Here is a 56,250-nt window from a genome sequence, read left to right on the forward strand (position 1 = left end):
GCGTGGTCAAATCGTCCAGCAGGCGCAGCAGTGCGGCGATCTGCGCTTCGGTGTAGGCCTCGCCGACTTCGTTGTCGATCTCGATGCCGATCGAGGCCGAATTGAGATCGGTGATCGCGCCCCATGAACCGCCGCCGGCATGCCAGGCGCGCTCGCCATCGGCCACCAGCTGGTAGATGCGGCCGTCATCGCCAATCAAATAGTGCGCGCTGACCTTGCCGCCGCGGTTGGCGGTGCGCAGCGTCCGCAGGCTTTGTTCGGCCGATCCCTGCTCGGTCGCATGCAGCACGATGATCACTGGCTTGCGTGCGTTGTAGTTCGGCGACGGCACCCACTCGGCCAACGGATTGCGTTGCGATGGCGTGGCGCAGGCCGCGAGCAGGGCCAGCATCAGGACGACGATGGTGGTACGCATCGTTCGATCTTAGCCCACCGGCCGGCGCGGGCCGCACGATTGGTTTCCTGCGCAACTACCGATCACAACTCTAATTTTTTGTTCTAGGCTCGGGTCATGTTGCAGTGCAGCGAGCCTCGGAACCGCCATGACGGAGTGCGACCAATCCTGTCCTGATTCAATGGGCCTGTACGACCCTCGCGATGAGCGGGACAGCTGCGGCTTCGGCCTGATCGCGCAGCTGGACGACCGTGCCAGCCGCGCCACGGTGGAGGCCGCGCTGGAAGCGCTTGCACGCATGACCCATCGCGGCGGCGTGGCGGCGGACGGATTGAGCGGCGATGGCTGCGGCCTGCTGATCAAGCAACCGGATGCCTTCCTGCGCACGCTGGCCGATGAGGCGGGCTTCGTACTGGGTTCGCAATTCGCCGCCGGGCTGGTGTTCCTGCCACAGGACGAAACCGAGGCCGCCCGCTGTCGCGACATGTTGCGCAAGGCCCTGGTCGAGGTGCAGCTCAGCGTCGCCGGCTGGCGCAAGTTGCCGGTGGATGCCGAGGCCTGCGGCGTCACCGCGCGCGCCAATATGCCGCGCATCGAGCAGGTATTCGTGACCACGCCGGGCGATGGCGACGCGCCCACACCGGAGGCCTTCCGCCACAAGCTCTATCTCGCCCGTCGCCGCGCGACGCAACGCCTGCAGGACGTCCCGGCGTTCTACATCGTCAGCCTGTCGGCGGACAGCATCGGCTACAAGGGCATGGTGCTGCCCTCGCGACTGCCGCAGCTGTACCCGGATCTGCAGCGCGCGGATCTTGCCAGCAGCGTGGTGGTGTTCCACCAGCGCTTCTCCACCAACACATCGTCGCGCTGGTCGCTGGCGCAGCCGTTCCGCATGCTGGCCCACAACGGCGAGATCAATACCATCGCCGGCAATCGCGCCTGGGCGCAGGCGCGCGCGCATGTGTGGCGCAGCGAGCAGCTCGATCCGCGCGAATTCGATCCGGTGATCGAGGTCGACGGCTCCGATTCGCAATCCCTCGATGCGATGCTCGACCTGCTCGAAGCCGGCGGCATGGATGCATTGAAAGCAATGCGCATCCTGGTGCCACCGGCCACGCAATCGCTGGAATACAAGGATGCGGACCTCGCCGCGTTCTACGAGTACTACGCGCTCAACAGCGAGCCCTGGGACGGGCCGGCCGGCATCGTGCTGTTCGACGGCCGCTATGCCGCCTGCACGCTGGATCGCAACGGCCTGCGCCCGGCGCGCTGGCAACTCACCCGCGACCGGCATTTCCTGATCGCCTCGGAAGCCGGCGTCTGGGACGTGCCCTCGGCGCAGATCGTGCGCAAGGGCAAGCTGGGGCCCGGGCAGATGATCGCCGCCGATCTGCGCGATGGACGCCTGCTGGAAAGCGACGCCATCGACGCGATCAACCGCGCGCGCGCGCCGTACAAGCGCTGGCTGCGACAGGGCATGACGTACCTGCACAGCGAACTGATCGATCCCGGCCTGACCGATGCGCCGTTCGACCATGCGACGCTGGCTGGCTTCCAAAAACTGTTCCAGCTGACCCGCGAGGAACGCGAGAAAGTGCTGCGCCCGCTCGCCGAAACCGAGCAGGAAGCGATCGGCTCGATGGGCGACGACGTGCCGATGGCGACGCTGTCGCAACAGGTGCGCCCGCTGTACGACCGCTTCCGCCAGGCCTTCGCGCAGGTCACCAATCCGCCGATCGATCCGCTGCGCGAAGACTGTGTGATGTCGCTGGCCACGCAGCTCGGCCGCGAGGGCAACGTCTTCGCCGACAGTGCGGAGACCGTGCACCACGTGCACCTCAATTCGCCGGTGCTGAGCCAACGCAAGCTGCGCCAGCTGCTGGCGATGCCACCCTACGACACCGCGTATCGCTATCTGGAGCTCGGTTTCGATGCCGATATCGGCCTGCGTGCCGCGATCGAACAACTCTGCGCACAAGCCGAAGCCGCCGCGCGCGATGGCGTGTTGTTGCTGATCCTGTCCGACCGTCGGCCGCGTCGCGGGCAACTGATGCTGCATGCCCTGCTCGCCACCGGCGCGGTGCACCAACACCTGGTGCGCACCGGCCTGCGCTGCGCGGCGAACCTGATCGTGGAAACCGGCACCGCGCGCGACCCACATCACTTCGCCTGCCTGATCGGCTATGGCGCCACCGCGGTGTATCCGTATCTCGCCTATCAAACGCTGCACGATCTCGGCGTGCGCGGCATCCTCAAGACCAAGCACGGCGAAGTCGCGCAGATCGGTCGCAGCTACCGGCGCGGCGTGCGCAAGGGCTTGCTCAAGATCATTTCGAAGATGGGCATCAGCACCATCGGCAGCTACCGCGGCGGACGCCTGTTCGAAATCATCGGGCTGGATCGCGAAGTGACGGAGCTGTGTTTCGCCGGTACGCCATCGCGGATCGGTGGTGCCGGTTTCGCCGAATTGCAGGCCGAAGCGGAGCATCTGGCGAAGATCGGCTGGGACAACAATGCGCTACCGGAAATCGGCGGCCTGCTGCAGTTCACGCCGGATGGCGAATACCACCAGTTCAACCCCGAGGTGGTGCAGGCGCTGCAGCGCGCGGTCATGACCGGCACGCGCGAAGACTGGACGCGCTATGCCGATGCGGTTAACACGCGACCGCCGGCAGCGTTGCGCGATCTGCTATCGCTCGTCACGACCAAGTCGAACGCGATCCCGATCGATGAGGTCGAACCGGTCGAAGCGATCGTGCGTCGTTTCGATACCGCGGCGATGTCGCTCGGCGCGTTGTCGCCGGAAGCGCATGAAGCGCTGGCCATCGCGATGAACAGGCTTGGCGGGCGCAGCAATTCCGGTGAAGGCGGCGAGGATCCGGCGCGCTATCGCAGCGACAAGGTATCGAAGATCAAGCAGATCGCGTCGGGCCGTTTCGGCGTCACCCCCGAGTACCTGGTCAATGCCGAAGTCCTGCAGATCAAGATGGCGCAGGGCGCCAAGCCCGGTGAAGGCGGCCAGCTGCCCGGCCACAAGGTCAATGCGTTGATCGCCAAGCTGCGTTACGCGCGCCCGGGTATCGGCCTGATCTCGCCACCGCCGCACCACGACATCTATTCGATCGAGGACCTCGCGCAGCTGATCTTCGATTTGAAGCAAGTGAATCCCGAAGCATTGGTTTCGGTGAAGCTGGTTTCGCATGCGGGTGTCGGCACGATTGCCACCGGCGTGGCCAAAGCCGGCGCGGACCTCATCACCATTTCCGGCCACGACGGCGGCACCGGTGCCAGCCCGATTTCTTCCATTCGCTATGCCGGCACGCCCTGGGAACTCGGCTTGTCCGAAGCGCGACAAGGGTTGCTGGCCAATGGGCTGCGCGAACGAGTGATCGTGCAGGCCGATGGTGGGCTCAAGACCGGCCTGGACGTGATCAAGGCGGCGCTGCTGGGCGCCGAGAGTTTCGGCTTCGGCACCGCACCGATGATCGCGCTTGGCTGCAAATACTTGCGTATCTGCCACCTCAACAACTGCGCCACCGGCATCGCCACGCAGGATGACCGCCTGCGCGCCGACCATTTCACCGGCCTGCCGGACCGCGTGGAGAATTTCTTCCGCGGACTGGCGGAAGAAGTGCGCGGCTACCTGGCCCAACTCGGTGCACGCACATTGGGTGAACTGGTTGGCCGCACCGATCTGCTGCAACAACGCGATGCACAAGCCACCACCGGCGAACGCATCGACCTGTCGCTGTTGCTCGCGGGCGATGGCCTGGTGCATGGCGGTCATTGCGGCACGCCGCAACTCACCGCATCGACCGATGGCCTCACTGCGCAACTCGATGCCGACCTCGACTTGGTGCTGACCAACGCACTCGGCGGCAGCTTCGCCTATCCGATCCGCAACACCGACCGCAGCATCGGCGCGCGCCTGTCCGGCCGCATCGCCCGTTTGCACGGCGACCACGGCATGCGCGAAGCACCGATCGACCTGCATTTCACCGGCACCGCCGGGCAGAGCTTCGGCGGTTTCCTCGCCAGTGGTTTGCGGCTCACGCTGGAAGGCGAGGCCAACGATTACGTCGGAAAGGGCATGGCCGGTGGCCGCATCGTGATCCGCCCGGCGCGCGATGCGCAATTCGTCGCCTGCGACACGCCGATCCTCGGCAACACCTGCTTGTACGGCGCCACCGGCGGCGAACTGTATGCCTCCGGCCATGCCGGCGAACGCTTCGCGGTGCGCAATTCCGGCGCCATCGCGGTGGTGGAAGGGGTGGGCGACCATTGCTGCGAATACATGACCGGCGGCGTGGTCGCGGTGCTCGGCCGCACCGGCCTGAACTTCGGTGCCGGCTTCACTGGCGGCATGGCTTACGTGCTCGACCTCGACCGCGATTTCGTCGACCGCTACAACCACGAACTGATCGACATCCTGCGCATTAACCACGAAGGTTTCGAAGCGCACCGCTCGCACCTCACCGACCTGCTGGAAACCCATGTCGCGCTGACCGGCAGCGTGTTCGCGCAACGCGTGCTCGACGACTTCCGCGATTTCCTCGGCAAGTTCTGGCTGGTCAAGCCGAAGGCCGCCAGCCTGGAATCGCTGGCCGACGACCTGAGGCGCGCCGCATGACGAAGAAAGCGATCTTCGATTTCCTCGACCGCGAACGTGCGATGCCCGCGCGCATCCCGCTGCAGCTGCGCCGCGATGGCGACTGGGGCGAGCTGTACGGGCGCTTCGGCGAAGACGAGGCCAAACACCAGGCCGGGCGTTGCCTGGATTGCGGCAACCCGTATTGCAGCTGGGGTTGTCCGCTGCACAACCGCATCCCGCAATGGCTGGAACTGGCACGCGAGGGCCGCGTGCTGGAAGCGGCGGCGCTCTGCCACGAAACCAATCCGCTGCCGGAAATCTGCGGCCGCGTCTGCCCGCAGGATCGTTTGTGCGAGGGCAGCTGCACGCTCAACGACGGTTTCGGCGCGGTGACCATCGGCGCGGTGGAGAAATACATCGTCGATGCCGCACTCGCACAAGGCTGGACGCCGGATCTTTCGCAGGCGCCGAGCACCGGCAAGCGTGTCGCCATCGTTGGCGCGGGACCGGCCGGGCTTGCCTGCGCGGATCGCCTCGCGCGCGCCGGCATCGAAGCCACCGTGTTCGACCGTTACGAAAAAATCGGTGGCCTGCTGCAGTTCGGCATCCCCACCTTCAAGCTGGAACGCACGGTCCTCTACCAGCGCCATGAAGTGCTGATCGGCATGGGCGTGCAGTTCAAGCTGGGTGTGGAAATCGGCCGCGATGTGTCGATGCAATCCCTGCTCGACGACTTCGATGCGGTGTTCCTCGGCATCGGCAGCTATCGCTACACCGATGGCCGCCTGCCCGGACAGGAGTTGGCGAACGTGCTGCCGGCGCTGCCCTTCCTGGTGCAAAACGGCCGCATCGTGATCGGCGACGACACGGAAGGCCGCGCGATCGCCGGCTGGGAAGACCAGATCGCGTTGCCCGACCTGAAGGACAAGCGCGTGGTGGTGCTCGGCGGCGGCGACACCGGCATGGACTGCGTGCGCAGCGCGATCCGCCTGGGTGCAGCCAGCGTGCAGTGCGTCTATCGCCGCGACGAAGCCAACATGCCCGGTTCCGCGCGCGAAGTGGCGAATGCGCGCGAGGAAGGCGTGGAGTTCCTGTTCAATCGCCAGCCGCTGGCATTGCTCGGCGACAATGCCGTGCATGCGGTACGCGTCGCCGAAACGCGCTTGGGCGAACCCGATGCACGCGGTCGTCGCAATGCAGAAGTTGTCCCCGGCAGCGAATCCGAACTCGACGCCGACGTGGTGATCATCGCCTTCGGCTTCCAGCCGGAACCGCCGGCATGGCTCGCGGCGCATGGCATCGATGCCGAGGCCAATGGCCGCATCAAAGCCGCACCGAAGCCGCGTGGCTGCGCGAAGCCTGCGGGCGGTGCGCTGCCGTACCAGACCAGCAACCCGAAGGTGTTCGCCGGCGGCGATGGCGTGCGCGGCGCGGATCTTGTGGTGACTGCGGTGCAGGAAGGGCGGGATGCGGCGGCGGGGATTGCGAGGCTGTTGCTGGGTTGAACCTGCAGAGCGCGGTCGACTTTCGACTAGCAGCGGGCAAACACGCTCCCGGGCTTCGAACGCCCGGGAGAGTGTATTGAGGCGCACGTCATGTGCCCCCGTTATCGGCATGATCAGGGCTTTGGTGCGGTGATGGTGGGCGCCAGCGCCGGCGTGAAGTCCGGCGACGGGATGACGATCTGCGCGGACTTCATCGGTTCGCCGCGCATGAAGCGTTCGATCGCGGCGGTGATCTCGGGCGAGGTCATGAACAGGTTGTGCCCGGCATTGACGACCGTGATCGCCTGCAACCGATCCAGGCCGGCGACGGCTTCAAGCTGGCTGTCCGGATAGATGCGGCCATCCAGCGTGCCCATGAGCAGCAGGGTGGGCACGCGGCTGACCGGCGCCTTGCGGAACGCGTCGCCGAGGTCGAGAGCGGGGAACACCCCTCGCAGTTGCGGCATCGGGAAATTGAGGAAATCGCCCAGCAGCGCGGTTTTCGCCTGTGTTTCGACCACGGCCAGGAGGTCGTCGCCGATGCCGGAGGCGACATCCATGGCCAGCGGCATGGCCCGCATCGTCAATGGCTCGCCGGGCGCGGAGAAACGTTGCATGAGTCCCGCCAGCGGCTGGTAGTCGCCGGCATCGGCGGCGCGATAGATCCCGAGCATCAGGATCGCGCCCTGCGGGTCGGCGATGGGCCCCGCTTCGATCATCTGCAGGGTGCGACGCTGCAGCAGCACGTCGGCGTCCGCGCCATCCGGACCCTTGAGGTGCAGCATGACCGGCTTGTCCTGCAGTTTCTGGTGGACGCGGGCGATCAGTGCCTTGATGTCGGGATACTCGGCTTTCGCGCGCGGGTCGTTGTCCACCGCGGCCTGCAGGCGATCGAAGTAGGCATCGGTGCCGGCGGGCAGCTTGACGGTCTGGTCCAGCCCCTCCGCGCTCGCCAGCACGACCCGATCCAGCCGGTCATCCATAGACTTGATCGCGGCGAGTGCCAGGTGCGTGCCATACGAGATGCCCCACAAGCTGATCTTGTCGGCGCCCAGGTGCTGGCGCAGCGCATCGAGGTCGCGGGCGCTCTCGACGGTGGTGTAGCCACGCAGGTCGACGCCCTTGGCTTTCCAGAACGCCGCGCATTCAAGGGCGGCGGCACGGTACGCGGCTGCGTACGCCTCATCCGTCATCAGCTGCGAGTCCGACGGCGCGGCCTTCGGTTCGCAGACCGGGGTGTCGTCCGACGCGCCGGTGCCGCGCTGGTCCAGGGCGATGACGTCGCCGAACTGGCGCATGGCCATGAACAGCGGGAAGCGCTCGCGCTTCGCGGTCTCGATGCCGGAACCGCCGGGGCCGCCGCTCAGGTAGATGATCGGGGCTCCCGGCTTCGACGAGGTGCTGGGGAAGCGGACGTAGCGCAGGGTCAGCATGCGGCTGCCGGGATCGGCACGGTTCTCCGGCACCTGGAACGAACCGCGGATGGCATCGGTGGCCTGGCCGGCCGTGCTCTTGAAGACGAAAGGCTCATCGGCGGCATCGGCGCGTGCCGCAGGCGGAGCACACAACAGGCAAGCGATGGCGAGTGCAAGGCAGGTGGATTTCATCGGTGCGACTCCATGTCGTTGAGCGGAATGGGACCACCCTACGTGCTCGATCCGGGGAAGATGCCCGCCAATCTGCCAACGGCAGCGACGGATCGGCGAGTGGTTGTCGGCGGCACCGCAGCGGCGCGGGTTATTCTTTCAACGGCATGCGCGCACTCCTTCGTTTCACCTCCCTGCTGCTTCCTTTCCTGTTCCTGTTGCCCATCCGCCCGGCAGAGGCACAGCCGCAGGCATTGCAGTGGATCGACATGGCGCATGTGGTGACCTGTCCGGCCAAGGCCGGCGACACCACGCCGCCCGATTTCTCCGATGCCGGCTGCCGCCGCACCTCCTTCCAGGCGGTCGACACGCAACACGCCTCGTTGTGGCTCAAGGCTTCCATCACGATCCCGCCCGCCATGCTGGATCAGACCGCGCCGCTGGCGTTGTTCGTGTCGGGCAAGGCCGCCAGCAGCGCCTGGGTCAACGGCCAGCGGATCGGGGGCAATGGCCGGCCGGGCATCGATGCCGGTAGCGAAACACCAGGGCGGATGGATGCCGTCATCCCGATTCCGCGCGGCGTGCTCAGGGCCGGCACCAACGAGATCGTGCTGGAGCTGTCCGGGCACCACGGATTCATCCGCCTGGCCAATCCGCTGCACCTGCTGGCGATCGGGGTCCATGCCGATCCGGCGGACCTGATCCTGCGTAGTTACTGGCCATCGCTGATCACCGCCGGCGTTTTCCTGCTCGGCTTCCTGTACTTCGGTATCGGTGCGATGCGCGGGCGCGACAGGACGGGGTCATTCGTGCTCTCGCTGATGTCCTTGTTCGCCGTCGGGCAACTGCTTGCGGAGGTGTCGCGCGGACTGTTCGCCTATCGCTATCCGCTGCACGACCTGCGGCTGGTCATGATCGTCATGTGTTCGCTCGGCTTCGGGTTGTGTCTGGCAGTGCATGTGATCCGCAGGTTCAGGTCCCCACGTCCCGTGCGGACATTCGCCGTGGTTGCAGTGCCGACCCTGGCCGCGGTGTTGCTGGTCGACAGCTACGACACCAAAGCCATGGTTGCATTGCTTGGCCCGGTGCTGTTGTGCGCGATCGGCACGGGACTGCGATCGTGGCGACGCGAGCCTGGTGCCTTGGCGTATTTCGTCTCGCTGGTCGCGTTCGCGTTGCTGAGTTTCTTCTTCGGCGGATGGTTCCTGGATGCCTTGTTTTTCTACTTCGTCGCGGCCCTGCTGCTGTTCCTGTTCGCCCAGCAGGCGTCGGTGCTTGCCCGCGAGCAGCAGTTGCGGATCGCCCTGTCGAGTCGCGCGCAACAACTCCAGGCCGCGCTCGACCAGGCCCAGGCGCGGAGCCAGCCGCCGGCGCAACCGCAGAAAATCAGGATCATCGACACCGGCAAGATCGAACTCGTGCCGGTCGACCAGGTCACCCACTGCAACGGGGCTGGCGATTACGTGGAACTCAATTTCGCCGATGGCGGCAAGCGCCTGCACAGCGGCAGCTTGAACGAACTGGAAGCCGAGCTGCCGCCGGCCTTCATCCGCGTGCATCGCTCGCATATCGTCAATACCGCCTTCGTCGAATCGCTCCAACGCGATCCGTCCGGGGTCGGTCGCCTTCGCATCACGACCGGGGAATCCGTTCCGGTGAGTCGCCGGATCATGCCGGCGGTGCGGCGGGCGATCGGCTCCGCCGAAGCTTCAGCGGGCTAGCGACCCACGCGCCGCTGGAGTTCATCGGGGTAACGGGCGCCCACGATCTCGATATCGGCCAGCGCCTGCGCGATCTGGTCGAGATCATTCGCGTCGAGCGCAACGTCCGCGGCACCCAGGTTTTCCCGCAAGCGATGGTGCTTGGTGGTGCCCGGAATCGGCACGATCCATGGCTTGCGCGCCAGCAACCACGCGATCGCGATCTGCGCGCGCGTCGCACCCCTGCGTTCGGCGATGACGCCCAGCCGATCCACCAGCGCCTGGTTCGCTTTCCGGGCTTCCGCGGCGAAGCGCGGGACCTTCATGCGGAAGTCGCTGCTGTCGAAGGTCGTGTCCTCGGTGATCGCGCCGGTCAGGAATCCGCGACCAAGTGGACTGAACGGCACGAAGCCGATGCCGAGTTCTTCGAGGGTCGGCAGGATTTCCTGCTCGGGTTCGCGCCACCACAGCGAGTACTCGCTCTGCAATGCGGCGACAGGCTGCACGGCATGCGCGCGCCGGATCGTGGCGGCACCGGCTTCGGACAGGCCGAAGTGGCGAACCTTGCCTTCGGCGATGAGGTCACGGACGGTGCCGGCGACATCCTCGATCGGCACCTGCGGATCGACCCGGTGCTGGTAGAACAGGTCGATCACGTCGGTACGCAGGCGCTTGAGCGAGGCTTCGGCGACGGCACGGATGTGGTCCGGCCGGCTGTTGAGCTGGTCGAGGGCATCCGTGCGGGTGGTGTCGAAGCCGAACTTGGTGGCGATCACCACGCGCTCGCGCAGCGGTGCCAACGCCTCGCCCACCACGTCTTCGTTGGTGAACGGCCCGTAGATCTCCGCCGTGTCGAACAAGGTCACGCCCTGTTCGACCGCCGAACGGATCAATGCGATTGCCCCTGCTCGGTCCGTCGGCGGCCCGTAGCCATGGCTCAGGCCCATGCAGCCGAGACCGATCTCCGAGACGGCCAGGCCGCTGTTGCCAAGGGTGCGGGTTTTCATGCGGATCTCCTGGTTCTGTTCAAGATTGACTGGCAGCAGGCGCGCCTGCTTCCCGGCGGCGAACGCTGAGGAACTCGACCATCGCGGGGTCGCGGTGATCGAAGAACAGGCTGCGGCCGGTATCGAGCTGGCGGATCGCGTCCATCTCGGCGGCATCCAGTTCGAACCCGAACACGTCGAAGTTCTCCGCGATGCGCTCCGGCTTGACCGACTTCGGGATCACCACGATGCCGCGCTGGGTGAGCCAGCGCAGGACCACCTGCGCGACGCTCTTGCCGTGGTGCCGCGCGATGCCGACCAGCACCTCGTTGCGGAACAAGTCACTGCGCCCCTCCGCGAACGGCGCCCACGACTCATGGCGGACGCCGCGCTCCAACATCAGCTTGCCCGCCTCGACCTGCTGGCAGAACGGATGGGTTTCGACCTGGTTCACCGCCGGCGCTACCCGGTGATGCACCAGCAAGTCCATCAAGCGATCCGGCTGGAAATTGCTGACCCCGATCGCACGCAGGGTGCCGGCGTCGTTGAGCGCTTCCATCGCGCGCCAAGCGCCATGGACGTCGTGGTAGGGCTGGTGGATCAGGTACAGGTCGAGGTAATCGAGCTGCAGGCGCTCGAGCGATGCCGCCACCGCACGCTGCGTGCCTTCGTAGGTGGCGTCGTCGATCCACAGCTTGGTGGTGATGAACAACTCCTCGCGCGGGACGCCACTCGCATTCAATGCGCGCCCCACGGCCGCTTCGTTGCCGTAGATGGCGGCGGTGTCGATCAGCCGATAGCCGACCCGCAGGGCTTCCAGCAGGCTTGCCTCGCACTCGGCATCACTCATCTGGTAGACGCCGAAGCCGAGCAGTGGCATCTGCACGCCGTTGTTGAGGGTGACGGTCTGCATTGGAATGATCCTGAGCGAGTGAGGGCGTCATCCTCGCGCGAGGATCCATGATGAAAAAGTGGTAAAACCCGATTGACGCCATGCGCGAGATTCATCAATGGATCGGCAGAACCTTTCGGATCTCGTGGCGTTGCTGGCGGTCGCCGAGGAGCGCAGCTTCACCAAGGCGGCGGCGAAGCTCGGCACGTCGCAGTCCTCGCTGAGCCATACCGTGCGCCGACTGGAAGCACGGCTGGGTGTCCGCCTGCTGTCGCGCAGCACCCGCAGTGTGTCGCCGACGGCGGCCGGCGAGGAGCTGATCGCGACCCTGAAACCCGCGTTGCTGGAGATCGACGCCAAGATCGGCGCGCTCGGCGATTTGCGCGACAAGCCGGCCGGCATCGTGCGCATCACCACCAGCCGGCATGCCGCGCAGACCGTGCTGATTCCGGCGCTTTCGGGGCTAATGGCCGAATACCCCGATATCCATGTCGAGCTGGACCTGGACGGCACGCTGGTGGACATCGTCGCCGATCGCTTCGATGCCGGGGTACGCCTCGGCGAGCAACTCGCGAACGACATGATCGCGGTCCGCATCGGACCGGACCTGCGCCAGGCTGTCGTCGGTTCCCCGGCCTATTTCAAGCAGCACCCGATCCCGCAGTCGCCGCATGAGCTGACCGCGCATCGCTGCATCAACCTGCGGCTTCCCACCCATGGCGGCCTGTACGCATGGGAATTTTCGCGCGAAGGACGCGAACTGAACGTCCGGGTCGACGGCGCGATGGTGGTCAACGACTCGATCGTCGCCCTCGATGCCGCGATCCAGGGCATCGGCCTGGCCTGCCTGATGGAGGACGTGGCCGCACCGGCGTTGGCCGATGGCCGCCTGGTCCGGATCCTCGACGCGTGGTGCGAACCGTTCCCCGGCTATCACCTCTATTACCCAAGCCGGCGGCAACCATCACTCGCGTTCTCGCTGGTCGTGCAGGCGCTCCGGTACCCGGCGTGATCGACCGGCCGTCGCGTTCGATTCATGCGACAGGTTCATGGGCGCATCCGCGTTTGCGCCCTTAATCCGGCGAAATGCTGTTCCTAACATGGCGTCTTCGAGCGGGGCATCTGCCCTCGGAGTGCATGCATGGACAACGACGCGCAAGATCCTGGCCGCCGCAAGCTGCTGCAAGGTGCCGCGGCATTCGCAGCGGTGCCGCTGCTGGGCGGTGGACTGGCCGGCGTAGCACCGACGGCGAACGCAATGCCCTCGTCCAGTCGAGAGGCCGAACGCGCGACGACGCACGTGACCGGCCGACGCCGACTGGGATCGCTCGAGGTCTCCAGCGTCGGGCTTGGCGTGCAGAACATGAGCCGCACCTACCAGACGACCCTTCCGTCGCGGCCCGAGATGATCAAGATCATCCGCGCCGCGTTCGAGCATGGCGTCACCTTCTTCGATGCCGCCGAAGCGTACGGCCCGCATGAAGTCGAACGCATCCTCGGCGAAGGCATCGCGCCCATTCGCAACCATGTCGTCATCACCTCGAAGTTCGGCTGGGACATCGACCTTGAGACCGGCGAGCGCCACCCGGGCCTCAACAGTCGCCCCGAGCACATCAAGCTGGCCGTCGAGGGCATGCTCCGCCGCCTGAACACCGACCGCATCGACTTGCTCTACCAGCACCGCGTCGATCCGCAGGTGCCGATCGAAGACGTCGCCGGCGCGGTCAAGGACCTGATGGCACAGGGCAAGGTGCTGCACTGGGGGCTGTCCGAGATGGGCCCGAAGACGCTGCGTCGCGCGCATGCCGCGCTGCCGGTCACCGCCGTGCAGAACGAATTCTCGATGCTGTGGCGCGGTCCGCAACAGGAAGTCCTCCCGCTTTGCGAGGAACTCGGCATCGGTTTCGTGCCCTGGAGCCCGCTGGGCGTCGGCTTCCTGACCGGATCGATCGATGCGCGCACGCGGTATGCGGATGGCGACATCCGCAAGATCGAGTCGCGCTTCGCGCCCGACAACGTGCCGCACAACCTGGCCTTGGTCGGTCTGCTGAACCAGTGGTCCGCGCGCAAGCAGGCGACACCGGCGCAGATCGCGCTGGCCTGGCTGCTGGCGCAGAAGCCGTGGATCGTGCCGATTCCCGGCACGACCCAGATGCCGCACATGCTCGAGAACATCGGCGCGGCTGGTATCCGATTCAGCGCCGCGGAGGTTGCCGAACTCGATTCAGCCGTGGCGGCGATCGCAGTTCACGGCGAGCGGTTGCCAGCGGCGGTGCTGGCCTTCAGTGGCGTGGAAGCGCCGATGCCGAAATAGCGGGATGTCTGCTTCGGGTCGACTTGCGACGGCCGCTTCCGGCCAACATCGGACATTCGTTGCGACTAATTGATTTCGAGTTTCCCCGACCCTGGCAGATGACTGACCAGCGCCGGTCCAAGTAGCTTGGATGGGGTATACGCACCCGGTTCTGGCGAATTGACCAGTAAGTGATCGACGACGTGTAGCGATCCGTCGATAGTCAGGCTGTAACCGTTGGCCGTGCGAATGCGCGCCGTCCGACGTTCACCTCGTGCGTTGGATACTTCCCCCCAGACAAAGGTCGGAATGGCATCGCGTTGGGCTTCGCTCGGACCCTTCACCGATTTCGCGATGCGTGCCTGGGCGAGCTTCTGGAGCCACTTCATCGCAAGCAGTGGCCGGATCCAGTTGGCGCGTCGCGCGTGCGCAATCAGGCGAGGCGAGGCGGGGACAAACACCTCTATGTTGGGGATCCCGGTGGTATGGAAGGCGGTCGATACGTCGCCCCAGGGAATCGTCATCGCCAGCTTTTCACCATCACCGAAGTCGATGCGGCGAACCTCCCATGCAAGGGGAACAGTCAGGATCTTGCCGTCGCGACGAACCTTGCCGCCGGCTGCCATGCCTTCGATAGAGGTCTTGGCGGTGCCTGGCGACAGACCTGAGCGCGAGTCGAACCCCAAGGACATGTGCGTGGCATCCGGGAGAGACGCCTTGAGCGCCGCTGCCACGCAGTCTGTCGGGATGACGTCAAAACCCACGCCGGGGCACAGGACAACCCCCACCGCTTTCGCGCGATCGCCCAGGGTCTGCGCCTGCTCGAGCACGGCGATTTCGCCGGTGATATCGAGGTAGTGCGTACCGGTCGCAAGGCAGGCTTCCATCATCGGCGTTGCCGTCGCGGAAAAAGGCCCGGCGCAATTCAACACCAGCGCGTGGCCCCGGATCTGCGCGACGAGTGCTGGCGAATCGTCGAGACCGAAGATCCGCGCCTCCAGCTTCAACTCGCTGGCCAACGCTTCAACGGCATCGCGGTTCCGTCCGGCCAGCACTGGCGTGAGGCCGCGCCGTGCCGCCTCACGCGCGATGAGCTCGCCCGTGTAGCCATTGGCGCCATAGATCATCCATGGGCCCGCCTTCATTTGGCCTCGCGAATGACCTGTACCCCGGTCGGGTACTTGGTCACCTCGAACTCAGGGAACCTGCGCTTGAACTTGCCGGAATCGAACAAATTGTCCTGCCCATAACGCGGCAGCAACTCGCGGATCTCGCGCACTTGCGGCGAAAACAAGCCAGCGAATGCGAATGCCCACTTGCCCAGAACCTTGTACGACACAGGCCGGCCGAAGGCCTCGCAGGCCATGGTCACGAATTGGCGGTACGTGGGACGGTCGTCGTCACAGGGCAGATGCCACGTGTGTCCGTAAGCATCTGGGGTGTTGCCCAGCAACGCCAGGGAGCGGCTGGCATCCGGCGTCCAGATCAACGTACGCCGCGTGTCGTCGCGGATCGGCACGCGTGGCTGCTTGCCGGCCTTCAGCTTGTCGGTGACCAGCGCGTTGGTGAAGCTCTGTGTCTTGCCAGGGCCATAGAACTCCGGAGCACGCCCGATCAAGACAGGGATGTCGCCGCGCGCCATCTCTTCCAACACCATCGTGGCCATCGCTGCGCGCACGCGACCCTTCGGCCCGTTCGGCGCGAACGGCGCCTCCTCGGTCAGCACGCGCGCATCCTGCGGGTACATGTACGTGTTGTCGAAATAGGCAAACTTCGCGCCAGCGGCGCGGCTCGCATCCAGGGCATTCCGCAGCATGGTCGGGAACTGTCGCTCCCACAGGGCGGTATCCGGCGGCAGCCCGGCGGTGAAGTAGACGATCTCGCTGCCTTCCACTGCCCGCGCCGTCTGGCTTGCATCCATCAGATCGGCGGATGCGAGCGTGTCGTCATGATTGACCTTGCGTGGATTGCGGCTGACCAGCCTCAAGTCACGGGTGAATTCGCGCCGCAACACACGCGCCAGCTCAGTGGCGATCTGGCCGTTGGCGCCCAATATCGATTGCATCATGATCCCTTAGCGTTTCATCACACGCCCCGCATCCCGTACGGGGCGTGTCCATTCGTATCGACTTCGATCAGCCCTGCTGCAGGAAGGCCAGCAAATCGGCATTGACCTGGTCGGCATGCGTGGTCGGGATGCCATGCGGCGCCCCCTTGTAGGTCAGCAGCTTGCCGTTCTTGACCAGCTTGGCCGACAACACGCCAGAGTCCTCGTAAGGCACGACCTGATCGTCATCGCCGTGGATGACCAGTACCGGGATGGTGATTCCCTTCAGGTCCTCGGTGAAATCGGTCTGCGAGAAGGCGACGATGCCGTCGTAGTGCGCCTTGGCGCTGCCCATCATGCCCTGCCGCCACCAGTTCCAGATCACCCCTTCTGATGCCTTGGCGCCGGGACGGTTGTAGCCGTAGAAGGGGCCGGCGGGAACGTCGTAGTAGAACTGCGCGCGGTTGGCGGCGACCTGCGCCTGGAAGTTGTCGAAGACCTCCTTCGGCGTGCCGCCCGGGTTGCTCGCGGTCTTGACCATCAACGGCGGTACGGCGCTGATGAGCACGGCCTTGGACACCTTGCCTTCGCCATGGCGCGCGATGTAACGCACCACCTGACCGCCGCCCGTGGAATGCCCAACGTGCATAGCGCCCTGGGTGCCCAGCTTCTCGACCACTGCTGCTACGTCATCGGCGTAATGATCCATGTCATGGCCGTCCCAAACCTGGCTGGAGCGACCATGGCCACGGCGATCATGCGCAACGACGCGGAAGCCCTTGTTCACGAAGAACATCATCTGCGCATCCCAGTCGTCGGAACTGAGCGGCCAACCGTGATGGAAATGGATGACCTTGGCGTCGCGCGGGCCCCAATCCTTGTAGAAGATCTCGACGCCGTCTTTGGTTGTAACCGTAGCCATATGTTGGTTTCCTTCTGTGTTGGTACGAGATGAGGGACTGCGATCGGCTGCCGACGCCCACGCGGGGAGCACCAAGCCCCCAGCCATGGCAGCACCACCGATCAACAGCCGGCGGCGAAGTTCATCCACGTCGGTACCGTCTTGACGAATCAGATCGGAAATATGTTTCACCGCTGGCCTCCTGATGAGTTCAACCTAGAGGACGTTGTATTCCGGTGATTGCGGGTGAGGCTTCATGGCCATCCTGCTTGACCGGTCCGCCACCGTAAGCTTAAAGTTAACTTCAATGTCAACGTGCTTCCGATGTGCGGTATGAAAATTGGTGAATTGTCGAAACTCACGGGCCTGACAGCGTCCCGCATCCGCTTCTACGAGAGCGCCGGCCTGCTCCTTGCGGTGGCGCGCCAGGCCAACGGTTATCGCGATTACGCTCCCGAGACGGCCTCGATGCTGGAGATCATCGACAGCGCCCAACGCGCAGGTTTCTCACTGGAGCAGATCCGTCATCTGCTTCCCCTTGGCGATGGCAGCTGGAACCACGAGGAGTTGCTGGTGGCGCTCAAGGCCAAGGTCGCCGAGATCGAGGTATTGCAGAAGCGCCTGAAACAGAACAAGGCGCAGTTGCTGGTCGCCATCGACAGTATCGAGAACCGACCGGACGGCATCGAGTGCGCGGACAATCGGATGCGGGTGCTGAACCGGCTGCGTGGCAAGGGCGTGGTGGCCTCGCGCCGCAAACCGGCTCGCGATGCCTGAGACAGCGTCCACGGACTTGACCTTCAACTGTGGTTGAACCCTAGCGTGCGAGTCGGGTGATCGACGAGGCGCCGACGGTGGAACAGGGATTTACAGAAGTCGAGTTCGGTGGGCACAAGGTGCTCGTGCCGTCGGGTGGGTATTACGACCGGTTCCGCATGAATCCGGACCTGGATGAGGTGGCCCGAGACCCGGCCGCAGGCAATATCGACTTCTTCCGCCGCATCCCGAAGTCGTTGGTGGCGACTCGCGTTGGCCCTGCCTGGTCACCCAACTTCTACTACCGAACCAGCAGCGTCCAGTTGCTGTTCCTGGCGCCGCTTGCATGCTTGCGCGCAGCCCTGCCCATGCCCTTGGAACCACTGCGGCCATTACCCTGCCACGGGCTGGTGGCGCTGACGTTCTTCTCCTACCGCGTGTGCGACAACGACCCCTACAACGAGGTCTCCATCGCCGTGGTCATCAGGCGGCCCGGGACCCGCGGTTCCCACGCCTTAGAACTTACGCGGACACTGCGGCGGCGCGCCTATGTCGCGCATGTGCTCGCACTGCCCGTGGATACCGAGATCGCATGCGTGCGCGGCGTGCATGGATACCAGTTGCCCAAGTGGCTGGCCGACATCGAACTGGAGATCGGGTCGAAGGTGCGAGCGCAGATCCGCTCTCGCGGCGGTGCACCGGACCTGTCGCTGGAGGCGACGCTGCCCGAAGTGTGCACGGTGGCGCCGCAATCGCGTTTAGGCGCAACCACAATGGTCCACCTGATCGACGGCACATGGCACCAGACCACCGTGCAATCGAATACGCTGGCGTTCGCCCAGCAGATGCTGCCGAAGGACGTGATCCTATCGCGCCATGGCGGTCCGATGAGCCAATTGCTGGACGGCTTGGGCGCATCCACCCTGGTGCGCATGGACGTAGTAAAGGACGCGCAACTGGTATTGAACATGCCGCGCCCACTGAAAGCACTCGATCGCGCCTGATGCCCATAAAGAGGAACCAACGCACATGACCCGACGCATCCTCCATGTCGTCAGCAACGTCGCCCACTACGATGACCCGTCCCACCCAACGGGTCTATGGCTGTCGGAACTGACTCATGCCTACGACCTCTTCGAGGAGAAGGGGTATGAGCAGCGCATCGTGAGCCCGCAGGGCGGCGTATCGCCGCTCGAACCCCGCGCCCTCAAGTGGCCTTTGCTGGATGCTTCCGCCAAGGCATGGCTCAACGACCCGAATCGGATGGCGTTGCTCTCCGATACCGCGCGTCCCGATGAAATCGATCCGGCGGACTTCGACGTGATCTATTTCACCGGTGGGCACGCCGTGATGTGGGATTTCCCGGACAGCGCCGGACTTCAACGCATCACTCGGGACATCTACGAACGCGGCGGGATCGTTTCTGCGGTGTGCCATGGATACTGCGGCCTGCTGAACACGACGTTGTCCGATGGCTCGCTATTGGTCGCCGGGCGCAGGGTTACCGGCTTTTCCTGGCGTGAGGAGGTGCTTGCGGGCGTGGCGAAGTACATGCCATATAACGCCGAGGAAGAGATGAAAAAACGCGACGCACGGTACGAGAAGGCATTCCTGCCTTTCGTCCCAAATGCGGTCGTCGATGGCCGACTGGTAACCGGCCAGAATCCGGCATCGGCGAAGGTAACGGCAAGACAGGTGGCCGATCTGCTGTGACCGCTCTGGGTCGTAAGCCGAAGATCACGCTCCATATCTTCGCAACGCATTCCCAATCAAAAAGCCGCACGGCGAACCGTGCGGCTTCCTTGAAGAAACCGGCGACGACCTCCCTGTCGTCGCCTTCCCCAAGCTCGATCAGGACTCGTACGCAGCTTCGCCGTGCGAGCTGATGTCCAGGCCTTCACGTTCGGCCTCTTCGCTGACCCGCAGGCCGACCGTGTACTTCACGATCAGGAACGCGAGCAGCGCGACCACGCTGGACAGCACCACGGTGATCAGCACGCCCTGCGCCTGGATCCACACCTGCGCGGCGATGCTGTAGTCCGGCAGTGCGGTTTCGGTGACGTAGTCCCACAGGCCAGCACCGCCCAGCGAGGGCGCGGCGAATACACCCGTGAGCAACGCACCGGTGATGCCGCCAACGCCGTGCACGCCGAACACGTCCAGGCTGTCGTCGGCGCCGAGCAGGCGCTTCAGGCCGCTCACGCCCCACAGGCAGAGCACGCCGGCGATTGCACCCATGACCAGCGCGCCGTTGAGGCCAACCAAGCCGGCTGCTGGCGTGATCGCGACTAAACCCGCCACTGCGCCCGAAGCTGCACCAAGCAACGAAGGCTTGCCCTTGCCAATCCACTCCACTGTCAGCCACGCCACCACCGCCGCAGCCGTGGCCAGGAAGGTGTTGACGAAGGCGATGGCGGCCACGCCGCCGACTTCCAGCGCGGAACCGGCGTTGAAGCCGAACCAGCCGAACCACAGGATCGACGCGCCCACCATCGTCTGCGTGAGGTTGTGCGGCTTGATCGCCTCGCGGCCGAAGCCGATCCGCTTGCCGATCACGAACGCACCGACCAAACCGGCCACCGCCGCATTGATGTGCACCACCGTGCCGCCAGCGAAATCCAGCGCGCCCTTGGCCCACAGGTAGCCCGACTTTGCCAGCACGCCATCGACGGCTTCCGCGCTGGTGAACGCATCCGGGCCGGGGAAGAACCAGACCATGTGCGCCATCGGCAGGTAGGCGAAGGTGAACCACAGCACGGTGAACAACATCACCCCGGCGAACTTCACCCGCTCCGCGAACGCACCGACAATCAGCGCACAGGTGATGCAGGCGAACGCACCCTGGAACACGAAGAACGCCAGCTCCGGGATGTACACGCCCTTGGTGAAGGTGGCGCCGATCGACGAGGCGTTGAGGCCGGCCGCGAGCACGCGGTCGGTGCCGCCGATGAAGGCATTGCCCTCGGTGAAGGCCAGGCTGTAGCCATACAGCGCCCACAGCACCGCCACCAGCGAGAACACCGCCAGGTTCTGGATCAGGATCGACAACACGTTCTTGCTGCGCACCAGGCCGCCGTAGAACAGCGCGAGGCCGGGCAGGGTCATGAAGATCACCAGTGCGGCCGACATCAGCACCCATACCGTGTCCGGCTTGCTGATGGTCGGTGCCGCTGCGGAATCCTGTGCGAACACGCTGCCGCAGGTGAACAGCAGGAACAACATCGCCGCGAGTCGCACGCGGGATTTCACGAAAGAATTTTTCATGTGGATCTCCCCGTGGTTAGAGCGCATCGGCGCCGAGTTCGCCGGTGCGGATGCGGATGACGTGGTCGAGGGCGATGACGAAGATCTTGCCGTCGCCCACTTTTCCGGTTGCAGCGGATTTGCTGATGGCGTCGAGCGCGGCATCGAAATCTTCATCAGCCACTGCGCATTCGATCTTCAGCTTGGGCAGGAAATCGACGACGTATTCGGCGCCGCGGTACAGCTCGGTATGGCCCTTCTGGCGGCCGAAGCCCTTGACCTCGGTAACGGTGATGCCGGACACGCCGACTTCGGTGAGCGCCTCGCGCACTTCGTCGAGCTTGAACGGACGGATGATCGCGGTGATCAGTTTCATCGTGATGCTCTCCCTCAGAACGACTTGGTGATGGTCAGGGCGACGGTGTCGTCGGCGATCTTGTTGCCCAGCGGATTGGTGTACAGCGCGTCATCGGCATCGGTGCCGGTATAGGCAAGGCCAACCGAGAAGCCGTTGTCGAATTCCCGGGTCACGCCCAACTTCCAGTCGGTGTATTCGAAGGCGCTGTTGCCATTGCCCTCGATCCACTGCTTGCCGGCATGCGCGCCGATGCTCCAGCCATCGGCCACGGCGAAGCTGGCGCTCAGGTCGAGGTAACCGCTGCCGTTGGAGTCGACGTAGCCAAACAGGTCGGTGGGCGCATAGGAATACTTCGCGCCAAGGCTGATCTTGTCGCTGGCGTCAACGGTGACGCCGGCATACAGCTCCAGTGTGTCGGCGCTATTGAAGCCGGACGGGAAGTCGCCGGGATACCAGTAGTAGGCCGCGCCGACGTCATAGCTCACGGCTTCGCTGAACTGGCCGCGATAGCCGCCGTAGACATCGAGTTCAAGGCTGCTGGAGATCGGCGCGGTACTGGTCGACAGATCCGACAACCAACTGGCATTGCTGCCCCAGGTGCCGATGTAGAAGCCGCCATCGGACGCGTATTCCACGCCCCCTTGCAGGGCGGGTTTCTGGTTGGTCTGCGAGAGACCGCGGAACACGTAGTCGCTGGTCAGCGAGACGTTGCCGCTGGTACCGGCCTGCGCGTCGGCGAAGCCGAGCAAGGCGAGTACCGCGATGGCGATGCGGGCGCGCCGCGTGGTGTTGCGAGCGTGCGTGCGCGTCGTGGTCGATGCATGGAACGGTGTTGCCACAGTGTGAGACGACATGACGCAGGCTCCTCATAAGCGGTGCCCTCCCCGGTCAGTGTTGCGTGCTCGTGCAATGCAGGAACGCTTCGTGCCCTACCTGCTGCGATCGTCGACCGCGTGGCTCCTCCTTTCGATAGTGTCGCGCAGCGCCGCTGCGCATGGCCCACTCCAGCTCCCCCTCCAGCCAAAAGGCCCGGGAGGCGCGCACCCGTCGGCACGCGCTCCCGGCCTGTCCGACCCTCGCCGGGGAGGGAGCGAAGCGAGGATCAGCTCGCTTCGCCCTGATGCATCGCATGCCGCCGCACGGGCGGCAACGCGCATCAGACGGTGTAGTACATCTGGTATTCCAGCGGGTGCGTGGCCGCGCGGAACGCGGTGACTTCCTTCATCTTCAGCGCGATGTAGCCATCGATGAAGTCGTCGGTGAACACGCCGCCGGCCTTGAGGAAGTCGCGATCCTTGTCGAGGGCTTCCAGCGCCTGGTCGAGCGAGTGGCAGACGGTGGGAATGCCCTTCTCTTCTTCCGGCGGCAGGTCGTACAGATCCTTGTCGCTGGGCGCGCCCGGGTCGATCTGGTTCTTGATGCCGTCAAGGCCGGCCATCATCAGCGCGGCGAAGGTCAGGTAGCCCGACTGGATCGGGTCGGGGAAGCGCATTTCGATGCGGCGCGCCTTCGGGTTGGCCACGTACGGAATGCGGCAGGACGCCGAACGGTTGCGCGCCGAGTAGGCCAGCATCACCGGCGCCTCGAAGCCCGGCACCAGGCGCTTGTAGCTGTTGGTGCCGGAGTTGGTGAACGCGTTGATCGCGCGCGCATGCTTGAAGATGCCGCCGATGTACCACAGCGCCATCTGCGACAGGCCGCCGTAGCCATCGCCGGAGAATAGGTTGACGCCGCCCTTGGCCAGCGACATGTGCACGTGCATGCCGCTGCCGTTGTCGCCGACGATCGGCTTCGGCATGAAGGTCGCGGTCTTGCCGTTGCGATGGGCGACGTTCTTGATGATGTACTTCATCGTCAGCAGTTCGTCGGCCTTCTGCACCAGGGTGTTGAACTTGGTGCCGATCTCGCACTGGCCGGCGTTCGCCACTTCGTGGTGGTGCACTTCGACCTCGATGCCGACCTGTTCCAGCGTCTTGCACATCTCGGCGCGGATGTCGTGCAGCGAATCCAGCGGCGCGACCGGGAAGTAGCCGCCCTTCACCATCGGCCGGTAGCCGGTGTTGCCGCCTTCGTATTCGCGGCCGGAGTTCCAGTGCGCTTCTTCCGAATCGACGTGGAAGAAGGTGTGGCCCATTTCATTGGCGAAGCGCACGGAATCGAAGATGAAGAATTCCGGTTCCGGGCCGAAGAACGCGGTGTCGGCGATGCCGGCCGCCTTCAGGTAGGCCTCGGCGCGCTTGGCGATGCCGCGCGGATCGCGCGAGTAGGCCTGCATGGTCGCCGGGTCCAGGATGTCGCAGGTCAGGATCAGGGTGGGATCGGCGGTGAACGGGTCGATCACCGCGGTCGACGCATCCGGCAGCAGCACCATGTCGGATTCGTTGATGCCCTTCCAGCCGCTGATCGAGCTGCCGTCGAACATCTTGCCGTCCTCGAACAGGCTGGCGTCGACGATCGACTTGGGGAAGGTCACGTGGTGCTGCACGCCACGCATGTCGGTGAAACGCAGGTCGACGAATTCGACCTTGTGGTCACGGATCAGCTTTTCGACATTTTCGAACGACATGGGGAAACTCCGGAAGGAAAGGGGTGAACCGATGGCTGTGTTTATCGCAAGCCGCGTGCCAACTTTCAACTTATTGATATTGCTAATGTTTTATGTTCACTCGGAAACATAAATCCCTATATTGGTGCGTTTACATTGATTGTTAGCACCAAATTGGGCGTTTCGCTTTGCGCTATCCTGCGCCGTCGCCCAGACCCCGGTTCCGCATGAACGACCTGCTCGCCGCGCTGCTGCTTGGCATCATCGAAGGCATCACCGAATTCCTGCCGATTTCCAGCACCGGGCACCTGCTGATCGCCGAACGCTGGCTGGGCCATCGCAGCGACCTGTTCAACATCGCCATCCAGGCCGGCGCGATCCTGGCCGTGGTGCTGATCTACTGGAAGCGGCTGTGGGGCATGCTGACCGCCTTCTTCGGCCATGACGCGCCCGCGCCCTACGATCCGCTGGGCGTGACCGCCAGCCCGGCGCAATCGCGCGATTACGCCTTCAAGTTGCTGGTCGCCTTCGGGGTGACCGCGGTCGGCGGACTGCTGGTGAAGAAGCTGGGCTGGGAATTGCCGGACACGGTGCGGCCGATCGCCTGGGCGCTGATCATCGGCGCGTTCTGGATGGTGATCGCCGAGCAACTGGCGGCCAAGCGCGCCGCGCGTGAAGGCGAACGCAGCGCCATCTCGTGGACGACGGCGATCCTGGTCGGCATCGCCCAAGTCGTTGCCGGCGTATTCCCGGGTACCTCGCGCTCGGCCGCGACCATCTTCGTCGCCCTGCTCGCCGGCACCACCAGCCGCGCCGCGGCAACCGAATTCGCCTTCGTGGTCGGCATCCCCACCATGTTCGCGGCCACTGGCTACGAATTGCTGTCGATGCTCAAGGATGGCGGCATCGGCAACGAGGACTGGACGGCACTGAGCGTCGCGTTCGTCGCCTCTGCGGTGACCGCCTTCGTCGCGGTGAAATGGCTGCTGCGCTACATCCAGAGCCATCGCTTCACCGCGTTCGCGGTCTATCGCGTCCTGCTCGGCATCGCCTTGCTGTGGTGGCTGCCGGTCGGCGGATAAGCCGACGGCGGTTTCCTCGACCCCGTTTGCACCCGCCGTGCGTTTGCATCGCACTCTCCTTGAGGAAACCGCCATGAACCGCCTGTTGCTGCCGTTGCTCGCCGCCGCCTTGCTGGCCGGTTGCCCGAATGCGGAAACCAACAAACCCATCCCCGCGGCAGCCACGGCCACGCCCGCTCCTACTGCGTCCGGCCTGGCGGCCCAGTTGGCGCGTTACCACTGGTACCTGCAGGGCGCGACCGACGCGAAGGGCAAGCGCATCGATGCGTTGTTCGCGCGCGAAGACAAGCCGCTGCAACTGGATTTCACCAACGGGCGCATCGGCATCGGCAACAGCTGCAACCACATCGGCGGCAGCTTCAGCGTGACCGCGGAGGGCATCGAGATCGGCAGCCTGATGTCGACCCAAATGGCTTGCGCCAACCCGAAGCTGATGGCGCTGGACGCGGAAGCATCCCGACGGCTCGAAGGCTCGCTGGCCTTGCTGCTGGCCGAAAGCGAGCCGCCGCAGCTGCGCATCAGCAACCGCGCGGGCGACACGCTGTCCTTCCGCGCCGAACCCACCGCCGACACCCGCTTTGGCGGCCCGGGCGAGCGCGTGTTCCTGGAAGTCGCGGCACAAACCCAACGCTGCCACCACCCGCTGATCCCGGACATGCAGTGCCTGCAGGTACGCGAGATCCACTACGACGCCAAGGGGCTGAAGGCCGGTACGCCGGGGCCTTTCCAGCACTTCTACGATGCGATCGAGGGTTATACCCACGAACCCGGCGTTCGCAACGTACTGCGAGTGAACCGCTACGCCATCAAGAACCCGCCGATGGACGCGTCGAATACGGCCTGGGTGCTGGACATGGTGGTGGAGTCCGAAGCTTCGGCGAAGTGACCCGCCTCAGCCGCTGATGCTGTAGGTGCCGTAGGTGCTGGCCTCGGCCAGCACATGGCCCTGCATGGCCCGGAGCACGTCGCCGGCCGTGAATGCCTTCGGCAATTCGAGGCTGGCGACATCCAGCGCGAACACGCGAAAGAAATAGCGATGCGTGCGCAGGTCGTGCGGCGGCGGATACGGGCCGTCGTAGCCGAAGTACTGACCACCCATCTCCGCATTGCCGGCGAACCAGCCGGTGTAGTCGTTGAGGCCCTGGCGTGCGCCCTCGCCCTGGCACGGACCCTTGCCGCCCTTGGTCACGCCGCTGCTGCAACTGCCGGCCGCAATCTCCGTCATGTCGACGGGCATGTTCACCACCACCCAGTGCACGAAATCGCCGCGCGGATGATCGACCGGGATCGGCACGTCGGCATTGGCAACCAATGCGCCATCGGTCGGCGCATCGGTGTCGATGCACAGCAGGGCGAACGATTTCGTGCCGGCTGGCGCATCGCTCCAGGCCAGCTGCGGATTGCGATTGCCGCCGAAGCCGCCGGGCGCGCCCAGCGCGAACTCGGACGGGATCGGCTTGCCGTTTTCGAAGCTGTCGCTGTGGATGCGCATCGGAAACCTCAAAAGAGAACTGGACCGCAGTTGATTTTGCGCGGAAGTCGGTGAACGTGTCGAAAAGCCCCGACGCGATTGCAATGACCTAGACCACTGAGCTCAATCGCGTGGTCACCCAACGCTCCGCATACCCATCCAGTTTTGCGTTCTCGATGAAGCCGCAGTGGCCGCCGTGCGCGGCCAGCTCGACCTGCACGTTGGGAAATCCTGCAACCTCTTCGAACTCGCGCAGCGGGATCACCGGATCATCGGCGGCCATCAGGATATCGACCGGGATCGGCAGGTCGCGCAGGCGTTCGCCGGCGACGGAATAGCCTTCGAAATACTGATCGAGGGTGGCGAAATCGGTATGTCGCAGCACCATCCATTCGGTCAACGCGCGCATGCGCAGGTGCAGCACGTCGTCGGCAAAGGAGTGCGTGCCGGGAAACAGCGCCCGCTTGCGCGCCAGCGAACGCCGCCACTTGCGCTCGAAATAGCGCATGTACAGCGGCAATCCGTTTTCCATCGCGTCCATCGTCCGCGCCGGGTCCAGCAACGGGCAGACCGCGACCACGCGCTGCAGTGGCAGGCCGTGGCTGCGCGCGCGCAACGCCAGGCGCAGGGCGAAGTTGCCGCCCAGCGAATAGCCGGCTGCGAACAACGGCTGGTCCGGCCAGCGCGTGGCGATCGCGCGTACCGCATCGACGATCTCGTCGATCCGGTTGGAATGGAAGATGCCTTCGTTGAGATGGTGGCTGTCGCCGTGGTCGCGGAAATTCAGCCGGAATACGGCGAAACCGGCATCCAGCAGGCGCGCGGCGGTCAGCCGCATGTAATTGGAATCGACGCTGCCTTCCCAGCCGTGCAGCAATACGACCAATCCTTTCGGTTCGATGTCGGGCCTGAGGCTATGCACGCCCTGCAGGCGCACGCCGCGGCCGACCTCGAGCACCACCGCTTCGTGCGTCGCGCCCAGTCCATGCAGGCGCCGGCGCGCGCGAATCGCACGCAGCGGGCTGGAGGACAACACCGACTGCAGGTGCGGGCTGCGCAGCCAGCGCGGCGGCATGAACTCGCTGCGCAGCTGGCTCATCTCGCGCTCACGCGGCGGCCATTGCCTGCTCGATGCGAGCGCGCGCCAAGGTCGCGATGCGGCGGCGGCCTTCGTGCTCCGCGTGCAGGATCGGTTCCAGGAAATACACGGTCACCGGCCGCGCTGGTTCGCCCAACAGACGCACGAAGTTGCCCATGAAGCTTTCGCCGGGAGCGAAGGCGACAATGGTTTGCGCCTCGCAATGCGCGCCGAAACATAGCGCCACCGGCTGCACTGGTGCATCGGCCTCGACCGCAGCGGTGAAGATACGTGCGTGGAATGCACCGAGTTCGCGTCCGTCGCGGGTACCCCCCTCGGGGAAGGCTGCCACCGCATGGCCATCGCGCAAGCGCGCGGCCATTTCGATCATCACGTCGGTCAGCGAATGTGCATTGCCGCGCTGCAGGAAAATGCTTTCGCCGGCCTTCGCCAACCAGCCGATCAGCGGCCAATCGCGGATCTCTGCCTTGGCGATGAAGCCCATCATGTGCTGCGAGTGCAGGGTGATGATGTCGACCCAGCTGAGATGGTTGGCGACGAACATGGTGCCGCCAGGCAGCGGTGTGCCGACCTGGCGCACGCGCATGCCGAATACCCACAACAGGCCGCCGGCCCACCAACGGATCGCCGCATGACCGACTTTCTTCTCGCCGATGGTGTCGATGGCGATCAGCACCAGGATAATCGGCAGGCCCACCAGGACGTGGCAGGCCAGCAAGGGCAGGCGCAGGAGCGTGCGCAGGATGCGCAGCAGGGATTCGACGGCGGGTGGCGTCGCGCTCATGGCCGAACCTTAGCGTTGCACGCTAGAGCGGTCAGCCTAGCCGCGATCAGGGCCGGCCCGAGGCGGGCGGCTGCGGCAAAACCGAGAGGGTGATGCGGCTGATGCAAACCGATTTGCCGGCCTCGTCCTCGATCAGGATCTCCCAGACCTGCGTGCTGCGACCAATATGGATCGGCCGCGCGGTACCGGTGACCACGCCGCTCCGTACCGCACGCAGGTGGTTGGCATTGATCTCCAGCCCGACCACTGCATTGCCGCCGGCCATCAACATGCCGGCGCTGCTGCCCAGGGTTTCCGCCAGTGCGACCGAAGCGCCGCCATGCAACAGGCCGTAGGGTTGATGGGTGCGCGCGTCGACCGGCATGGTGGCGCGCAGGTAGCCGTCACCGAGCTCCGTGAACACGATCCCCAGCGACTGCATCAAGGTGTCGGCCGAACGCGCGTTCAGCGCCTCGATCGTGGCCTCCGTCGGCCAGGCGAATTCGCTGGCCAAGGCCTCAGCCGAACTTGAACACGCCCGGGCGCCAGCCGCGGACGTAGGAGCCCTTGGTGTGTGCGTAGCCGCTGCTGCCACCGTAGCCGCTACCGAAATCGCGCTCGCGACGCTGGTGCATGCGGTCGATCAACTCCTCGCGGCGGCCGTCCAGCCAATCGGTACGGCCCAGCGTGGCCGGATCGATGCCGCGGCGCTTGGCTTCGTGCGCGCGGTAGTCGCAGAAGTCGTCGTAGGCATCCAGCTCGTGCTTCAGTTCGCGCACCGACAGCTCGATCATCACTGCGTCGTCGAGGAAGCCCAACACCTCGACATGATCCGGGATCACGTCATTCGGGTCGCAGAAGTACGTCAGCGCACCCAGCACTCGCTGCTTGTCTGCCTCGGGCAACGCCCATGCCTCGTCGCGCACCATCGCGATCATGTCGTCCAGGCGCAGCAGTCGATCCTTGATGAAATCCGGGATGTGCACCTTCTGCGCGTCGTCGAGCAACGCCACCGACGCGGAGATGATCTCGTCCGCCGTCTTGTCCTCGGATGCCTTCTTGGAGCGATCCATCGCTGCGGTGAAATGGGCGAGATCGCGGTCGTTGAGCTCGAAGTTCAGGGTGATCGACATGGCGGCGTCCTGGCACGCGAATTGAGACGGGCAGACTAGGCTGCGCGCCGCGGCGCGTCAATCCGACGCAAGCCATGAACCAAAACGGCCACGCTAGAGGATCGGCGACAATCCCGCGCCGAAGGCGGTGAATAAGCGCACGCCTAGCCATTTCAGGCCCAGGTCGACCTCCGGGAATTCGCCGACCGGTTGGTAGCAGCGGCGGAAATCGGCATCGAACGGCGACAGCGGGCGCGGACAGTCCGGGCCGGGGACGAACTGGTAGCTGGTCGCGTACTTGATCGGCCACAGGTCGAAGATCGGCATGCGCTCGGAGACACGCGCCAGGGTGAATTCGACGCCGGGCAGGATCGGCGAAGAATCGCGTCGGCCGATCGTCCAGGCGTTGTCCGGTGCCATGTCGCCACGGATGCTCGCCGCCAGTTGCCGCGCGAACGCGGGATCGGCGATCACCACCGCACTTTCGGTGTTGAGCGTATCGCCGCGCGGATCGAAGTTGTGGGTGCCGACCACGCCCACCCGTTCGTCCACCACCATCGACTTGGCGTGCAGGCCCATGCGCATGCCGGCACGCTGCAGGCGCACCGGCATGCCGCCCGAGGAAAACGGCGAGTTGCGGCTGGCCTCACTGCCGGGCGCTTCGCTCAAGCGACGTTGGCTGAGCCGGCGTTCGCGCATGGTCTGCCGGCGCGGTGCGGCCAGCACCTCGTCCACAGGCGCTTGCAGGTCGGCACCGAGCGGGCCCGGATCGAACGGCACGTTGGCGGGGAATGGCTTGAATTCGTGGATCTCGAAGCCGAAATCGCGCATGTAGCGGCGCTTGTACTTACGCGAGATCGCGTAGGCGATGAAGGCGTCGGTGGAGGCCAGGCTGTTGGTCGAGATCAGTACCCGTGGCGGCTCCGGCTGCTTGTGCAGGCTGCGGAACACGTGTTGCGCCGGTTTCGACAGCACCAGATACGGGGTCTGCAGCAGCACCTCGTGCCGCGCCGATGCGATCAGCTGCTGCAGCACGCTGCCGGCTTTCGCAGTCCCATCGGCGGCCTCCACGTGCTTGTCCGGCAGATCGCCGATGAAGTGGACGCCCTGTACCGACAGCGCCGGCTCCACGAAACGGTTGCGGATCAGCGGCCCATCCACGACTTGCGCCAGCAATGCCTGTACCCGTTCCGGCTTGCGATAGGGCTCGTGCGGCAACGGCGGCGCACCCTGCGCCAGCAGGAAACGGGCCACGTCGCCCAGCCGTTCCGCTGGAACACTCAGCGGCGACCGCCAGAACGCATCGAAGTTCGCGCCCATGTCGCGCGCCACCGGGCCTGCGATCAGCAAGTCGCGGTCGCGGAAGTTGTAGGCCGCGTCCCAGTCGTAATAATCGTCCTGGTAGTTGCGCCCGCCGGTGATGCCCAGCATGCCGTCCACCAGCAGCAGCTTGTTGTGCATGCGCCGGTTGAGCTTGTCCCAGCAACACGCTGCGGCCACGGTGTACATCGGGGTGGAGAGCCGCGCGCGATCCAGCACGGGGTTGTAGACCCGCAACTCGAAATTCGCATGCACTGCGGCGAATGCGGCCAGTGTCGACACCTTCTCCAGTGCCGACAGCTGGTCGAGCAGCACCCGCACCTTCACTCCGCGGAACGCCGCGGCCTGCAACTCGTCCAGCACCAAGTGCGCGGAGTCGTCCTCGTCGAAGATATAAGTCTGCAGGTCGATGTTGCGGCGCGCAGCACGGATCATGTGGATGCGCGCCAGCAGCGCATCCGGGCCGCCATCGACGATCCGCGCGTAGTGCTTAGGAGATGTCGGCGTGGATTCGGCGAAGGCGCGCTCGCCCATCTCGTGTAGCGGCGAGGCCAAGGCGCAGGCGTTGGCTTGGTTGCAATCGATTTGCGTGCTGCGTGCGGTGATCGCGACGCCGGCCGCCGCTTCGCGCTGTTGCGGACTGATGCTGGCGCAGCCGCCCAGCAGCAGCGCAGCCAGCGCCAGCAGCACGCGGCCGCGCACGAACTTCATCGGCTCAGGGCCACCAGAATTGGGTCAGGGTGGCGATGCCGGGTTCGATGTTCACGTCTACCGGCAGCCGCAGCACCGCGATACCGCCCGGCGGCATGCCGCGGTAGTCGCCGGTCTGGCCGCTGTGCATCAGTGCGGCCAATTGCTCCAACCCGGGGTTGTGGCCAACCAGCAGCAGGCGCTCGGCATCGCGGTTGGCGTCGGCCAGCGAGGCCAAGGTACCCGGGCTGGCGTCGTAGATCGACGCATCTTCGTACACCTCGCCTGCACCGATATCGCCCAGCGCGGCCAAGGTGTCGCGGGTGCGGGCGGCATCCGAGCACAGCACGCGGTCGGGCCGCAGCCCATGCTCGCGCAACCAGTCGCCTGCGGCCTGCGCTTCCGCTCGACCGGTCGCCGAAAGGCCACGGACGTGGTCATCCTGCCCGGCAGTGGCGGGCTCGGCATGGGCATGGCGCAGCAGGATCAGTTCGCGCATCGGAACTCCTTTCGGTGGTGGATCAATCTTTTTTCAGCCAATGCAGCAACGGCACCCAGTCCGCCTGGTGCTCGCGCACCTGCGCCGAGTGATAGTCGAACAGGCTCTTGCCGAGGCCGGTCAACACCACGTAGGCCTGGCTGTCGCGCAGCTGCGCGACCAGCGGGAACGGCCAACTGCGCAGGATGTCCAGCGCTTGCTGGCTGGCATTGGTATGCGGTTTCAGGCGGTTGGCGACCAGGCCGACGCGCAGTTTCCCTTTGCGTACCCGCGGGTGCTTGCCGAGGGACTCGACGAAGCGAACGGCCGCCTCGATGTCCAGTGCGGACGGCTGGATCGGCACCACTACGGCGTCGGCGATATCGAGGAACTCCTCCAGGTCGCGTTCCATCGCGCCCGCCGGCGCGTCGATGATCATCCGCTGCGTGTCTTCCGGCAGCGACTTGCGCCAGTTCTTGCGCGTACCGTCCAGCGGCAGCACCGCGCTGGCCATGCCGGCACGGCGTTCGCACCAGCGCGTGGCCGAACCTTGCGGATCGGCATCGACAAGCACCGTGCGCAGCCCGGAGACCGCCGATTCCGCCGCAAGATGGGTGGCGATCGTGGTCTTGCCCACGCCGCCCTTGGAACAGGCCACCAACCAAGTCTTCATCGCCGCGCTCCGTTGCAGGATGACCGAAGCGTACACGTGGGCGTCGATGCGTGCATGACTCAGGCCGGATAGCGCTCCGCCACGTCCAGCCGCAGGCGCTCGACGGCCGTCGTCACATCCACCGCCAACGGCAGCACGCTGGCCCAGTCGCCACTGCGGCCGGCGGATTCCAGTGCGGCGGCGGCATCCGCCAGTTCCAACGCACCGACCAGCCGGGCCGCACCCTTGATCTTGTGCGACTGTCGAGTCATGCCCTGCAAGTCGCCAGCACTGCGCAAGGCCTCCAGCAGATCCAGGTCTTCGTTGGTGCTGGTGAGGAAGTCGTGCAACAGCGCGCGGATGTCTGCCGCGTCACCACCGGTCAAATCGAACAGCACTCGGCCATCCAACGCCGGCGGGTGCACCAATTGCGGCAGCCCGGCTTCCGCAGCGACGACCCGCTGGTTGTTCGCCGCCTGGATCGATGCGCCCTGCGCCACTGGCATCGGCGTGATCGACCCCGTCTGCGGCAGCCAACGCTGCAGGCAGGCACCAAGGGTCGCGATACCGACCGGCTTGGCCATGTAATCGTCCATGCCGGCCGCAAAGCAGCGTTCGGCCTCGCCTTTCAACGCAGAGGCAGTCAGCGCCACGATCGGCGTACGCGGCAGGCCACGCCGCGTTTCTTCGTCGCGGATCGCTTGCGCCAGCTGGTAGCCATCCATGCGTGGCATGTGCACGTCGCTCAGCAGCAGCGCGTAGCGCCCACTTCGCCAGCGCTCCAGGCCTTCGATTCCGTCATCCGCGGTTTCCGAGACATAACCGGCAAGCGCAAGCTGTCGCTGGATGACCTGTCGGTTGGTGGCGTGGTCATCAACCAACAGCACCAGGCTGCGCTCCCTTTCCGCCTCTTCAAGTGTCGGCAAATGGCGCGGATTGAAACCGGACACGGCTCGCCCCGGTGCGGCCATTTCCGGCAATTCTTCTTCTGGTGCGCGGTGCAACTTCACCAGCAGGCGCATCGTGGTGCCGATCCCCGGCACTGATTCCATTTCCACATCGCCACCCATCAGCTCGGCGATGCGGCGGCTGATCGCCAGCCCCAGCCCGGTACCGCCGAAACGGCGGGTGGTGTCGACCTCGGCCTGCGAGAACGGCTGGAACAGGCGTGCCTGCGCCTGTTCGCTGACCCCGATCCCGGTATCGGTCACCCGCATCACCAGCGCATCGCTGCCCAGCGCGCCATCGGCCGGATCGTGTCGGCGCAACTCCACCGCCGTGGTCACGCTGCCGTGCTCGGTGAATTTGATCGAGTTGGAAATGAAGTTGCCGATGACCTGGCGTACCCGTACCGGATCGGCGTAGTACGCTGGCGCGATACGTGGATCGATTTCGCAAGTCAGGGTCAGACCCTTGCTCGACGCCGAGCCCGCGTAGTTCGCCACCACGCTGCGCAGCAGGTCGGGCAGCGAGGTCGGCACCGGCTCGATTTCCATCCGGCCCGCCTCGATCTTCGAGAAATCGAGGATGTCGCCAATGATCCGCAACAAGGTTTCCGCCGAAGCCTGGATCACGTTGAGCGAGCGCCGCTGCTCGGTGTCGAGCTGTGTGTGCGAGAGCACTTCGATCATGCCGGTCACGCCGATCATCGGTGTGCGGATCTCGTGGCTCATCGCCGCCAGGAACGAACTCTTGGCATGGTTGGCATCGCGCGCGCGCGCCTCACTGTCGCGCAACGCGCGCTCCAGTCGCTTGATTGCGGTGAGGTCGGTGGCCACCGCCAGCAGGCCGACCATCGCGCCGGTGTCGTCGCGCATCGCCGACAATGCCAGCAACACCGGCAAGGTACGACCGCGCTGGTGGCGAAGCACGAATTCGCGCGGCGGCTCGCGGTGCTGCGCCAGCGCTCGCAAGGCCGTCCAATCGGCCAGCACGGGCTGGCCATAGGCCTCACTGAGGTGCCGCGACAGGGCGAGCACCGCGTCGGGATCGAGGATCGCATCCAGCTTTTCCCGCCCCAGCAGCGAACCGGCCGGCCAGCCAAGCATCTGCTCGGCGAATGGATTGATCTGGGAGAAGGTACCGTCCTCGTCCACCGCGAAGATCGCGGTTTGCGCGGCCTCCAGCAGCAATCGCTGGAAATGCTCGCGTCGTTCCAGCGCGATGCGTACGCGGTCGTTGCTGATCAACTGATCGGTGAGCTGGGTCTCGATCCGCTGCACATGGCCGCGCATGCGCAGGAAGCTGTCCATTACCTCACCCAGCTCACCGGTCGGCCGGTAGTGCGGTTTCGCCGTGTAGTCGTGCTGCACCATCTTCTGGGACAACTCGTGCAGGCTCTCGACGCCCTTGTAGCCGTTGCGCAGGATGCGTCGCCCGAACAGCACCACCAGCACGAAGCACAACAAGGACAGCGCAATGCGCGTGCGGCTGACCCAGGTGCCGCGGGTGATTTCCGCCTGCACCAGGGCATCGGCACGGATCTGCCCACGCCGCGCGACGACCTGCAGGCGCTCTGCCAGCGGATCGATTGCCGGATACAGTTCTCGATCAGCGAAGCGACCAAGCGCACGGATATCCTTCGCCTCCAGCATCTGGCGCAAGCTGCGCACGGCACGGTCCGCGCGCGTTCTGTCTTGCAGCGCCTGGATGAGCAGTGCACGGTCGTCGCCAGCGAATTCGCTGGACTGCAACGCGGCCCACTCGGTGTCGATCGTCGCCTGGGCATGATCCACCGCGACGACGGCGTCGTCCCAGCTCACCAGATAGTTGCGGGCGCGGAAGGTGGTGTTGACCACGTCCTGGCTGTAGGCATCGGACAGGCGGCGGATGCGCGCCATGCCGGCCAAGACGTCGTCGCGCATCGCCACCATCGAGCGTTCTGCGCGGTACTGGCCCAATTCGTCCAGCGCCAGCACCAACGCACCGGTCAGCAGGAACAAGCCGAACAGGCCCCAGAGCTGGTGGCGGATGCCGAACTTCGACAGGTCGAAACGCATCGCCCGGATCAGTGCACCGGCCGCCGCCAGCGGTTCACCACCGCCTGCAGCTCGCTGCCCGGCACCGGCCGCCCGATCAGGTAGCCCTGGGCGATGTCGCAACCAAGTTCAGCCAGCATCTGCCAATCCTCGATGCTCTCGACGCCTTCGGCCACCGTGGTCAGGCCCAGTTTGCGCGCCAAATCCAGGCTGGCTTCGACCACCGCGCGCTTGCGCGGCTGCGCATGCGCGCCGAACACGAAGCCCTGGTCGATCTTGAGCTCGGTGAACGGGATCTGCGAGAGCTGCGCCAGCGAGGAATAGCCGGTGCCGAAATCGTCGATCGACAGGCCGAAGCCTTTCAGGCGCAGTCGCGCCAGCAGGCCCAATCCGCGGGCGGCATCGGACATCACCGAGCTTTCGGTGATTTCCAGGATTACTTCTTCCGGCTCGATGTCATGACTTTCCACGATGGCCTGGTAACGATCGGCCGCCGAGGAATCGGCCAATGACATGGCGGAGACATTCACCGACAGTTTCAGCCGATGCCCGCCGCGATCCCAGCGCTGCTTCCATTTGCAGGCTTCGTCCAGCATGCGATCGGTCAGCGCATTGGCCAGGCCCTCGCGTTCCATCATCGGCACGAAGTGGTGCGGCCGCACTACGCTGCCGTCCGCGCGCTCCCAGCGCGCCAGCGCCTCGACCCCGATCACCTTGCCGTTGGCGAACTCCACCTGCGGCTGGAACCAGGCGGTGATCCCGCCGTTCTGCAGCGCCTCGGTCAACGCCTCCACGCCGAATTCCACCACGGCATCGTCCGGTTCCTCGCCGGCATGCTGATCCAGGCGGTTGAGCGTGGCTTCCAGCTTGTCGCGGGTCAGCGGCTTCTCCACGCTACCCAGTACGCGCAGCCCATAGGCACGGGCCATGGTCTGCACGGTGTTGAGCAGCGCCGGATCCAGTGCACTGACCACGACCACCGCACGCGCCAGCCGTTCCTGCGCGATATGGCCGATGCATTCAATGCCGTCCATGCCGGGCATGTCCAGATCCACCAGCACCACGTCGGGCGGCGTGGTTTGTTGCCGCAAGACATCCAGTGCATGCAGGCCATCGGCCCCTTCCAGCACCCTCTGCACCCCCAGCTCGGCGAGCAGGCGCAACGCGATCCGGCGCTGGAAGCCGTGATCCTCCACCACCATCACCTGCAGTTCGTTCCAGGCCATGCGGCGCTCCCCAGCGCGTCGGCGAACGGCAAGCCTACCCCAGCTTGCTGATCCATGGGGAGGCTTCTGGCCGGCAACTCCCGGTCAGTGGCTGGCCCACTGCTAAAATGTCGAGTCTTTACTCAGGCGCCCCCGCGCCGCTGCCGGATCCAGCCGCCGCCATGACCAGCACCGCCGAACTCTCCTCGCCCTCCTCGGCGAATACCTCCCTGACGCATTCCGGCATACAAGCCGGCGTGGTCGATCCCGACTACACCCTGGAGGACAAGTACCGCCGCACCCAAGGCCGCATCTATCTGTCCGGCGTGCAGGCGCTGGTGCGGCTGCCGCTGATGCAGAAGCTGCGCGACGAACGCGCCGGGCTGAACACCGCCGGCTTCGTCAGCGGCTATCGCGGTTCGCCGCTGGGCGGCTTCGACCTGGAGCTGTGGCGGGCCAAGAAGCATCTGGAATCGGCGAAGGTGAAGTTCCAGCCCGGCCTCAACGAGGACCTGGGCGCGACCATGGTCTGGGGCACCCAGCAGCCCGGCCTGTTCCCGGGCGCGACGGTCGATGGCGTGTTCGGCATGTGGTACGGCAAGGGTCCGGGCGTGGACCGCTGCGGCGACGTGTTCAAGCACGCGAATGCTGCTGGCACCTCGCGCAACGGCGGTGTGCTGGCGCTGGCGGCGGACGACCACAACTGCCGCAGCTCCACCCTGCCGCACGGTTCCGAGCACGAATTCGTCAGCGCGATGATGCCGGTGCTGAATCCCGCCGGCGTGCAGGACATCCTCGACATGGGCCTGCTCGGTTTCGCGATGTCGCGCTTTACCGGTCGCTGGGTCGGCTTCAAGACCATCGCGGAAACCGTCGAGTCATCTGGCTCGGTCGATGTCGATCCGTTCGCCATGCAGATCGTGCTGCCGGGCGATGCCGACTTCGAGATGCCGCAGGGCGGCCTCAACATCCGCTGGCCGGATCCGCCGCTGGACCAGGAAATGCGCCTGCATCGCTATGCGGTGAAGGCTGCGCAGGCGTTCGCGCGGGTCAACGGCATCGACCGCATCGTGATCGATTCCCCCAACGCACGGCTCGGCATCGTCACCACCGGCAAGTCCTACCTCGACGTGCTGCAGGCGCTGGAATACCTCGGCCTCGATGATGCCGCTTGCCGCGACCTCGGCATCCGCGTGTACAAGGTCGGCATGACCTGGCCGCTGGAGCCGCAGGGCATCCGCGCCTTCGCCAAGGGCCTGGAAGACATCCTCGTCGTCGAGGAAAAGCATTCCTTCATCGAATCGCAGATCAAGGAACTGTTCTACAATTTCGATGGCCAGCGCCCGAGCATCGTCGGCAAGTACGACGAAGCCGGCGAGTGGATCCTGCCTTCTACCGGCGAACTGACGCCTGCGCGCATCGCCGGCGTCATCGCCAAGCGCATCCAGCGTTTCCACGACAGCGAGCACATCCGCGAAGTCCTGCGCTGGATGGAAAGCAAGGAAGGCGAGCTGGCGCTGCCGCGCGCCAACTTCCCGCGCGTGCCGCACTACTGCAGCGGCTGCCCGCACAACACCAGCACCAAGGTGCCGGAAGGCTCGCGCGCGCAGGGCGGCATCGGTTGCCATTACATGGTGACCTGGATGGACCGCAGCACCGACACCTTCACCCACATGGGTGGCGAAGGCGTGACGTGGGCGGGGCAGGCGGCGTTCACCGAAACGCCTCACATCTTCCAGAACCTCGGCGACGGCACCTATTTCCACAGCGGCTCGCTCGCGATCCGCCAGTCGATCGCCGCCGGCGTCAACATCACCTACAAGATCCTTTACAACGATGCGGTGGCGATGACTGGCGGCCAGCCGGTCGACGGCACCCTGACCGTGCCGCAGATCGCCCACCAGATGCGCAGCGAAGGCGTGCAGACGATTGCCTTGGTCAGCGACGATATCGACAAGTGGACCGATCCGTCGATCTTCCCGAGCGGCGTCAGCTTCCACGACCGTCGCGAACTCGACGCCGTGCAGAAGACGCTGCGCGAGGTAAAGGGCACTTCGATCCTGATCTACGACCAGACCTGCGCGACGGAAAAGCGCCGCCGCCGCAAGCGCGGCAAGATCGTCGATCCGCAGAAGCGCGTGGTGGTGAATTCGCTGGTCTGCGAAGGCTGCGGCGATTGCGGGCAGAAGAGCTTCTGCGTCAGCGTGCTGCCGAAGGACACCGAGTTCGGTCGCAAGCGCGAGATCGACCAGAGCAATTGCAACAAGGACTACAGCTGCGTCGAAGGCTTCTGCCCCAGCTTCGTCACCGTGCATGGCGGCAAGCCGCGCAAGGGCAAGAAAGTGAATGCCGCCGACAAGCTGGCGTCGATTCCGGCACCACAGTTCCGCAGCGATCTCTCGCAGCCGTGGAACATCCTGATCACCGGCGTCGGCGGTACCGGCGTGGTGACCATTGGTGCGTTGCTCGGCATGGCCGGGCACCTGGAAGGCAAGGGCTCCAGCGTGCTGGATCAAACCGGCCTCGCCCAGAAGGGCGGCGCGGTGACCACGCATATCCGCATTGCCAAATCACCGGCGGACATCCACGCAGTGCGCATCGCCGCCGGTGAAGCCGACCTGGTGCTGGGCTGCGACATGGTGGTGGTCAACGATTACTGGGTGCTGTCGAAGATCCGCCCCGAGCGCAGCACCGTGGTGATGAACACCTACGAGGCGATGCCGGGCACCTTCACCACCCGCCCGGACATGCAGTTCCCCGCTGCCGATATCGTCAAGGCCGTCAGCACCGCACTCAACGGCGAAGCGCCGTTGCAGATCGATGCCACACACATTGCGACTGCACTGATGGGCGATGCCATCGCCGCCAATCTATTCATGCTCGGCTACGCCTGGCAGCAAGGTCTGGTGCCGATTTCGTTCGAGGCGCTGATGCGCGCGATCGAACTCAACGGCGCTGCGGTGGAAATGAACAAGACCGCGTTCGCCTGGGGCCGCTTGGCCGTCGTCGATCTGCCTGCGGTGATCGAAGCCGCCGGCATCGTGCGCAATGCGCCGACCGCCGCGGAATCGGCGTCGCGCGTGCTGCCGCTGCTCGGTGCCACCGCGAACGATGCCGGCGAATCCGGCCTGACCCCGTTTGCAGCCGACCTGCGCAGCGAGGACGAGCTGCGCCACGTGCCGGCATCGAACGGTGGTGAAGTCGCCTTCCTGCCGCTGGACGATGCGCGGCTGTCGCGCTCGCTGGACGAGGTCATCGCGCGTCGTATCGCCTTCCTCACCGAGTACCAGAACGCGAAGTACGCCAAGCGCTATTCCGATTTCGTGGCGAAGGTGCGCGCCGCGGAAACCGCGAAGGCACCGGGCAGCACCGACCTGTCCGAAGCCGTGGCCCGCTACTTCTTCAAGCTGATGGCCTACAAGGACGAATACGAAGTGGCGCGCCTGTACACCAGCGGCGACTTCAAGCGCCGGTTGGCGCAGCAGTTCGAAGGCGACTACAAGTTGAAGTTCCACCTCGCCCCACCACTGTTCGCCAAGAAGAACGCGCAAGGCCAGCTGCAGAAGAAGGAATACGGCAGCTGGATGCTGGGCGCGTTCGGCATGCTGGCGAAACTGCGCGGCCTGCGCGGCACCCCGCTGGACGTGTTCGGCTACACCGCCGAGCGTCGCGGTGAGCGCGCATTGATCGGCGAATACGAGAAGACCATTGCATTGCTGCTCAACAAGCTGGATGGCGGCAACGTCGACCTGGCCGCCGACATCGCCAGCATCCCCGAGCACATCCGCGGCTACGGCCACGTCAAGGAAGCGCACCTGCACAAGGCCAAGGCGCGCGAAGCCGATCTGCTGAAGGAATGGGACAACCCGTTGCGGGTGGTGCAGGCGGCATAAGCCAACCGACCTGCATATGAAAAAGCCCGCATTCGCGGGCTTTTTCTTTGCTGCCTTGCGACCCGGTTACGGCGCGGCGATCGCGGCCATTGCACCGCCGCCACGCAGTGCATCGCCACGCGCGGCGGCGAGGATGCTGCGTGCATCGCGGCCATCGCAGGCGAAGCTGTGGCCGCGTTGCAGCCAGGCGGCATCGTTCGCATAGGCGAACAGCAGTTGCTGTTGTTTCATGATGTCGATGACCACGCGGGCGATGCCCTCGCGCAGCGCCGGGCAACCCTGGCTGCGGCCGAGCCGTCCTTGTGTACGGATCAAATCGGGGTTCGCGTACCACGCGCCGTGCATGACGATGGCGCGCTGGCGGGCGTTGTCGTTGAAGCCAGGGTCGAGGCCATCCATGCGCAGCGAATAGCCATTACCGCCGATATAGGTTTCGGCGGTGCGATACAGGCCCAGGCTGGTGGCGAAGCTCCCTTCGACATTGGAGAACCGGGTGGCGATGGTTTCACCGCTGCCCTGGCCATGGCTGACGTGTTCGCGGAACAGCAACTTGTCGTGCACCACATCGAATACCCATAGCCGCTTCTGCGACGAAGGCTTCGAGTAATCGATCACCGCAAGCCGCGCATCCGCCGCGGCATCGCCATGGCGCAGCGCGCAAACGCGTGCCTGTACCGCCAACGCAAGCACACCGGGATCGGCATCCGGCGCGAGCCGCGCCAGCTGCTCGACCATCAAGCGCTGCTGGTCAAGTCCGGGAATGGCGGCGGTCGTTTCAGGCAGCACGAGCGTCGGCTGTGCCGCCGTATCGGGCTTGCGTTGCGGACCGGCACAGCCGGCGAGCAGGCTCACGGCGAGCATCGTGAAGGCGAGGTGAAAATGGCGCATCGGGCGACCTTAGCGACATCGCGCGCGGATGTCGCTGAATGCGTCGACCGAAGCTGAACATCAACAATTCCTTAACGCGAAACTGCGAACGCGATCATTGCTTCATCGTGCACGCACGTTGTTCACTTTCGTGCAGAGAGGATCGGCGTCAGGTAATCCGTCCGGCCTTCGATGCGTTCCAGCACCGGATAGCGCAGGCCATCGTGATAGTCGATGCTGACCGTGCGGTAGCGGTTGAACTCCTTGAGCAGCAAACGGATCGGCGCCTTGTCGGTCTTCGCCGCCTTCACCGCGTCGCGCAGCACCGCGTCGGAATATTCCATGTCGTTGACCGCAGCCACCGTCATGCCGGTGCCGATGCCGGCGGCGAACGCCGGGCTGTCCCACAGCACGGTGCCGATCTTGCCGTCCTTGCCCAGGCTCAGGCCCAGCGAATAGACGTAGTCGCCATCGCCATTGCCGCGCGATTGGCTATTCGGCTTGTCCTTGTAGACCAGCTTCCAGCCGCTGGCCTCGATGCCGCCGGTGAGGCCGTGCTTGCCATCGAGGCGATCGCGCAGGAAGGTCGTCCAGTCATGCGGATACACACCGTTGAGCGTGGCGACCACGTCTTCGAATGAATAGATGTTCGGTGTCTGCCACTTGCCGTCATCGACGCCGAAGAAGGCCTTGGCGAAATCGTCCAGCGATTTGCGGTTCTTGGTCGCATTGCGGATCAGCACGTCCGCTTCCAGCCAGATCATCTGTCCGGCGCGGTAGTAGTCCTCGCTCAGCTGGTAATTGGTGTACGGCTTGGGCTTGCGCGAGGCGATGACAGGGTCGTAGGTAGTGTCCTGGATGCTGCGCCATGATTGGCCGGGGCGGCCTTGCGCGTAGGTCGCAGCGACGTTCGACAATTCATCACGCGCACCATCGAGTGGGCGCAGGCCGGAGCGCGCGGTCAGCACATTGCCCCAGTACTGGGTCTGGCCTTCGTAAACCCACATCAGGCTGTCGTCGAGCGGCGTGTTGAGGTCGGGCACGCCCTGTCCGTCCGGACGGCGGTACTTGCCGTTCCACGAGTGGGTGTACTCGTGGCCGAGCAGGTCGTCGCTGCCCTTCTTCTTGTCCCAGTCGCTGAAGTAGCCAAGCTCCTGGCCGTTCTCGCTGGAGCGCTGGTGCTCCAGGCCATTGCCGGCCATCTGGTTGGAGAGCGAGAGCAGGAAGTCGTAATGGTCGTAGTGCTGCGCGCCGTACAACTTCACCGCCTGCCGCACCAGTTCGCGATGCTGTTCGACATGCTCGGGCTTGGTTTCGAGGTACTTCGCATCGTCGGCGACGACGTTCAATCGCACCGGCACCTTCGCGCCGGGCGCCAGGTCGATCTGCTTGTAGTACTTGCCGGCATACACCGGCGAATCGGCCAGGATCTCGAGCGGCACGCGCTTGTAGACCACGGTATCGCCTTCGCGGCGCTCGACATCCAGCGCAGTGCCAGCCTGCCAGCCGGCCGGATATTTCACCCGCGGATCAAACTGCACCTGGGTCTGCGTGTAGCCCGCGGGATACAGCAGCACCGCATTCCACTGAAGGTTGAGCATGCTCGGCGTCATCACCACCCGGCCCTGCGAGCCATCGGTGGGCGTGAGGTAGTCGTACTGCGCGACCAGCGTGGTCACGCCTGCGGGAATATCGAGGTGGAAGGCATACACGTTCAGCGGATTGCGCTTCCACGCCAGCTTCTGCCCGTTCGCGGTGAAGGTGATGCCGGCGATCTTGTCGATCGGCCCGCGCGGCGCGTGGTTGCCGGGCAGCCACTGCGGATACAGCAAGGTGAGCGGGCCGGCCTGCACCGGGATGGTCTGCTTCACCCGGAAGATGCGCTGGCCGAGATTGGTGGCATCGACATCCACTGCGATCGCGCCCAGCGCATACGGCATGTCCCGTGGTGCCGGCACTTCCTGCGCATGTGCAGTGATGGCCAACGCGGACAACAGGGCCAAGGCAAGGATTCGACGACGCATTAGGCACTCCGGTACACAGGTAATACCCCATCGTGCCGGCGATGGCCGCGTCATGCCCCTGCCGGAAGCCATGCACGTGGCGTTAATCGAAGGCTGCGCATGCTGATCCCGTCACAGCCCCGGAACTCCGCCATGCAAATGCGTTCGCTCGTCCTGTTGCCCGCGTTGTTGTCGCTGGCCGCCTGCGCCACGCCTGCGGCTGCACCGCCTGCCAGCGGTCAATGCAATGCCGATGCCGCAAGCGCCTACGTGGGCAAGACACCGGATGCCGCGACGGTCGAAGCCGCGCGCAAGGCCGCCGGTGCTGAACGCGCACGCACGCTCAAGCACGGACAAGTGGTGACGATGGAATACCTGGAAGGCAGGCTCAATCTTTACCTGGATGCCAGCGGCAAGATCGAACGCATCGGCTGCGGCTGATCAGAGCACGGGCTCGACGGTCGGCTTGGTTTCGACCGGCGCATCGTCCACGCTGTCTGCTTTCGGCGGCAGGTGCGCGGCATCGGTGAAGCGCCAGGCCACGAAGGCGGCGATCGCCAGCATTACCGATGCGATCAGGAAGGCCACACCGGGCAGATGCACCGGCGCATGCGGGCCGATGAAAAAACCGAACGTACCGGCGAATACCGCCGGCGCGAAGATCCCGGCCAGCGACACCAGGCTGCTCATCGAGCCCTGGATGCGGCCCTGCGCATCCGCCGGCACTTGCCGCGTGATCAAGGCCTGCGTCGCCGGTGCGGCGATCGCCCACAGCGCACTGATCGGCAGGCCGATCATGAACATCCAGCCGGTGCCGGCCAGACCGTAAATGAGGAAGCCCAGCGTGCCGCAGGTCAAGCCGAACAGCAGTGCGCGACGTTCGCCGAACGCCTTCACCAAGCGGCCGACCAGCAGCACGTTCACGATTACGCTGAGCACGCCGACCACCGATAGCACGTAGCCAGCCTGCTTTTCCTTCCAGCCGTAAGCGGCATCGGCAAACAGCACGAAGGTGCTCGGGTACACGTAGTGCGCGAAGTTGGCGATGAACACCACAGCCACCAGTCCCCAGATCTGCGGATAGTCGCGCAACATCTTGACCCCACCCATCGGCTTGGCGTGCGTCCAGTCGAAGCTCGGCGTGCGCTTTTCCTTCGGCAGCGATTCCGGCAGCACGAACAGGCCGTAGCAGAAGTTGATGAGGGCCAGGCCGGCCGCAAACCAGAACGGCAGGCGATGGTTGATGTCGCCCAGCACGCCGCCGACCAGCGGGCCGACGATGAAACCCAGCCCGAACGCCGCGCCGATCATGCCGAAGCTCTTCGCCCGCTCCTCCGGCGCAGTCACGTCGGCGATGTAGGCATTGGCGGTGGTGAAGCTGGCCGAGGTCGCCGCCGAGATGATGCGACCGACGAACAACCAGGCCAGGTTCGGCGCCAGCGCCATGAAGATGAAGTCCAGGCCCAGCCCCAGGCAGGAGATCAGGATCACCGGGCGCCGCCCGTAGCGATCCGCCAACGCGCCCTGGATCGGCGCGCTGAAGAACTGCACCAGCGAGAACGCGAAGGCGAACGCACCGGTCCAGTACGCCGCGGTCGAGGTATCGCCGCCGACGAACTGCTGCACCAGGTGCGGCAGCACCGGGATGATCACGCCGAAGGCCAGCACGTCGATCAGCACGGTGATGAAGATGAAGATCAGCGCGGCCTTGCGTGCGCCGTGATGGATGGGTGCGTTCAAGTGAAGTCCCGTTTCTTGTTCTTGTTGTCGAAAGAGGCCGGTCAGTGGTGGAACGCATCGGCGGCGAGCAGCGCGGCATGTTCGCGCACATCGTCCGGCCATGTCGCGCTGTATTCCTCGAACTTGCCGATGTCGCCGGCGAACAGCGCGCGCGCGGCTTCGTCGAAACCGGCCACGTCGCCCGCGATCGCCTGCATGAAACGATAGGCCGCTTCCTGCGCGGCGCGCTGGCGGTCGCCATCGGCCGAAACCTTGCGTGCATCCTCGACCAGTTTGCGCAGCGCCACCGAGGCCCCGCCCGGCTGCGCCGCCAGCCAGTCCCAGTGCCGCGGCAACAGGGTCACCTCGCGCGCGACCACGCCCAGCTTGGGCCTGCCCGGGCCGCGCGCCCGCGGCTTGACCGTTTCCGGCGCGGGCGCCAGCACCGGTTCCGCCAACCGCTTCAACAAGTCGCTGGCCGACAACTCCAGCGGCAGATCGATGACCCGGCCATTGGCATCCTCGAACACCAGCACGGTCTTGTCGGCATCGAAGGCCTGCTTGGCTTTCAATGCCACGTGGCGCAGCTCGCCACTGGCGATCCGGACTGGGCCGGCAAAAGCGGTGCAACGCAGGGACGGGTCGGACATGAGCAGGCCTCTCGAAGAGGCGCGGATATTATCCGGGTTAAATTAACCCGTCAATGACTCAACGACCGGGGCCGACATCGATGAACTGCAGGAACTCGGCGCGGGTGCGCGCGTCATCGCGGAAGCTGCCGAGCATCTTCGAGGTCACCATCGACACCCCGCGCTTGTGGATGCCGCGGGTGGTCATGCATTCGTGCGCGCCCTCCACCACCACGCCCACCCCGCGCGGATTGAGCGCGCGCTGGATGCAGTTGGCGATCTGCGCAGTCATCTTTTCCTGCACCTGGAAGCGACGTGCGTAGGCCTCGACCACCCGCGCCAGCTTGCTGATGCCGACCACCTTGCCCGAGGGCAGGTAGCCGATGTGCACCTTGCCGATGATCGGCGCCATGTGGTGTTCGCAATGGCTTTCGTAGTCGATGTCGCGCAGCACGATCATCTCGTCGTAGCCGCAGACTTCCTCGAAGGTGCGCGCCATGTAGTCGTCCGGATCCAGCGCGTAGCCGCTGAACCAGTCCTCGTAGGCCTTGGCCACGCGCTTGGGCGTGTCGAGCAGGCCTTCGCGGCTGGGATCGTCTCCGGACCACTTGAGCAGGGTGCGCACCGCGTCTTCGGCCTGCTGGCGGGTGACGTCGTGGCGGGAATCGGACATGGGGGCTCCGGGGCGAAAGCGGATGCGCATGGTAGCGCGACCACCGCAAGCCTTCCGCAGCCGGTCAGGTCGAAGCCGCGGCCGTCGGCTTCTGCGCCCCGCCCAGCAGCCGCGCCGGCAGCATCAGCAGCGCATGCAGGAAGGAAAACAACGCCGAAAACGTGATGCCGACCAGGCGGAACGGCAGCGAAACCAGCCACGCAAGCGGCCATAGCACCAAGGCCAGCAGCGCCAGCGGCCAGCACAGCACCAGCAGCACGCACCACAGCAGCAGGGCGATCAGGGTTTTCATGGTTCTTCGATGCTCGCGATGACGGCGTTGCACACGCAACGCCTGCACCATCGCAACGCACACTGATCGCCCGCAAGCACGATGCGACGAAACGCGGGATGGCGCGACGAACGCCATCCCGCACGAACACTCAGAACGAGTTGTCGCCGTCCAGAATGCGGCCCAACCCGCCCAGCACCGAGCCTTCGCCGCGCGAACCGCCTTGCTGCGGGGCGGCCGCGAGCATGCGCCCGGCCAGGCGCGAGAACGGCAGCGACTGCAGCCACACCTTGCCGGGGCCGGTCAGGGTGGCCAGGAACACGCCTTCGCCGCCGAAGAACATGCTCTTCAGGCCGGCCACGCGGCGCACGTCCATGTCCACGTTGCCGGTGTAGCCGACCACGCAGCCAGTATCCACGTCGATGCGCTCGCCGGCGGCCAGTTCACGCTCCACCACGCAACCACCGGCATGGATGAACACCCAGCCATCGCCCTCGAGCTTCTGCATCAGGAAGCCTTCGCCACCGAACAGACCGGTCATGATCTTGCGCTGGAAGGCGATGCCCAGCGACACCCCGCGCGCGCCAGCCAGGAAGCTGTCCTTCTGGCAGATGATCTTGCCGCCGTGCTCGTCCAGCTTCATCGCCATCACCGTGCCCGGATACGGCGCGGCGAACGCGACCTTGGCCTTGCCGCTGCCGCCATGCGTGTACACCGTGGTGAACAGGCTTTCGCCGGTGACCACGCGCTTGCCGGCGGACAGCAGCTTGTCCATGAAACCGCCGCCCTGCGCGCCCGAACCGTCGCCGAACACGGTATCCATCTGCACCGCGCTGTCCTTGAACATCAGCGAGCCCGCTTCGGCGATGGCGCTCTCACCCGGATCCAGTTCGATCTCCACGAACTGCATCTCCTGCCCATGGATGCGGAAGTCGATCTCGTCCGCACGGCCCTTGCCGCCATTGCGCGGCGGCGGCGGCGGCGCGGAAGACGGATCGCCCGGCACGCCATCGACCAGGTCGGCGATGTTGCGCACCGGCAGCCAATCGCCCATGCCTTCCTTCCAGGCCAGCAACGCAGGATTGCGCGCGGCTTCGGCACGCGCGGCTTCGGTGTCCATCGGGCCCAGGCGTTTGTTGCTGGCGGTGTCGTGCAGGTACCACTGGCTCATGACGGAATCCTTGTGGGGGGATGCCGCCAAGTCTAAGCCGCGCACGATGACCGGCAAGGTGCCGGAAGTCGCGCGGCATACTGCCGCCATGCACCCACATCGACTCCTGCTGTTCCCCGCGCTGCTCACCCTGTCCGCCTGCGCGCTGCATGCGGATGCGACGCGCGACGCCCCCGCATCGCCGCCTGCGATGCTGCTCGGCGACTTCGTCGACGACTACGGCATCGGCCACAAGATCGACGCGCAACAATGGCTGCAACGTCCCGACACGCGCTACAACGTGGTCGCGTGGCATCCCGAAGCGCACTACCTGATCGCTCGCAACGATGCCGGCAACCGCAGCGATGCAGGCCTGTGGACGCGCATCGATTGGCTGGCCTTGCCGGGCATGCCGCCGTACGAATGGGCGTTCTGCCTGAGCGCCTACAACGCACCGACCCAGACAGACGCCGAACGCCGCGCCATTGCCCACCGCGACACGCCGAAAACCGGCTGCAACGGCTATCCCTTCTCGCGGATGCGGCGTGCACCCACAACACCCGACTGATCAGTCGGCAGCAGCTTCCGGCGCACCCATGCCGCCCTTGCTGTACATCCCGGAGCGATCAAAACAGCAGGCGCGGCGGCTGCCGCAGGCCAGCTTGTCGATGGCGACATCGATGCGCTTCACCCGCGTCTCCGCCTTCTTGCCGGAGCTGATCCAGTGGATCCAGTCGCGGCGCGCGACCGGCGTGATATCCACCCACGTCGCAAGCGCGCCCGGATTCTCGGAGAGCGCACGCTTGAGATCGGCGGGGACTTTCGGTTCGGGCTCCTTCGCCACCGGCGCGATCGAAAGCGCCACCGTGTCGCCCGCCACCACGCCCGCTTTTTCGCGCAGCGCCTTGTCGACTTTCAGCCAGTGGCTGCCGTTGCCGTCGGGTTCCAGTGTCGCAACGAAGGGTTGCCTTGCGAAAGCACCCTCGACTGTGACCATGCTGCGCGTCGGCAGCTTCGCGCTGGCTGCAGCGGGCAGCAGCAAGAACGTCCACGTGGCATTCGCCGGCTGCGCGGGGCGTTGCAGCCTGGCTTTGAACTCAAGTATCCCGACGTGTTTCGCCATTTTTTGAAAATATCACTGTGGCGGCCCGATACGTTACAAGAACGCCTCTGGACTCGGCGAAGCGCAGGCGTCAGCATCGGCTGGAAATCGTGACAACAGGACAGCAGCCGGCATGGACTCGAACCTGACAAGCACACTCATCAGCACCATCGCCGGCTTCGTCGGCGTGATCGCCGGGGGCACCATCAGCTGGTATGTAGGTGAGCGGAAGACTCGTCTGCAGAACACGCTCGACCTGCAGCGCGAGTGGCAGAGCGAAGGCATGGCGGTGATCCGGATGAAGGCAGACAAGCTGTTACGCGACAATCCCGGCAAAGACCTCCTGCACCTTGAACTGCAGGACACGCCCGAGAACTATTCAAACATTCTGCGGATCCTGACCTTCTATCAGCGCCTCTACATGATGATCCGCTATCGCCAAGTCAACCTTGCGCTGACGCCAGAACTCTTTGGCAAGGACATCGTCTGGTGGCATGTGAACTGCTTCCGTGACCGTCTACCGAACACCTGGATCATGCGTAATGACTGGTTCTCCTTGTACACCTGGCTGGAGAAACATTCCGGCGCAAGCATGTCGACCTGGATCGATGCCGCCGAACGCGCGCGTAAGCATCGGGAACCCTCTGTCGAGACGGGCGACTAGTCGTTTATTTTGCGATGACAAACAAAACAGCTCCGTCGCAAGTCTAGGGAGGCGCCCCAGCGCGCGAACCTCTCCAACAATGCTTCCCGCTTGCACCCGCTGATCAGGCCCTGCTGCGCTTCATCGCCGCCGCCAACGCCATGTTTCCGCGCGCTTCCAATGCCTGCACCGCGCCGTCGAAATCGCGCTGCTCGCGATTCTGTCCCAGCTTGCGCTTGCCTTCCAGTCGCGTCAGTTCGATTTCGATGCCGACGATATGCGCGAGTTGTTCCGCCAGGTAATCCGCTGGCGCATCGCCCATCTTCCATGGCTGCGGCTCGCCGGCTTCATGCGCGCGGGTCAGTCGCGCCACCACGCCACGCACGTAGGTCGCATCGTCATGGATGCGGATGCGTCCATGCGCGTGCACGGTTTCGTAATTCCAGGTAGGCACGTGGCGATGGGTCTCCTGCTTGCTCGGATACCAGTTCGGCGAGATATAGCCCTGCGCACCGCGAAACACCACCAGTACGGCATCGCCATCGCGCACTGATTGCCAAACCGGATTGGCGCGGGCCACATGCGCGATCAGCTGGCCGGCCCCACCCGCGCTTTCATCGAACAGGAAGGGAAGGTGATCTGCTTCCAGGCCTTGCGTCGCATGCGTGACCAGCATGCCGAACGGATGCTCGCGGATGATGCGATGCAGTTCCGCAGGATCGGATTCGGCGAACAGGCTTGGCAGGTACATGGGAGCTCCGAGAGTCACGCAGGATCGATGCTACAAGCAATGATCCCTCCACCTGGAGATCTGAGCCGCAAAGCACAACGGGCCGGGCGTTCCGGCCCGGCCCGTCTTGCCGCGATGATGCAATCAGGCGTTCGCGGCTTCGTCGATCAGCGCCGCCACTGCGGCCGGCTGCGAGGCCAACGAGGCATGGCTGGCATCCAGGGTGATCACCTTGCGCGCGTTCATGCGTGCGGACATGCGCGCCTGGTTGTCCGGATGGATCATGTGATCCTGGCTGGAGATCTGGTACCAGCTCGGCTTGTGCTTCCACGCCGGCTCGGTGACGTTGTCGCCGAAGGTGCTGGCCACCGGCGCCTTCTGGGTGGCGCCCATCACCAGGCCTTCATCGGCAGTGAGGTCCTGGCAGAAACTCTCGTGGAACTTGGCCGGGATCACCCACAGGTAGCCATCACTGTCCGGCGCGATGTTCGCCACTGCCGCCGGTGGGTGCTGCTGGGTGATGGCGCCGGGGCTCTCGCCGGCATCCGGCGCGAAGGCGGCGATGAACACCAGCGCCTGCACGTTCGGCTGGTTGCCCATTTCGCTGAGCACCGCGCCGCCATAGGAATGACCGACCAGCACCACAGGGCCATTCACCTGCGCCACCATCTTGCGGGTGCGCTCGGCATCGTCGGCCAGCGAGGTCAGCGGGTTCTCCACCGCGCGAATGTCGGTATAGCCCATGCGCGACAGCTCCACGATGACCTTGGCCCAGTGCGCGGCACCGCCCCAGAACCCGTGAACCAGAACGACGGTTGGCTTGCTCATGATCGATCTCCTGCAATGTTGGGGGTGCCAGACCCGAACCAAGTCCGTGACTGGCAATGGATCGCTTTTTTAGCACGCCGCCACAGGGGACACGCAAGCTGTCATCGACCCTCGTTACCGAGCGCGTCAACGCCGCATCGTGCCGCCCACGATGCAGGTAAAGTCTGCCCTTCCTCCACCCAGCACCGCACGCCCGATGAAAGCCTTCCTGCTCGACCGCTACGGCAAGACCGGCAATACCCGCATCGGCGACGCGCCGGAACCACCGATGGGCGATGGCGACGTGCTGGTGCGGATCCACGCCGCCAGCGTCAATCCGCTGGACTTCAAGATCCGCGATGGCGACTTCAAGCTGATCCTGCCCTACCGGCTACCGCTGATCCTGGGCAATGACCTGGCCGGCGTGGTGGAACAAGTGGGCGCGAAGGTGACCCGCTTCCAGCCCGGCGATGCGGTGTACGCGCGGCCGGACAAGGCGCGCATCGGTACGTTTGCGGAGTTCATCGCGATGCGCGAAGCGGATGTTGCACGCAAACCCGCCAACGTCACGATGGACGAAGCCGCCTCGCTGCCGCTGGTGGGCCTGACCGCATGGCAGGCGCTGATCGAACGCGGCAAGTTGCAGCCCGGCCAGACCGTGCTGATCCACGCCGGCTCCGGCGGCGTGGGCGCGTTCGCCATCCAGTTGGCCAAACACCTCGGCGCGACGGTAGCGACAACGACCAGCACCGCAAATGTCGAATGGGTGAAACGGCTCGGCGCGGACATCGTCATCGACTACAAGAAGGAAAAATTCCAGGACGTGCTGCACGATGTCGACGTGGTGTTGAACACGTTGGGGCCGGACACGCTGGAACAGTCGCTGCAGGTGATGAAGCCGGGCGGCCGACTGATTTCGATTTCGGGCCCGCCGGATCCGGCCTTCGCGCGCGATGCCGGCCTGTCGTGGCCGCTGGTGCAAGTGATGCGCCTGCTCAGCTGGCGCATCCGTAGCCGCGCCAAGCAACGCGGCGTCGAGTATTCGTTCCTGTTCATGCGCCCGGATGGCGCACAGCTGCAGCAGATCGCCGCCCTGGTCGAAGCCGGCACCATCCAACCGGTGGTGGACAAGGTGTTCCCGTTCGAGCAGACGCAGGACGCACTGGCCTATGTCGAAACCGGGCGCGCCAAGGGCAAGGTCGTGATCAAGCTGGTCTAGCGCGCGTCCGCTTCCAGCTGGGTCAAATACAGCCGCAGGTCGAACTCCAGCTGGTGGTAGTCCGGCGCCATGTGCGCGCACAGCTGGTAGAAGGCCTTGTTGTGCTCGGTTTCCTTGAGGTGCGCGAGTTCGTGCACCACGATCATCTTCAGGAACTCGGCGGGCGCGTCGCGGAACACGGAGGCAATGCGGATCTCGCGGCTGGCCTTCAACTTGCCGCCATGCACCCGCGAGAACGCGGTATGCGTGCCCAGCGCGTGCTTCATCACCTGCAGCTTGCCGTCGTACAGCACCTTGCCCAGCGGCACCGCCTTGCGCATGTGGCGTTCTTTAAGCGCCTGTACGTAGTCGTACAGCTGGCCGTCGTTGCGCACGGCATGCGGTTCGTCGTACTTGCCCGCCAGCAGCGCGCCCAGCCGGCCCTCGGCCAATAGCTCGCGCACCCGCGACTGCACCTGCGGCGGGTAGCCGGTCAGGTATTTCAAGGGCTGCATGGGCGAAGTATCGGCAGGCATGGCCGTATCATGGCGCAAGCACTCACCCACGCGAAACCGCACGATGGCAAAGGGAAATCCCCTACAGGAACAGTTGCTCAAGGCCGGCCTGGTCAAGAAGTCCAAGGTCTCCCAGGTCGCGCGCGAGCAACACGTGGCCAAGCATGCCAAGGGCGCAGCCACGCCCAATGAAATCGCGGTGGACGCCGAACGCGCCCGCGCCGAAAAAGTCGAGCGCGACCGCGCACTCGCACAGGAGTGCAAGGCGCAGGCGCGCATCGCGGAACTGCGCGCACAGGCGCGACAGATCATCGACGACAAGAAAATTCCCGGCGCAGGCGACAGCGAATACCGCTACACCGCAAGCGGCGCCATCCGCACCCTGCTGGTCAGCGACGAGCAACGCAAGCAGCTGTCCACCGGCGCGCTGGTCATCGCCCAACTCGGCGAACGCCATCTCCTGCTGCCACGCGCCGCCGGCGACAAGGTGCGCGAACGCGATGCCGGCATGATCGTGCTCGACCACGGCAGCGCAGGCCAGGCAGACACCACCAGCGCCGAAGACGATGCCTACTACGCGCAGTTCAAGGTGCCGGACGATCTGGTCTGGTAGGCCCGGCGCTTACCTGTACGCGTTACACGCCGCCTGGTCGAGCCGCACGATCATGCCCAGCGCCAGCCGATAGCCCAGGTACACGCTGGCCGCATTGACCTTGGCTGGCTGGTCGTTGCCGCTGTGCAGGACGCGCTGCCAATTGTTGTTGAGGCCGTGGATCGTCACCGCCGGAATCTGCTTCGCCACGAACGAACTGGAATCCGAATTGGCACGGCCGATGCTGGCATGCGCGAACGGGATCTCCATTTCCTTCGCCAGCTCGCCGGTGAACTTCGCCAGCGGCTTGCTCGACATGTTGTCCGCCACCTGCGGCGGGCCCATGCCCAGGCTGTCGATATTGATCATCGCGCAGTACTCGGGCAGCTGTTCCTCGGGGATGGCCTTGGTCATCGCGCGCGAACCCACCAGCCCCTTTTCCTCGCGCCCGAACGCGACGAACACCAGCGTCTTCTTGAACGGGATATCGCGCAGCGTCTGGTACAGCTGGGTCAACGCGACCTGGCCCGTCCAGTTGTCCACCGCCCCGCAACCGTCCGCGACCTTGTCGTAATGCGCGCCGATCACGATCTTCTCCGCAGACGCGCCCGGCTTGACCAGCACCAGGTTCTCCACGTTGTCGAACTGCTCGATCTTGATGTCCGCGGCAGGCGCGCCCGCCTTCTCGTACAACGCCTTCACCGCCGCCAGGCGTTCCTTGTCCTCGCACGGGACGGTTGCGAATTCCTTCTGGATGTCTTCGAGCGTAGAGACTTTCGCAGGCGCGCTGCGAACAGCGACGGGCACCGAAGCAGCCAGGGACAGGACGAGCGCCAGGAATACAGGCGCGTGCAGGCGCGATCGATGCGGCATGGTCGGTTCGTGCGTAAGTGGTGCGCGGATTGTTGCCTGAAACAACAGCGAACGCCTAGCCGCGACGCCCCAGCCGTTTCATCATCCGCGCCGGCAGCCGGCGCTCTACGAACAACGCGCGAATCTCGCGCAGGCTCAGGTAACGGCCGTGCTTGCCGTCCTTGCCCATCACGTCCAGCAGGACGGGCCATTCGCCGTTCATCAGCTGGCGGTCGATCAGGCGCCGATGCCCTTCGGCGCGTGCGTAGTTGGCATCCATCATCACGGTGATCTCTTTCGCATCCAACCCCCACTCGCGGCCACCGCCAGCGGTGTCCTTCAGGCTGGCGAATTCCTTGAGCCGATCCAGCTCCGCAGGCCGCACCCGTGCCCGTGCGTCCAGTATCCGCGAACCCGCGCCGTGCTTGTCCAGCGGCCCGTCGCGCAGCTTGTCGAGCTTCACCCCGTCCAGCCCATTGCCGAGCAATGCACCCGGCCCCAAGCCATTCGCCAACAACGCGATCAGGCGGATCGCGATACCGGGCAGCTGCGGACTGCCTTCACCGGTGGCGGCCACGCGCTCGATGACCTCGGTGGCATCGCCAATCGTCGCCACCCGATCGTCGAGCAATCCCTGCGCCACCAGCATGCGCAGGAACGGGCAAGGGTTGTTGGGGGAGACCTTGTGCTGCGCATCGTCGGCCATGGCCGGCTCCTGCAAGGACGGGCGCCCAGCGTAGACCGGGCTGCGTGATGAATCCCTGCGCGCGATGCGGGCCACCAATTTAATTCAACCAAACAGTTGACATTCAAGTCAGGTCGATCTAAATTCAACCATATGGTTGATTATGACGACACCCAATTGAACGATGTCTTCCGCGCGCTGGCCGATCCCACTCGGCGCGCGATGCTGGCCGACCTAGCCGCAGGCACACGCACCGTGAGTGAACTGGCGGCGCCTTACGCGATCTCGCTGGCCGGTGCGTCCAAGCACATCCAGGTACTGGAGCGCGCCGGGCTGGTGCGCCGCGAGGTGCAAGGCCGCGTGCACACCTGCCGGCTGGATGCCGCACCGCTGCATCACGGTGCCGAATGGCTGCGCCATTACCAACGCTTCTGGACCGGCAAGCTCGATGCACTTGAAGCGCTGCTCAAGGCCGAGGACGCCGCCGTACCCAAGCGGGCCCGCGCCCGCACCTCCGCCGCCTAGAAGAGGACCAAACGATGACCACCCCGCATGCCAATCCCGATGCCAACTACGCCAGCGTCACCGCCCCCCGCACCGTGCGCCTGCAACGCCTGCTGCCCGGCCCGCCGGAGCGCGTCTGGGCGTATCTCACCGACAGCAACCTGCGGCGCCAATGGTTGGCCTCAGGCGACATGCCGGCCAGCGAAGGCAGCGCGTTCGCCATGACCTGGCGCAACGACGAGCTCACCGATCCGCCGGGCCGCAAACCCGAAGGTTTCGGCAGCGAACACACCATGGACAGCACCGTCGTCGAGTACGACGCACCCCGCCGCCTGGTGTTTACCTGGGGCGGCGGCGATGTGGCCTTCGATCTGCAACCCCAGGGCGATCAGGTCCTGCTGACCGTTACCCATCGCGGCATTTCCGACCGCCACAACATGGTGATGATCGGCGCCGGTTGGCACCAGCACCTCGACACGCTGGCCGCACGCGTCAGCGACACCGCGCCGGAACCGTTCTGGGATGGCTGGACACGCCTGCGCGACGAATACGAAGACCGTATTCCGGCCTAATTCGCGCGCAAACCGAGACGGGAGACCCGCAAGGCTCCCGCCTCTTTTACCCACCGAGATACCCATCGCCCGTGTAAGCGCAGCGCACCGGGATCGGTTTGTGCGGACTTCAACGCATCCGGCGCGAGCTGCACTTTTGCACCGACTTTTGGCGTGCCGACACGTACCGCGATGGCGTCAAGGTTCCAGGTAGAACTCCAGCGGAATCAGCTCAACCAC

The 56,250-nt window shown here is 65.2% G+C and carries 53 protein-coding genes (2 of these 53 cut by a window edge); 18 read left to right on the forward strand and 35 right to left on the reverse strand.

The window, feature by feature from the left end:
• Positions 1–415, reverse strand: the 5' portion of a protein-coding gene (locus G7079_RS00745; protein ID WP_166054616.1) for an N-acetylmuramoyl-L-alanine amidase. 338 nt of this gene lie to the left of the window's left edge; only the first 415 of its 753 coding nucleotides appear in the window; its start codon is at positions 413–415; its stop codon lies beyond the left edge, outside the window.
• 127 nt (positions 416–542) lie between these two features.
• Between G7079_RS00745 and gltB the strand changes: the two genes are divergently transcribed.
• Together gltB and G7079_RS00755 are read left to right on the forward strand one after the other, a co-directional pair.
• The gene (gene gltB / locus G7079_RS00750) at positions 543–5,024 is read left to right on the forward strand and encodes a glutamate synthase large subunit (protein WP_166054618.1); all 4,482 of its coding nucleotides are present in this window, start codon (positions 543–545) and stop codon (positions 5,022–5,024) included.
• Positions 5,021–6,490 carry an FAD-dependent oxidoreductase gene (locus G7079_RS00755; protein ID WP_166054620.1) on the forward strand — a complete coding sequence of 490 codons (1,470 nt, stop codon included), beginning with the start codon at positions 5,021–5,023 and terminating at the stop codon, positions 6,488–6,490. Before gltB ends, G7079_RS00755 begins: the two co-directional genes overlap by 4 nt.
• 113 nt (positions 6,491–6,603) lie before the next feature.
• Here the strand turns inward: G7079_RS00755 and G7079_RS00760 are convergent, their stop codons facing one another.
• Entirely contained in the window at positions 6,604–8,076 is a 1,473-nt protein-coding gene (locus G7079_RS00760; RefSeq protein ID WP_166054622.1) for an alpha/beta hydrolase, read from the reverse strand.
• Positions 8,077–8,222: 146 nt separating this feature from the next.
• On the opposite strand from G7079_RS00760, the gene G7079_RS00765 reads away from it, so the two are divergent.
• Positions 8,223–9,776 carry a LytTR family DNA-binding domain-containing protein gene (locus G7079_RS00765; protein ID WP_166054624.1) on the forward strand — a complete coding sequence of 518 codons (1,554 nt, stop codon included), beginning with the start codon at positions 8,223–8,225 and terminating at the stop codon, positions 9,774–9,776.
• Here the strand turns inward: G7079_RS00765 and G7079_RS00770 are convergent.
• Both G7079_RS00770 and G7079_RS00775 read right to left on the reverse strand, forming a co-directional pair.
• A complete protein-coding gene (locus tag G7079_RS00770) occupies positions 9,773–10,762 on the reverse strand; it encodes an aldo/keto reductase (RefSeq protein ID WP_166054626.1) in 990 nt (329 codons plus the stop codon). The two genes, G7079_RS00765 and G7079_RS00770, sit on opposite strands and share 4 nt — an antisense overlap.
• A 19-nt stretch (positions 10,763–10,781) precedes the next feature.
• Positions 10,782–11,654 carry an aldo/keto reductase gene (locus tag G7079_RS00775; protein WP_166054627.1) on the reverse strand — a complete coding sequence of 291 codons (873 nt, stop codon included), beginning with the start codon at positions 11,652–11,654 and terminating at the stop codon, positions 10,782–10,784.
• A 97-nt stretch (positions 11,655–11,751) separates the two neighbouring features.
• Here G7079_RS00775 and G7079_RS00780 point away from each other — a divergent pair, with 97 nt between their 5' ends.
• Together G7079_RS00780 and G7079_RS00785 are read left to right on the forward strand one after the other, a co-directional pair.
• Positions 11,752–12,645 (forward strand): LysR family transcriptional regulator, encoded by an 894-nt coding sequence (locus G7079_RS00780; RefSeq protein ID WP_166054629.1) that lies wholly within the window; start codon positions 11,752–11,754, stop codon positions 12,643–12,645.
• A 129-nt stretch (positions 12,646–12,774) separates the two neighbouring features.
• The gene (locus G7079_RS00785; protein WP_166054631.1) at positions 12,775–13,947 is read left to right on the forward strand and encodes an aldo/keto reductase; all 1,173 of its coding nucleotides are present in this window, start codon (positions 12,775–12,777) and stop codon (positions 13,945–13,947) included.
• 65 nt (positions 13,948–14,012) lie between these two features.
• Here the strand turns inward: G7079_RS00785 and G7079_RS00790 are convergent, their stop codons facing one another.
• The 3 genes from G7079_RS00790 to G7079_RS00800 all read right to left on the reverse strand — a co-directional run bounded on the left by G7079_RS00790 (position 14,013) and on the right by G7079_RS00800 (position 16,895).
• The gene (locus tag G7079_RS00790; RefSeq protein ID WP_166054633.1) at positions 14,013–15,053 is read right to left on the reverse strand and encodes a saccharopine dehydrogenase NADP-binding domain-containing protein; all 1,041 of its coding nucleotides are present in this window, start codon (positions 15,051–15,053) and stop codon (positions 14,013–14,015) included.
• A 14-nt stretch (positions 15,054–15,067) separates the two neighbouring features.
• Entirely contained in the window at positions 15,068–15,991 is a 924-nt protein-coding gene (locus tag G7079_RS00795) for an NAD-dependent epimerase/dehydratase family protein (RefSeq protein ID WP_166054635.1), read from the reverse strand.
• Positions 15,992–16,061: 70 nt separating this feature from the next.
• Positions 16,062–16,895 carry an alpha/beta hydrolase gene (locus G7079_RS00800; RefSeq protein WP_166054637.1) on the reverse strand — a complete coding sequence of 278 codons (834 nt, stop codon included), beginning with the start codon at positions 16,893–16,895 and terminating at the stop codon, positions 16,062–16,064.
• Between the two features lie 312 nt (positions 16,896–17,207).
• Between G7079_RS00800 and G7079_RS00805 the strand changes: the two genes are divergently transcribed.
• The 3 genes from G7079_RS00805 to G7079_RS00815 are packed head-to-tail and all read left to right on the forward strand — an operon-like array spanning position 17,208 to position 19,343.
• A complete protein-coding gene (locus tag G7079_RS00805) occupies positions 17,208–17,651 on the forward strand; it encodes a MerR family transcriptional regulator (RefSeq protein ID WP_166054639.1) in 444 nt (147 codons plus the stop codon).
• A 56-nt stretch (positions 17,652–17,707) separates the two neighbouring features.
• Complete coding sequence (locus G7079_RS00810) at positions 17,708–18,634, forward strand: acetoacetate decarboxylase family protein (RefSeq protein WP_206203224.1); 927 nt, start codon at positions 17,708–17,710, stop codon at positions 18,632–18,634.
• Between the two features lie 25 nt (positions 18,635–18,659).
• Complete coding sequence (locus G7079_RS00815; protein WP_166054641.1) at positions 18,660–19,343, forward strand: type 1 glutamine amidotransferase domain-containing protein; 684 nt, start codon at positions 18,660–18,662, stop codon at positions 19,341–19,343.
• 138 nt (positions 19,344–19,481) lie between these two features.
• On the opposite strand, the gene amt is transcribed toward G7079_RS00815, so the two are convergent.
• The 4 genes from amt to glnA form a co-directional block, all read right to left on the reverse strand.
• Entirely contained in the window at positions 19,482–20,852 is a 1,371-nt protein-coding gene (amt, locus tag G7079_RS00820; protein ID WP_343160888.1) for an ammonium transporter, read from the reverse strand.
• Between the two features lie 58 nt (positions 20,853–20,910).
• Positions 20,911–21,249 (reverse strand): P-II family nitrogen regulator, encoded by a 339-nt coding sequence (locus G7079_RS13325; protein WP_206203226.1) that lies wholly within the window; start codon positions 21,247–21,249, stop codon positions 20,911–20,913.
• A gap of 14 nt (positions 21,250–21,263) precedes the next feature.
• Positions 21,264–22,085: a TorF family putative porin gene (locus tag G7079_RS00825; RefSeq protein WP_166054643.1), complete on the reverse strand. Its 822-nt coding sequence runs from the start codon at positions 22,083–22,085 to the stop codon at positions 21,264–21,266.
• A 302-nt stretch (positions 22,086–22,387) separates the two neighbouring features.
• Positions 22,388–23,797 (reverse strand): type I glutamate--ammonia ligase, encoded by a 1,410-nt coding sequence (gene glnA, locus G7079_RS00830; RefSeq protein ID WP_166054644.1) that lies wholly within the window; start codon positions 23,795–23,797, stop codon positions 22,388–22,390.
• A gap of 206 nt (positions 23,798–24,003) precedes the next feature.
• Between glnA and G7079_RS00835 the strand changes: the two genes are divergently transcribed.
• Together G7079_RS00835 and G7079_RS00840 are read left to right on the forward strand one after the other, a co-directional pair.
• Complete coding sequence (locus tag G7079_RS00835) at positions 24,004–24,858, forward strand: undecaprenyl-diphosphate phosphatase (RefSeq protein ID WP_166054646.1); 855 nt, start codon at positions 24,004–24,006, stop codon at positions 24,856–24,858.
• 73 nt (positions 24,859–24,931) lie between these two features.
• Positions 24,932–25,744 carry a DUF4377 domain-containing protein gene (locus G7079_RS00840; protein ID WP_166054649.1) on the forward strand — a complete coding sequence of 271 codons (813 nt, stop codon included), beginning with the start codon at positions 24,932–24,934 and terminating at the stop codon, positions 25,742–25,744.
• A gap of 6 nt (positions 25,745–25,750) precedes the next feature.
• Here the strand turns inward: G7079_RS00840 and G7079_RS00845 are convergent, their stop codons facing one another.
• The 10 genes from G7079_RS00845 to G7079_RS00890 all read right to left on the reverse strand — a co-directional run bounded on the left by G7079_RS00845 (position 25,751) and on the right by G7079_RS00890 (position 36,647).
• Positions 25,751–26,350, reverse strand: a complete 600-nt coding sequence (locus G7079_RS00845) for a YbhB/YbcL family Raf kinase inhibitor-like protein (protein ID WP_166054650.1) — start codon at positions 26,348–26,350, stop codon at positions 25,751–25,753.
• Positions 26,351–26,438: 88 nt separating this feature from the next.
• A complete protein-coding gene (locus tag G7079_RS00850; protein WP_166054652.1) occupies positions 26,439–27,428 on the reverse strand; it encodes an alpha/beta fold hydrolase in 990 nt (329 codons plus the stop codon).
• Positions 27,429–27,435: 7 nt separating this feature from the next.
• Positions 27,436–28,212 (reverse strand): lysophospholipid acyltransferase family protein, encoded by a 777-nt coding sequence (locus tag G7079_RS00855; RefSeq protein WP_166054654.1) that lies wholly within the window; start codon positions 28,210–28,212, stop codon positions 27,436–27,438.
• A 46-nt stretch (positions 28,213–28,258) separates the two neighbouring features.
• Complete coding sequence (locus G7079_RS00860) at positions 28,259–28,633, reverse strand: hotdog fold thioesterase (protein WP_166057783.1); 375 nt, start codon at positions 28,631–28,633, stop codon at positions 28,259–28,261.
• A 76-nt stretch (positions 28,634–28,709) separates the two neighbouring features.
• On the reverse strand, positions 28,710–29,324 hold the full coding sequence (locus G7079_RS00865) for a YkvA family protein (protein WP_166054657.1): 615 nt from the start codon (positions 29,322–29,324) through the stop codon (positions 28,710–28,712).
• 93 nt (positions 29,325–29,417) lie between these two features.
• Positions 29,418–31,334: a phospholipase D family protein gene (locus tag G7079_RS00870; protein ID WP_166054659.1), complete on the reverse strand. Its 1,917-nt coding sequence runs from the start codon at positions 31,332–31,334 to the stop codon at positions 29,418–29,420.
• A gap of 4 nt (positions 31,335–31,338) precedes the next feature.
• Positions 31,339–31,812 (reverse strand): histidine phosphatase family protein, encoded by a 474-nt coding sequence (locus tag G7079_RS00875; RefSeq protein ID WP_166054661.1) that lies wholly within the window; start codon positions 31,810–31,812, stop codon positions 31,339–31,341.
• A gap of 22 nt (positions 31,813–31,834) precedes the next feature.
• Positions 31,835–32,464: a ParA family protein gene (locus tag G7079_RS00880; RefSeq protein WP_166054663.1), complete on the reverse strand. Its 630-nt coding sequence runs from the start codon at positions 32,462–32,464 to the stop codon at positions 31,835–31,837.
• A 59-nt stretch (positions 32,465–32,523) separates the two neighbouring features.
• Entirely contained in the window at positions 32,524–35,442 is a 2,919-nt protein-coding gene (locus G7079_RS00885) for an ATP-binding protein (protein ID WP_166054665.1), read from the reverse strand.
• Between the two features lie 8 nt (positions 35,443–35,450).
• Positions 35,451–36,647: an EAL domain-containing response regulator gene (locus G7079_RS00890; protein WP_166054666.1), complete on the reverse strand. Its 1,197-nt coding sequence runs from the start codon at positions 36,645–36,647 to the stop codon at positions 35,451–35,453.
• 161 nt (positions 36,648–36,808) lie between these two features.
• Here G7079_RS00890 and G7079_RS00895 point away from each other — a divergent pair, with 161 nt between their 5' ends.
• A complete protein-coding gene (locus tag G7079_RS00895; protein ID WP_166054668.1) occupies positions 36,809–40,519 on the forward strand; it encodes an indolepyruvate ferredoxin oxidoreductase family protein in 3,711 nt (1,236 codons plus the stop codon).
• Positions 40,520–40,585: 66 nt separating this feature from the next.
• Here the strand turns inward: G7079_RS00895 and G7079_RS00900 are convergent, their stop codons facing one another.
• The gene (locus G7079_RS00900; protein ID WP_240906206.1) at positions 40,586–41,371 is read right to left on the reverse strand and encodes a murein L,D-transpeptidase catalytic domain family protein; all 786 of its coding nucleotides are present in this window, start codon (positions 41,369–41,371) and stop codon (positions 40,586–40,588) included.
• Between the two features lie 158 nt (positions 41,372–41,529).
• Positions 41,530–43,410: a M61 family metallopeptidase gene (locus tag G7079_RS00905; RefSeq protein ID WP_166054670.1), complete on the reverse strand. Its 1,881-nt coding sequence runs from the start codon at positions 43,408–43,410 to the stop codon at positions 41,530–41,532.
• 132 nt (positions 43,411–43,542) lie between these two features.
• Here G7079_RS00905 and G7079_RS00910 point away from each other — a divergent pair, with 132 nt between their 5' ends.
• Complete coding sequence (locus tag G7079_RS00910; protein WP_166054672.1) at positions 43,543–43,830, forward strand: I78 family peptidase inhibitor; 288 nt, start codon at positions 43,543–43,545, stop codon at positions 43,828–43,830.
• Here the strand turns inward: G7079_RS00910 and G7079_RS00915 are convergent, their stop codons facing one another.
• From G7079_RS00915 to G7079_RS00935, 5 genes are all read right to left on the reverse strand, one after another.
• Complete coding sequence (locus G7079_RS00915) at positions 43,831–45,129, reverse strand: TCR/Tet family MFS transporter (RefSeq protein WP_240906207.1); 1,299 nt, start codon at positions 45,127–45,129, stop codon at positions 43,831–43,833. It abuts the gene before it with no gap.
• A 41-nt stretch (positions 45,130–45,170) separates the two neighbouring features.
• Positions 45,171–45,758, reverse strand: a complete 588-nt coding sequence (locus G7079_RS00920) for a DUF2239 family protein (RefSeq protein WP_166054676.1) — start codon at positions 45,756–45,758, stop codon at positions 45,171–45,173.
• Positions 45,759–45,816: 58 nt separating this feature from the next.
• On the reverse strand, positions 45,817–46,410 hold the full coding sequence (gene folE / locus G7079_RS00925) for a GTP cyclohydrolase I FolE (protein ID WP_166054678.1): 594 nt from the start codon (positions 46,408–46,410) through the stop codon (positions 45,817–45,819).
• 64 nt (positions 46,411–46,474) lie between these two features.
• On the reverse strand, positions 46,475–46,702 hold the full coding sequence (locus G7079_RS00930) for a hypothetical protein (RefSeq protein ID WP_166054681.1): 228 nt from the start codon (positions 46,700–46,702) through the stop codon (positions 46,475–46,477).
• A 130-nt stretch (positions 46,703–46,832) separates the two neighbouring features.
• The gene (locus tag G7079_RS00935) at positions 46,833–47,852 is read right to left on the reverse strand and encodes a TIGR00266 family protein (protein ID WP_166054683.1); all 1,020 of its coding nucleotides are present in this window, start codon (positions 47,850–47,852) and stop codon (positions 46,833–46,835) included.
• Here G7079_RS00935 and G7079_RS00940 point away from each other — a divergent pair.
• Positions 47,851–48,399: a hypothetical protein gene (locus tag G7079_RS00940; RefSeq protein WP_166054685.1), complete on the forward strand. Its 549-nt coding sequence runs from the start codon at positions 47,851–47,853 to the stop codon at positions 48,397–48,399. The genes G7079_RS00935 and G7079_RS00940 overlap by 2 nt on opposite strands.
• On the opposite strand, the gene G7079_RS00945 is transcribed toward G7079_RS00940, so the two are convergent.
• On the reverse strand, positions 48,400–48,954 hold the full coding sequence (locus G7079_RS00945; RefSeq protein ID WP_166054686.1) for a YdeI/OmpD-associated family protein: 555 nt from the start codon (positions 48,952–48,954) through the stop codon (positions 48,400–48,402).
• 112 nt (positions 48,955–49,066) lie between these two features.
• Here G7079_RS00945 and G7079_RS00950 point away from each other — a divergent pair, with 112 nt between their 5' ends.
• Positions 49,067–49,597, forward strand: a complete 531-nt coding sequence (locus G7079_RS00950) for a hypothetical protein (RefSeq protein WP_166054688.1) — start codon at positions 49,067–49,069, stop codon at positions 49,595–49,597.
• Between the two features lie 103 nt (positions 49,598–49,700).
• Here the strand turns inward: G7079_RS00950 and G7079_RS00955 are convergent, their stop codons facing one another.
• Both G7079_RS00955 and G7079_RS00960 read right to left on the reverse strand, forming a co-directional pair.
• On the reverse strand, positions 49,701–50,327 hold the full coding sequence (locus G7079_RS00955) for an FMN-binding negative transcriptional regulator (RefSeq protein WP_166054690.1): 627 nt from the start codon (positions 50,325–50,327) through the stop codon (positions 49,701–49,703).
• A 123-nt stretch (positions 50,328–50,450) separates the two neighbouring features.
• Positions 50,451–51,137: an alpha/beta hydrolase gene (locus G7079_RS00960; RefSeq protein ID WP_166057785.1), complete on the reverse strand. Its 687-nt coding sequence runs from the start codon at positions 51,135–51,137 to the stop codon at positions 50,451–50,453.
• A 193-nt stretch (positions 51,138–51,330) separates the two neighbouring features.
• Here G7079_RS00960 and G7079_RS00965 point away from each other — a divergent pair, with 193 nt between their 5' ends.
• Positions 51,331–52,332 (forward strand): NADP-dependent oxidoreductase, encoded by a 1,002-nt coding sequence (locus G7079_RS00965; RefSeq protein WP_166054692.1) that lies wholly within the window; start codon positions 51,331–51,333, stop codon positions 52,330–52,332.
• On the opposite strand, the gene G7079_RS00970 is transcribed toward G7079_RS00965, so the two are convergent.
• The gene (locus tag G7079_RS00970; RefSeq protein WP_166057786.1) at positions 52,329–52,826 is read right to left on the reverse strand and encodes a M48 family metallopeptidase; all 498 of its coding nucleotides are present in this window, start codon (positions 52,824–52,826) and stop codon (positions 52,329–52,331) included. The two genes, G7079_RS00965 and G7079_RS00970, sit on opposite strands and share 4 nt — an antisense overlap.
• A gap of 64 nt (positions 52,827–52,890) precedes the next feature.
• Between G7079_RS00970 and G7079_RS00975 the strand changes: the two genes are divergently transcribed.
• Positions 52,891–53,439, forward strand: a complete 549-nt coding sequence (locus G7079_RS00975; protein ID WP_166054694.1) for a DUF2058 domain-containing protein — start codon at positions 52,891–52,893, stop codon at positions 53,437–53,439.
• A gap of 9 nt (positions 53,440–53,448) precedes the next feature.
• Here G7079_RS00975 and G7079_RS00980 read toward each other — a convergent pair whose 3' ends face one another.
• Together G7079_RS00980 and G7079_RS00985 are read right to left on the reverse strand one after the other, a co-directional pair.
• Positions 53,449–54,291, reverse strand: a complete 843-nt coding sequence (locus G7079_RS00980; RefSeq protein WP_166054696.1) for a M20/M25/M40 family metallo-hydrolase — start codon at positions 54,289–54,291, stop codon at positions 53,449–53,451.
• Positions 54,292–54,346: 55 nt separating this feature from the next.
• Complete coding sequence (locus G7079_RS00985; RefSeq protein ID WP_166054698.1) at positions 54,347–54,976, reverse strand: hypothetical protein; 630 nt, start codon at positions 54,974–54,976, stop codon at positions 54,347–54,349.
• Between the two features lie 132 nt (positions 54,977–55,108).
• Between G7079_RS00985 and G7079_RS00990 the strand changes: the two genes are divergently transcribed.
• Positions 55,109–55,480, forward strand: a complete 372-nt coding sequence (locus G7079_RS00990; RefSeq protein ID WP_166054700.1) for a metalloregulator ArsR/SmtB family transcription factor — start codon at positions 55,109–55,111, stop codon at positions 55,478–55,480.
• 14 nt (positions 55,481–55,494) lie between these two features.
• Positions 55,495–56,031 (forward strand): SRPBCC family protein, encoded by a 537-nt coding sequence (locus G7079_RS00995; RefSeq protein WP_166054702.1) that lies wholly within the window; start codon positions 55,495–55,497, stop codon positions 56,029–56,031.
• A 177-nt stretch (positions 56,032–56,208) separates the two neighbouring features.
• Here the strand turns inward: G7079_RS00995 and G7079_RS01000 are convergent, their stop codons facing one another.
• Positions 56,209–56,250, reverse strand: the final stretch of a protein-coding gene (locus tag G7079_RS01000) for a YciI family protein (protein WP_240906209.1). 438 nt of this gene lie beyond the right edge of the window; 42 of the gene's 480 nt are visible here — the last part of the coding sequence; its start codon lies off the right edge, out of view; the stop codon is at positions 56,209–56,211.

The organism is Thermomonas sp. HDW16 (genome assembly GCF_011302915.1).
Taxonomy (GTDB): Bacteria; Pseudomonadota; Gammaproteobacteria; order Xanthomonadales; family Xanthomonadaceae; genus Thermomonas.

What these genes read in the sequence shown, in the direction of transcription:
- G7079_RS00755 (WP_166054620.1), top strand. Translation starts at nt 5,021, where the DNA reads ATGACGAAGAAAGCGATCTTCGATTTCCTCGACCGCGAACGTGCGATG.
- G7079_RS00980 (WP_166054696.1), bottom strand. Translation starts at nt 54,291, where the DNA reads ATGCCGCATCGATCGCGCCTGCACGCGCCTGTATTCCTGGCGCTCGTC.
- G7079_RS00930 (WP_166054681.1), bottom strand. Translation starts at nt 46,702, where the DNA reads ATGAAAACCCTGATCGCCCTGCTGCTGTGGTGCGTGCTGCTGGTGCTG.
- G7079_RS00760 (WP_166054622.1), bottom strand. Translation starts at nt 8,076, where the DNA reads ATGAAATCCACCTGCCTTGCACTCGCCATCGCTTGCCTGTTGTGTGCT.
- G7079_RS00785 (WP_166054631.1), top strand. Translation starts at nt 12,775, where the DNA reads ATGGACAACGACGCGCAAGATCCTGGCCGCCGCAAGCTGCTGCAAGGT.
- G7079_RS00995 (WP_166054702.1), top strand. Translation starts at nt 55,495, where the DNA reads ATGACCACCCCGCATGCCAATCCCGATGCCAACTACGCCAGCGTCACC.
- G7079_RS00870 (WP_166054659.1), bottom strand. Translation starts at nt 31,334, where the DNA reads ATGAAGTTCGTGCGCGGCCGCGTGCTGCTGGCGCTGGCTGCGCTGCTG.
- G7079_RS13325 (WP_206203226.1), bottom strand. Translation starts at nt 21,249, where the DNA reads ATGAAACTGATCACCGCGATCATCCGTCCGTTCAAGCTCGACGAAGTG.
- G7079_RS00845 (WP_166054650.1), bottom strand. Translation starts at nt 26,350, where the DNA reads ATGCGCATCCACAGCGACAGCTTCGAAAACGGCAAGCCGATCCCGTCC.
- G7079_RS00825 (WP_166054643.1), bottom strand. Translation starts at nt 22,085, where the DNA reads ATGTCGTCTCACACTGTGGCAACACCGTTCCATGCATCGACCACGACG.
- G7079_RS00905 (WP_166054670.1), bottom strand. Translation starts at nt 43,410, where the DNA reads ATGCGTCGTCGAATCCTTGCCTTGGCCCTGTTGTCCGCGTTGGCCATC.
- G7079_RS00850 (WP_166054652.1), bottom strand. Translation starts at nt 27,428, where the DNA reads ATGAGCCAGCTGCGCAGCGAGTTCATGCCGCCGCGCTGGCTGCGCAGC.
- G7079_RS00975 (WP_166054694.1), top strand. Translation starts at nt 52,891, where the DNA reads ATGGCAAAGGGAAATCCCCTACAGGAACAGTTGCTCAAGGCCGGCCTG.
- G7079_RS00855 (WP_166054654.1), bottom strand. Translation starts at nt 28,212, where the DNA reads ATGAGCGCGACGCCACCCGCCGTCGAATCCCTGCTGCGCATCCTGCGC.
- G7079_RS00950 (WP_166054688.1), top strand. Translation starts at nt 49,067, where the DNA reads ATGGACTCGAACCTGACAAGCACACTCATCAGCACCATCGCCGGCTTC.
- G7079_RS00765 (WP_166054624.1), top strand. Translation starts at nt 8,223, where the DNA reads ATGCGCGCACTCCTTCGTTTCACCTCCCTGCTGCTTCCTTTCCTGTTC.
- G7079_RS00920 (WP_166054676.1), bottom strand. Translation starts at nt 45,758, where the DNA reads ATGTCCGACCCGTCCCTGCGTTGCACCGCTTTTGCCGGCCCAGTCCGG.
- G7079_RS00945 (WP_166054686.1), bottom strand. Translation starts at nt 48,954, where the DNA reads ATGGCGAAACACGTCGGGATACTTGAGTTCAAAGCCAGGCTGCAACGC.
- G7079_RS00800 (WP_166054637.1), bottom strand. Translation starts at nt 16,895, where the DNA reads ATGGCTACGGTTACAACCAAAGACGGCGTCGAGATCTTCTACAAGGAT.
- G7079_RS00895 (WP_166054668.1), top strand. Translation starts at nt 36,809, where the DNA reads ATGACCAGCACCGCCGAACTCTCCTCGCCCTCCTCGGCGAATACCTCC.
- G7079_RS00910 (WP_166054672.1), top strand. Translation starts at nt 43,543, where the DNA reads ATGCAAATGCGTTCGCTCGTCCTGTTGCCCGCGTTGTTGTCGCTGGCC.
- G7079_RS00795 (WP_166054635.1), bottom strand. Translation starts at nt 15,991, where the DNA reads ATGCAATCGATATTGGGCGCCAACGGCCAGATCGCCACTGAGCTGGCG.
- G7079_RS00985 (WP_166054698.1), bottom strand. Translation starts at nt 54,976, where the DNA reads ATGGCCGACGATGCGCAGCACAAGGTCTCCCCCAACAACCCTTGCCCG.
- amt (WP_343160888.1), bottom strand. Translation starts at nt 20,852, where the DNA reads ATGTTGTTCCTGCTGTTCACCTGCGGCAGCGTGTTCGCACAGGATTCC.
- folE (WP_166054678.1), bottom strand. Translation starts at nt 46,410, where the DNA reads ATGTCCGATTCCCGCCACGACGTCACCCGCCAGCAGGCCGAAGACGCG.
- G7079_RS00775 (WP_166054627.1), bottom strand. Translation starts at nt 11,654, where the DNA reads ATGCAGACCGTCACCCTCAACAACGGCGTGCAGATGCCACTGCTCGGC.
- G7079_RS00990 (WP_166054700.1), top strand. Translation starts at nt 55,109, where the DNA reads ATGGTTGATTATGACGACACCCAATTGAACGATGTCTTCCGCGCGCTG.
- G7079_RS00770 (WP_166054626.1), bottom strand. Translation starts at nt 10,762, where the DNA reads ATGAAAACCCGCACCCTTGGCAACAGCGGCCTGGCCGTCTCGGAGATC.
- G7079_RS00780 (WP_166054629.1), top strand. Translation starts at nt 11,752, where the DNA reads ATGGATCGGCAGAACCTTTCGGATCTCGTGGCGTTGCTGGCGGTCGCC.
- G7079_RS00860 (WP_166057783.1), bottom strand. Translation starts at nt 28,633, where the DNA reads ATGCAGTCGCTGGGGATCGTGTTCACGGAGCTCGGTGACGGCTACCTG.
- G7079_RS00885 (WP_166054665.1), bottom strand. Translation starts at nt 35,442, where the DNA reads ATGCGTTTCGACCTGTCGAAGTTCGGCATCCGCCACCAGCTCTGGGGC.
- G7079_RS00875 (WP_166054661.1), bottom strand. Translation starts at nt 31,812, where the DNA reads ATGCGCGAACTGATCCTGCTGCGCCATGCCCATGCCGAGCCCGCCACT.
- G7079_RS00955 (WP_166054690.1), bottom strand. Translation starts at nt 50,327, where the DNA reads ATGTACCTGCCAAGCCTGTTCGCCGAATCCGATCCTGCGGAACTGCAT.
- glnA (WP_166054644.1), bottom strand. Translation starts at nt 23,797, where the DNA reads ATGTCGTTCGAAAATGTCGAAAAGCTGATCCGTGACCACAAGGTCGAA.
- G7079_RS00890 (WP_166054666.1), bottom strand. Translation starts at nt 36,647, where the DNA reads ATGGCCTGGAACGAACTGCAGGTGATGGTGGTGGAGGATCACGGCTTC.
- G7079_RS00835 (WP_166054646.1), top strand. Translation starts at nt 24,004, where the DNA reads ATGAACGACCTGCTCGCCGCGCTGCTGCTTGGCATCATCGAAGGCATC.
- G7079_RS00840 (WP_166054649.1), top strand. Translation starts at nt 24,932, where the DNA reads ATGAACCGCCTGTTGCTGCCGTTGCTCGCCGCCGCCTTGCTGGCCGGT.
- G7079_RS00805 (WP_166054639.1), top strand. Translation starts at nt 17,208, where the DNA reads ATGAAAATTGGTGAATTGTCGAAACTCACGGGCCTGACAGCGTCCCGC.
- G7079_RS00965 (WP_166054692.1), top strand. Translation starts at nt 51,331, where the DNA reads ATGAAAGCCTTCCTGCTCGACCGCTACGGCAAGACCGGCAATACCCGC.
- G7079_RS00970 (WP_166057786.1), bottom strand. Translation starts at nt 52,826, where the DNA reads ATGCAGCCCTTGAAATACCTGACCGGCTACCCGCCGCAGGTGCAGTCG.
- G7079_RS00940 (WP_166054685.1), top strand. Translation starts at nt 47,851, where the DNA reads ATGACGGAATCCTTGTGGGGGGATGCCGCCAAGTCTAAGCCGCGCACG.
- G7079_RS00790 (WP_166054633.1), bottom strand. Translation starts at nt 15,053, where the DNA reads ATGATCTATGGCGCCAATGGCTACACGGGCGAGCTCATCGCGCGTGAG.
- G7079_RS00865 (WP_166054657.1), bottom strand. Translation starts at nt 29,324, where the DNA reads ATGTCGATCACCCTGAACTTCGAGCTCAACGACCGCGATCTCGCCCAT.
- G7079_RS00815 (WP_166054641.1), top strand. Translation starts at nt 18,660, where the DNA reads ATGACCCGACGCATCCTCCATGTCGTCAGCAACGTCGCCCACTACGAT.
- G7079_RS00935 (WP_166054683.1), bottom strand. Translation starts at nt 47,852, where the DNA reads ATGAGCCAGTGGTACCTGCACGACACCGCCAGCAACAAACGCCTGGGC.
- G7079_RS00880 (WP_166054663.1), bottom strand. Translation starts at nt 32,464, where the DNA reads ATGAAGACTTGGTTGGTGGCCTGTTCCAAGGGCGGCGTGGGCAAGACC.
- gltB (WP_166054618.1), top strand. Translation starts at nt 543, where the DNA reads ATGACGGAGTGCGACCAATCCTGTCCTGATTCAATGGGCCTGTACGAC.